This is a genomic window from Streptomyces sp. NRRL S-31, assembly GCF_000718775.1.
Classification (GTDB): Bacteria; Actinomycetota; Actinomycetes; order Streptomycetales; family Streptomycetaceae; genus Streptomyces.
In genome coordinates this window covers 1-55,958 of record NZ_JOCB01000027.1, presented here as the reverse complement: position 1 = coordinate 55,958, position 55,958 = coordinate 1, and the positions used below count along the sequence as shown (strand labels likewise).

General features: G+C 71.7%; 52 protein-coding genes, 2 tRNA genes and 1 riboswitch (1 of these 55 running past the window's edge). Of the genes, 24 read left to right on the top strand and 30 right to left on the bottom strand.

Features of this window, described 5'->3' with window-relative positions; all coding sequences use genetic code 11:
* A protein-coding gene (locus IF37_RS0113390) for a 1-aminocyclopropane-1-carboxylate deaminase/D-cysteine desulfhydrase (RefSeq protein WP_052845179.1) crosses the window boundary here: on the top strand, positions 1-733 show its 3' portion. It extends 224 nt beyond the left edge of the window; 733 of the gene's 957 nt are visible here — the last part of the coding sequence; its start codon lies beyond the left edge, outside the window; its stop codon occupies positions 731-733.
* On the opposite strand, the gene IF37_RS0113385 is transcribed toward IF37_RS0113390, so the two are convergent.
* Entirely contained in the window at positions 730-2,313 is a 1,584-nt protein-coding gene (locus IF37_RS0113385) for a Na+/H+ antiporter (protein ID WP_030741213.1), read from the bottom strand. The two genes, IF37_RS0113390 and IF37_RS0113385, sit on opposite strands and share 4 nt — an antisense overlap.
* A 61-nt stretch (positions 2,314-2,374) precedes the next feature.
* Here IF37_RS0113385 and IF37_RS0113380 point away from each other — a divergent pair, with 61 nt between their 5' ends.
* The 3 genes from IF37_RS0113380 (at position 2,375) to IF37_RS0113370 (ending at position 4,514) form a co-directional block, all read left to right on the top strand.
* Complete coding sequence (locus IF37_RS0113380) at positions 2,375-2,635, top strand: UBP-type zinc finger domain-containing protein (RefSeq protein ID WP_030741209.1); 261 nt, start codon at positions 2,375-2,377, stop codon at positions 2,633-2,635.
* Between the two features lie 296 nt (positions 2,636-2,931).
* A complete protein-coding gene (locus tag IF37_RS0113375) occupies positions 2,932-3,348 on the top strand; it encodes an anti-sigma regulatory factor (protein ID WP_030741206.1) in 417 nt (138 codons plus the stop codon).
* Positions 3,349-3,512: 164 nt separating this feature from the next.
* On the top strand, positions 3,513-4,514 hold the full coding sequence (locus IF37_RS0113370; RefSeq protein WP_030741203.1) for an RNA polymerase sigma factor SigF: 1,002 nt from the start codon (positions 3,513-3,515) through the stop codon (positions 4,512-4,514).
* A gap of 33 nt (positions 4,515-4,547) precedes the next feature.
* Here IF37_RS0113370 and IF37_RS0113365 read toward each other — a convergent pair whose 3' ends face one another.
* Entirely contained in the window at positions 4,548-4,982 is a 435-nt protein-coding gene (locus IF37_RS0113365; RefSeq protein WP_030741201.1) for a hypothetical protein, read from the bottom strand.
* Positions 4,983-5,323: 341 nt separating this feature from the next.
* Here IF37_RS0113365 and IF37_RS0113360 point away from each other — a divergent pair, with 341 nt between their 5' ends.
* Together IF37_RS0113360 and IF37_RS0113355 are read left to right on the top strand one after the other, a co-directional pair.
* The gene (locus tag IF37_RS0113360) at positions 5,324-6,292 is read left to right on the top strand and encodes a diacylglycerol kinase family protein (RefSeq protein ID WP_030741198.1); all 969 of its coding nucleotides are present in this window, start codon (positions 5,324-5,326) and stop codon (positions 6,290-6,292) included.
* Positions 6,293-6,613: 321 nt separating this feature from the next.
* The gene (locus IF37_RS0113355; RefSeq protein ID WP_003992873.1) at positions 6,614-6,871 is read left to right on the top strand and encodes a WhiB family transcriptional regulator; all 258 of its coding nucleotides are present in this window, start codon (positions 6,614-6,616) and stop codon (positions 6,869-6,871) included.
* Positions 6,872-7,084: 213 nt separating this feature from the next.
* Here IF37_RS0113355 and IF37_RS0113350 read toward each other — a convergent pair whose 3' ends face one another.
* Both IF37_RS0113350 and IF37_RS0113345 read right to left on the bottom strand, forming a co-directional pair.
* Positions 7,085-8,551, bottom strand: a complete 1,467-nt coding sequence (locus IF37_RS0113350) for a sensor histidine kinase (protein WP_030741195.1) — start codon at positions 8,549-8,551, stop codon at positions 7,085-7,087.
* A 332-nt stretch (positions 8,552-8,883) separates the two neighbouring features.
* Positions 8,884-9,513 (bottom strand): TetR/AcrR family transcriptional regulator, encoded by a 630-nt coding sequence (locus tag IF37_RS0113345; RefSeq protein ID WP_030741192.1) that lies wholly within the window; start codon positions 9,511-9,513, stop codon positions 8,884-8,886.
* A 94-nt stretch (positions 9,514-9,607) separates the two neighbouring features.
* On the opposite strand from IF37_RS0113345, the gene IF37_RS0113340 reads away from it, so the two are divergent.
* The 7 genes from IF37_RS0113340 (at position 9,608) to IF37_RS0113310 (ending at position 18,331) form a co-directional block, all read left to right on the top strand.
* Positions 9,608-10,360 carry an SDR family oxidoreductase gene (locus IF37_RS0113340; RefSeq protein WP_030741190.1) on the top strand — a complete coding sequence of 251 codons (753 nt, stop codon included), beginning with the start codon at positions 9,608-9,610 and terminating at the stop codon, positions 10,358-10,360.
* Between the two features lie 111 nt (positions 10,361-10,471).
* On the top strand, positions 10,472-11,257 hold the full coding sequence (nagB, locus tag IF37_RS0113335) for a glucosamine-6-phosphate deaminase (RefSeq protein WP_030741188.1): 786 nt from the start codon (positions 10,472-10,474) through the stop codon (positions 11,255-11,257).
* A 458-nt stretch (positions 11,258-11,715) separates the two neighbouring features.
* Complete coding sequence (locus tag IF37_RS0113330) at positions 11,716-12,477, top strand: GntR family transcriptional regulator (RefSeq protein WP_030741185.1); 762 nt, start codon at positions 11,716-11,718, stop codon at positions 12,475-12,477.
* Between the two features lie 126 nt (positions 12,478-12,603).
* A complete protein-coding gene (locus IF37_RS0113325; RefSeq protein WP_030741178.1) occupies positions 12,604-12,867 on the top strand; it encodes a DUF3311 domain-containing protein in 264 nt (87 codons plus the stop codon).
* Entirely contained in the window at positions 12,864-14,492 is a 1,629-nt protein-coding gene (gene mctP / locus IF37_RS0113320) for a monocarboxylate uptake permease MctP (RefSeq protein ID WP_030741172.1), read from the top strand. The genes IF37_RS0113325 and mctP overlap by 4 nt, the downstream gene beginning before the upstream one ends.
* 201 nt (positions 14,493-14,693) lie before the next feature.
* Positions 14,694-14,831, top strand: a riboswitch (cobalamin riboswitch).
* 123 nt (positions 14,832-14,954) lie between these two features.
* The gene (locus tag IF37_RS0113315; protein WP_030741170.1) at positions 14,955-17,318 is read left to right on the top strand and encodes a ribonucleoside-diphosphate reductase subunit alpha; all 2,364 of its coding nucleotides are present in this window, start codon (positions 14,955-14,957) and stop codon (positions 17,316-17,318) included.
* A complete protein-coding gene (locus IF37_RS0113310; protein WP_030741168.1) occupies positions 17,318-18,331 on the top strand; it encodes a ribonucleotide-diphosphate reductase subunit beta in 1,014 nt (337 codons plus the stop codon). The genes IF37_RS0113315 and IF37_RS0113310 overlap by 1 nt, the downstream gene beginning before the upstream one ends.
* 72 nt (positions 18,332-18,403) lie before the next feature.
* Here the strand turns inward: IF37_RS0113310 and IF37_RS0113305 are convergent, their stop codons facing one another.
* From IF37_RS0113305 to IF37_RS0113255, 10 genes are all read right to left on the bottom strand, one after another.
* Positions 18,404-19,810: a cytochrome P450 gene (locus tag IF37_RS0113305; RefSeq protein WP_030741166.1), complete on the bottom strand. Its 1,407-nt coding sequence runs from the start codon at positions 19,808-19,810 to the stop codon at positions 18,404-18,406.
* Entirely contained in the window at positions 19,807-20,892 is a 1,086-nt protein-coding gene (gene cyc1, locus IF37_RS0113300) for an epi-isozizaene synthase (protein ID WP_030741164.1), read from the bottom strand. Before cyc1 ends, IF37_RS0113305 begins: the two co-directional genes overlap by 4 nt.
* A gap of 288 nt (positions 20,893-21,180) precedes the next feature.
* Positions 21,181-21,831: a peptide deformylase gene (gene def, locus IF37_RS0113295; RefSeq protein WP_030741158.1), complete on the bottom strand. Its 651-nt coding sequence runs from the start codon at positions 21,829-21,831 to the stop codon at positions 21,181-21,183.
* A 73-nt stretch (positions 21,832-21,904) separates the two neighbouring features.
* The gene (locus IF37_RS0113290; protein WP_030741154.1) at positions 21,905-22,885 is read right to left on the bottom strand and encodes a hypothetical protein; all 981 of its coding nucleotides are present in this window, start codon (positions 22,883-22,885) and stop codon (positions 21,905-21,907) included.
* A gap of 100 nt (positions 22,886-22,985) precedes the next feature.
* The gene (locus IF37_RS0113285; RefSeq protein ID WP_030741152.1) at positions 22,986-24,266 is read right to left on the bottom strand and encodes an HD-GYP domain-containing protein; all 1,281 of its coding nucleotides are present in this window, start codon (positions 24,264-24,266) and stop codon (positions 22,986-22,988) included.
* Positions 24,263-25,570, bottom strand: a complete 1,308-nt coding sequence (locus IF37_RS0113280) for an HD-GYP domain-containing protein (RefSeq protein ID WP_030741150.1) — start codon at positions 25,568-25,570, stop codon at positions 24,263-24,265. The genes IF37_RS0113285 and IF37_RS0113280 overlap by 4 nt, the downstream gene beginning before the upstream one ends.
* Positions 25,571-25,681: 111 nt before the next feature.
* A complete protein-coding gene (rsrA, locus tag IF37_RS0113275) occupies positions 25,682-25,993 on the bottom strand; it encodes a mycothiol system anti-sigma-R factor (RefSeq protein ID WP_030741147.1) in 312 nt (103 codons plus the stop codon).
* Positions 25,990-26,685 (bottom strand): sigma-70 family RNA polymerase sigma factor, encoded by a 696-nt coding sequence (locus IF37_RS0113270; protein ID WP_030741144.1) that lies wholly within the window; start codon positions 26,683-26,685, stop codon positions 25,990-25,992. Before IF37_RS0113270 ends, rsrA begins: the two co-directional genes overlap by 4 nt.
* 256 nt (positions 26,686-26,941) lie before the next feature.
* Positions 26,942-27,568, bottom strand: coding sequence for an alpha/beta family hydrolase (locus IF37_RS0113260; protein WP_030741135.1), 627 nt, complete (start codon positions 27,566-27,568; stop codon positions 26,942-26,944).
* Between the two features lies 1 nt (position 27,569).
* Entirely contained in the window at positions 27,570-28,385 is an 816-nt protein-coding gene (locus tag IF37_RS0113255; protein WP_030741133.1) for an SOS response-associated peptidase, read from the bottom strand.
* 49 nt (positions 28,386-28,434) lie between these two features.
* On the opposite strand from IF37_RS0113255, the gene IF37_RS0113250 reads away from it, so the two are divergent.
* The 4 genes from IF37_RS0113250 (at position 28,435) to IF37_RS0113235 (ending at position 31,936) form a co-directional block, all read left to right on the top strand.
* Positions 28,435-29,157, top strand: a complete 723-nt coding sequence (locus IF37_RS0113250) for a M50 family metallopeptidase (RefSeq protein ID WP_030741131.1) — start codon at positions 28,435-28,437, stop codon at positions 29,155-29,157.
* Positions 29,158-29,185: 28 nt separating this feature from the next.
* On the top strand, positions 29,186-30,502 hold the full coding sequence (gene aroA, locus IF37_RS0113245) for a 3-phosphoshikimate 1-carboxyvinyltransferase (RefSeq protein ID WP_030741127.1): 1,317 nt from the start codon (positions 29,186-29,188) through the stop codon (positions 30,500-30,502).
* A gap of 11 nt (positions 30,503-30,513) precedes the next feature.
* A complete protein-coding gene (gene rsgA / locus IF37_RS0113240) occupies positions 30,514-31,524 on the top strand; it encodes a ribosome small subunit-dependent GTPase A (RefSeq protein ID WP_030741125.1) in 1,011 nt (336 codons plus the stop codon).
* A gap of 85 nt (positions 31,525-31,609) precedes the next feature.
* Positions 31,610-31,936, top strand: a complete 327-nt coding sequence (locus IF37_RS0113235; protein ID WP_030741123.1) for a multidrug efflux SMR transporter — start codon at positions 31,610-31,612, stop codon at positions 31,934-31,936.
* 66 nt (positions 31,937-32,002) lie between these two features.
* Here IF37_RS0113235 and IF37_RS0113230 read toward each other — a convergent pair whose 3' ends face one another.
* The 3 genes from IF37_RS0113230 to IF37_RS0113220 are packed head-to-tail and all read right to left on the bottom strand — an operon-like array spanning position 32,003 to position 35,675.
* Positions 32,003-33,802 carry an ABC transporter ATP-binding protein gene (locus IF37_RS0113230; RefSeq protein ID WP_030741121.1) on the bottom strand — a complete coding sequence of 600 codons (1,800 nt, stop codon included), beginning with the start codon at positions 33,800-33,802 and terminating at the stop codon, positions 32,003-32,005.
* The gene (locus IF37_RS0113225; RefSeq protein ID WP_030741119.1) at positions 33,799-34,689 is read right to left on the bottom strand and encodes an ABC transporter permease; all 891 of its coding nucleotides are present in this window, start codon (positions 34,687-34,689) and stop codon (positions 33,799-33,801) included. Before IF37_RS0113225 ends, IF37_RS0113230 begins: the two co-directional genes overlap by 4 nt.
* Positions 34,686-35,675 (bottom strand): ABC transporter permease, encoded by a 990-nt coding sequence (locus IF37_RS0113220; protein WP_030741117.1) that lies wholly within the window; start codon positions 35,673-35,675, stop codon positions 34,686-34,688. Before IF37_RS0113220 ends, IF37_RS0113225 begins: the two co-directional genes overlap by 4 nt.
* Before the next feature lie 133 nt (positions 35,676-35,808).
* Between IF37_RS0113220 and IF37_RS0113215 the strand changes: the two genes are divergently transcribed.
* Positions 35,809-37,500: an ABC transporter family substrate-binding protein gene (locus IF37_RS0113215; protein WP_030741115.1), complete on the top strand. Its 1,692-nt coding sequence runs from the start codon at positions 35,809-35,811 to the stop codon at positions 37,498-37,500.
* 116 nt (positions 37,501-37,616) lie between these two features.
* On the opposite strand, the gene IF37_RS0113210 is transcribed toward IF37_RS0113215, so the two are convergent.
* Complete coding sequence (locus IF37_RS0113210) at positions 37,617-38,222, bottom strand: TetR/AcrR family transcriptional regulator (protein WP_030741113.1); 606 nt, start codon at positions 38,220-38,222, stop codon at positions 37,617-37,619.
* A gap of 134 nt (positions 38,223-38,356) precedes the next feature.
* Between IF37_RS0113210 and hisN the strand changes: the two genes are divergently transcribed.
* On the top strand, positions 38,357-39,157 hold the full coding sequence (hisN, locus tag IF37_RS0113205; protein WP_030741110.1) for a histidinol-phosphatase: 801 nt from the start codon (positions 38,357-38,359) through the stop codon (positions 39,155-39,157).
* A 175-nt stretch (positions 39,158-39,332) separates the two neighbouring features.
* A complete protein-coding gene (locus tag IF37_RS0113200) occupies positions 39,333-39,752 on the top strand; it encodes a cyclic nucleotide-binding/CBS domain-containing protein (protein ID WP_030741108.1) in 420 nt (139 codons plus the stop codon).
* 68 nt (positions 39,753-39,820) lie between these two features.
* On the opposite strand, the gene IF37_RS0113195 is transcribed toward IF37_RS0113200, so the two are convergent.
* Positions 39,821-41,275 (bottom strand): catalase, encoded by a 1,455-nt coding sequence (locus IF37_RS0113195; protein ID WP_030741106.1) that lies wholly within the window; start codon positions 41,273-41,275, stop codon positions 39,821-39,823.
* Positions 41,276-41,421: 146 nt separating this feature from the next.
* On the opposite strand from IF37_RS0113195, the gene IF37_RS0113190 reads away from it, so the two are divergent.
* The gene (locus IF37_RS0113190; protein WP_030741103.1) at positions 41,422-41,838 is read left to right on the top strand and encodes a Fur family transcriptional regulator; all 417 of its coding nucleotides are present in this window, start codon (positions 41,422-41,424) and stop codon (positions 41,836-41,838) included.
* 138 nt (positions 41,839-41,976) lie between these two features.
* On the opposite strand, the gene IF37_RS0113185 is transcribed toward IF37_RS0113190, so the two are convergent.
* The 4 genes from IF37_RS0113185 to IF37_RS0113170 all read right to left on the bottom strand — a co-directional run bounded on the left by IF37_RS0113185 (position 41,977) and on the right by IF37_RS0113170 (position 47,200).
* Positions 41,977-42,050, bottom strand: a tRNA-Met gene (locus tag IF37_RS0113185).
* A gap of 57 nt (positions 42,051-42,107) precedes the next feature.
* On the bottom strand, positions 42,108-43,919 hold the full coding sequence (locus tag IF37_RS0113180; RefSeq protein ID WP_173456793.1) for a tetratricopeptide repeat protein: 1,812 nt from the start codon (positions 43,917-43,919) through the stop codon (positions 42,108-42,110).
* Between the two features lie 223 nt (positions 43,920-44,142).
* Positions 44,143-44,216 (bottom strand) — tRNA-Met (locus IF37_RS0113175).
* Positions 44,217-44,257: 41 nt separating this feature from the next.
* Complete coding sequence (locus IF37_RS0113170) at positions 44,258-47,200, bottom strand: UPF0182 family protein (RefSeq protein WP_173456795.1); 2,943 nt, start codon at positions 47,198-47,200, stop codon at positions 44,258-44,260.
* A gap of 164 nt (positions 47,201-47,364) precedes the next feature.
* Between IF37_RS0113170 and IF37_RS0113165 the strand changes: the two genes are divergently transcribed.
* Positions 47,365-47,907: a PPA1309 family protein gene (locus tag IF37_RS0113165; protein WP_030741096.1), complete on the top strand. Its 543-nt coding sequence runs from the start codon at positions 47,365-47,367 to the stop codon at positions 47,905-47,907.
* Between the two features lie 77 nt (positions 47,908-47,984).
* Here IF37_RS0113165 and IF37_RS0113160 read toward each other — a convergent pair whose 3' ends face one another.
* From IF37_RS0113160 to IF37_RS0113145, 4 genes are all read right to left on the bottom strand, one after another.
* Positions 47,985-49,082 (bottom strand): PDZ domain-containing protein, encoded by a 1,098-nt coding sequence (locus IF37_RS0113160; protein WP_030741095.1) that lies wholly within the window; start codon positions 49,080-49,082, stop codon positions 47,985-47,987.
* A gap of 50 nt (positions 49,083-49,132) precedes the next feature.
* Positions 49,133-49,306 carry a hypothetical protein gene (locus IF37_RS44860; RefSeq protein ID WP_173456789.1) on the bottom strand — a complete coding sequence of 58 codons (174 nt, stop codon included), beginning with the start codon at positions 49,304-49,306 and terminating at the stop codon, positions 49,133-49,135.
* A 232-nt stretch (positions 49,307-49,538) separates the two neighbouring features.
* The gene (locus tag IF37_RS0113150; protein WP_030741092.1) at positions 49,539-50,000 is read right to left on the bottom strand and encodes a molybdenum cofactor biosynthesis protein MoaE; all 462 of its coding nucleotides are present in this window, start codon (positions 49,998-50,000) and stop codon (positions 49,539-49,541) included.
* A 209-nt stretch (positions 50,001-50,209) separates the two neighbouring features.
* Complete coding sequence (locus IF37_RS0113145; RefSeq protein WP_030741089.1) at positions 50,210-51,331, bottom strand: SDR family oxidoreductase; 1,122 nt, start codon at positions 51,329-51,331, stop codon at positions 50,210-50,212.
* Positions 51,332-51,523: 192 nt separating this feature from the next.
* Between IF37_RS0113145 and IF37_RS0113140 the strand changes: the two genes are divergently transcribed.
* Both IF37_RS0113140 and IF37_RS0113135 read left to right on the top strand, forming a co-directional pair.
* Complete coding sequence (locus IF37_RS0113140; RefSeq protein WP_030741086.1) at positions 51,524-52,981, top strand: zinc-dependent metalloprotease; 1,458 nt, start codon at positions 51,524-51,526, stop codon at positions 52,979-52,981.
* Positions 52,978-53,499 carry an NUDIX hydrolase gene (locus IF37_RS0113135; RefSeq protein ID WP_030741083.1) on the top strand — a complete coding sequence of 174 codons (522 nt, stop codon included), beginning with the start codon at positions 52,978-52,980 and terminating at the stop codon, positions 53,497-53,499. Before IF37_RS0113140 ends, IF37_RS0113135 begins: the two co-directional genes overlap by 4 nt.
* A 49-nt stretch (positions 53,500-53,548) precedes the next feature.
* On the opposite strand, the gene IF37_RS0113130 is transcribed toward IF37_RS0113135, so the two are convergent.
* The 3 genes from IF37_RS0113130 to IF37_RS0113120 form a co-directional block, all read right to left on the bottom strand.
* Complete coding sequence (locus IF37_RS0113130) at positions 53,549-54,304, bottom strand: AIM24 family protein (RefSeq protein WP_030741080.1); 756 nt, start codon at positions 54,302-54,304, stop codon at positions 53,549-53,551.
* 18 nt (positions 54,305-54,322) lie between these two features.
* Positions 54,323-55,003, bottom strand: coding sequence for an AIM24 family protein (locus IF37_RS0113125; RefSeq protein ID WP_030741076.1), 681 nt, complete (start codon positions 55,001-55,003; stop codon positions 54,323-54,325).
* 11 nt (positions 55,004-55,014) lie between these two features.
* A partial coding sequence (locus tag IF37_RS0113120; RefSeq protein ID WP_030741074.1) for an AIM24 family protein occupies positions 55,015-55,958 on the bottom strand: 944 nt, incomplete at its 5' end.

Sequence of the window (55,958 nt, the reverse complement as noted above, 5' to 3'; positions counted from 1 at the left end):
GCGGGCCACCGCCGCCGCGGGCCGTCTGCTGGGTCTGCCGACCACCGGTGTGGTCCGCGGCCAGGAGCTGGCCGACCGCCCACTCAACCCGTCCCTGGCCCGGTGCGCGGCCGACGGCATGCGGCTGCGCTTCGTCGACAGATCGGCCTACCGCCGCAAGGCCGAGCCGGAGACGCTGGCCCGGATCCTGCGCGCGGCCGGCGCCGAGGACGCGTACGTCGTCCCCGAGGGCGGCAGCAACGCCGAGGCCGTGCGGGGCTGCCGTGACCTCGGCGCGGAGCTGCACGGACGCGCGGACGTGGTCGCGGTCGCCTGCGGCACCGGCGGCACGCTCGCCGGTCTCGCCGCCGGGCTGGCGGCCGGCCAGCGCGCGCTCGGCATACCGGTGCTGAAGGGCGGCTTCCTGGGCGCCGACATACAGGCCCTCCAGGAACGCGCCTTCGGCGCCCGCAGCGGCACCTGGTCCCTGGACGACCGCTTCCACTGCGGCGGTTACGCCCGGACGACACCCGAACTGGACGCCTTCGCACAGGACTTCGAAGAGCGGCACGGACTGCCGGTGGAGCGGCTCTATGTCGCCAAGTTGCTGTACGGACTCGTCACCCTCGCGGAGGAGGGCGCCTTCGCGCGCGGGTCCACGATCGCGGCCGTCGTCACCGGACGGCCGTTCCCGGAACCCCCGGCAGCCCCGGCAGCCGACCCCTCGGCCCCGGCAGCCGCCCCGGAACGCTAGCCGGCCTCCCGGTAGGCCGCCGCCTCCTCCAGGTCCAGGCGTCTGAGCAGGGCGCGCAGCATCTCGTCGTCGATGTAGCGCAGGTCGCGGAGCCTGACGAACACCTCCCGTTCGGCACTGATCATCTCGCGGGACAGCCGGCGGTAGGTGTCGTCCACGGACTCGCCGGTGACCGGGTTGACCTGGCCCAGCCGCTCCCAGACGGCGTTGCGGCGGCGTTCCAGGACGTTGCGCAGCCGGTCCACGAGCGGCGGCGGCAGGGCGTTGCGCTCGTCGGCGAGGAGTTCGTGGAGCCGGGCCTCGGCGGCCCGCGAGGCCTGCGCCTGGGCGTTGGCCTCGGCGAGCGTCTCGGCCTGCCGGTCACGGCCGGGGAACCTCAGCAGCCGGATCAGAGGGGGCAGCGTGACGCCCTGGACGACGAGCGTGGCGATGACGGTGGTGAAGGTCAGGAAGAGGATCAGGTTGCGGGGGCCGTCGGCCATCGTCGACGGGATGGAGAAGGCGATGGCCAGGGAGACGACCCCGCGCATGCCGGCCCAGGAGGTGACCATGGCGCCCCGCCAGGTGGGGTTCTTCTCGCGCTCCCTGATGCGCGCCGACAGCAGCCGGGGCAGGAAGGTGGCCGGGTATACCCAGACGAACCGGGCCACCACGACGACCAGGAAGACGGCGACCGCGTACCAGACGGCGGCGGTGCCCTCGTACTCGCCGAGCCGCTTGAGGACGATCGGCAGCTGGAGGCCGATCAGGGCGAACACGGCGGACTCCAGGACGAAGGCGACCATCTTCCACACCGCCTCCTCCTGGAGCCGGGTGGCGAAGTCGACCTCCCACGCGCGGTGGCCCAGATAGAGGGCGACGACCACGACGGCGAGCACCCCGGAGGCGTGTGCCTGCTCGGCGACCCCGTAGGCGACGAACGGGATCAGCAGCGAGAGCGTGTTCTGCAGGAGGGGCTCGGTCAGGTGCGTGCGCAGCCAGTGCAGGGGCGCCATCAGGACGAGACCGATGCCGACACCGCCGACCGCGGCGAGCGCGAACTCGCCGATCCCGCCTCCCCAGGTGGCCCCCTCGCCGACGGCGGCGCCGAGCGCCACCTTGTAGGCGGTGATCGCCGTGGCGTCGTTCAGCAGCGACTCGCCCTGGAGGACGGTGGTGATCCGGGCGGGCAGGCCGACCCGGCGCGCGACCGCCGTGGCGGCCACCGCGTCCGGCGGTGCCACCACCGCGCCCAGCACCAGCGCGGCGGTCAGCGGCAGCCCGGGCACGATCAGGTAGGCGGCCCAGCCGACGGCGAGGGTCGCGAAGAGCACGTAGCCCACCGAGAGCAGCGCGACCGGCCGCAGCTGCGCCCGCAGGTCGAGGTAGGAGCTGTCGCTCGCCGAGGTGTACAGCAGCGGTGGCAGCAGCAGCGGCAGGACGATGTGCGGGTCGAGGGTGTACGACGGCACGCCGGGGATGTAGGAGACCGCCAGGCCGACGGCGACCAGCAGCAGCGGCGCCGGCGCCGGGGTACGCCGCGCCGCCGCGGCCACCGCCGCACTGCCCGCCACCAGCAACAGCAGCGGCATCACATCCATGGTCTTCGCCCACCCTCGTCATTCGCGCGGCCACCCGCACACCCGTCGTAACCTGGCAATCATGAAACAGTGCACGCACGCCGACGCGCTGCCGCACCCCGAACCGGAGCCACTGGACAAGACCTGTCCGGAGTGCCTGCGGGACGGCACGCACCCTGTCCAGCTGCGGCTGTGCCTCACCTGCGGCCATGTCGGCTGCTGCGACTCCTCGCCGGGACGGCACGCGACGGAGCACCACGCGCGGTCCGGTCACCCCGTGATGCGGACCTTCGAACCGGGCGAGGACTGGCGGTGGTGCTTCGTCGATCACGTGCTCGTCTGAGCGGGGAGTCTTGCCTTAGGGCGTTCTCGTGTGACACTGCTTGCGGCGGCTGCCGCACGACGATTCGGGCGTCTGACGTCTGGGTACGTCAACCCGGCGCGCGCTCTTCCCATTTGGGCCCGCAAACCCCCTAGACACGGAGCGTATCCACAGCTTTACTGTGAGTGACGCCAGGGGGTTGGGGTCCCGGGACAGGAACGTTCGGAGCGCGATAGCGTCACCGCTTGAACCACGTACGCGTTACCCCGGGGGGCGACCCTCGGCCCCCTAAAGCTTGTACCACCATGGAGGTGAGGGTGTCCCAGATCGCAGGCGAGCCCACGGCGAACCAGGACTTCGTGGAAGTCAGGCTGCCGGCTGCGGGTGCCTACCTGTCGGTGCTGCGGACGGCCACGGCCGGTCTTGCGGCCCGCTTGGACTTCACCCTGGACGAGATCGAGGACCTGCGCATCGCCGTGGACGAGGCCTGCGCGATCCTGCTCCAGCAGGCGGTGCCCGGCTCGGTGCTCAGTTGTGTCTTCCGCCTCGTCGACGACTCGCTGGAAGTCACCGTGTCGGCGCCGACGACGGACGGCCATGCGCCGTCACGGGACACCTTCGCCTGGACCGTGCTGTCGGCCCTCGCGGGCAAGGTCTCGTCCGCCGTGGACGAGGACAAGACGGTGTCGATCAGCCTCTACAAACAGCGCGGCGCCGGCCCCGGGCCGGCGTGAGGAACGGGGACGGGCCGGTGCGGGACGAAGAGCGCGGCACACGGGAGCTGCCGACCGGGGACGGGAACCCTCCCTGGCCGGGCGGGTCCCCCCGGTCGGGCACGGCCGGGACCGGGGCAGGCGTCGAGACCACCGGGGCAGGTCCCCGGGACGGCTCCCGGCGCATGGCGGACGGCATCGACGGCATCCCCGAGCAGGCCAGACCGCACCCGGAGGACGACTCCGCGCGGGTCGACGGTGACGACGCCGGACAGGGCACGCCACCGGAGACGCGCGACGGCGCCGGATCCGCCGTCCGCACGGGGGCGAGGGCTCGGGGAAGGGCTACGGGCGGGACGATGAGCGAGCACGAGCGGTACGCCGAGGACGGCGCGCTGGACCCGGAGGCCGTGCGGGGGGTGCAGCACGACGCCCAGGACCGCAGCGGGGCCCGGGCGATGTTCGTCGAGCTGCGCGCGCTGAGCGCGGGCAGCCCGGAGTACGCGGAGCTGCGCAACCAGCTCGTCCGTATGCACCTGCCGCTCGTGGAGCACCTCGCGCGCCGGTTCCGCAACCGCGGCGAGCCGCTGGACGACCTCACCCAGGTCGCCACGATCGGCCTGATCAAGTCCGTCGACCGGTTCGACCCCGAGCGCGGCGTGGAGTTCTCCACGTACGCCACCCCGACCGTCGTCGGCGAGATCAAGCGGCACTTCCGGGACAAGGGCTGGGCGGTGCGGGTGCCGCGCCGGCTCCAGGAGCTGCGGCTCGCGCTGACGACGGCGACGGCCGAGCTGTCCCAGCTGCACGGCCGGTCCCCGACCGTGCACGAGCTGGCCGAGAAGCTGGCCATCTCCGAGGAGGAGGTCCTGGAGGGCCTGGAGTCCGCGAACGCGTACTCCACGCTGTCGCTGGACGTCCCCGACACGGACGACGAGTCGCCGGCGGTCGCCGACACCCTGGGCGCCGAGGACGAGGCGCTGGAGGGCGTGGAGTACCGCGAGTCCCTCAAGCCGCTGCTGGAGGACCTGCCGCCGCGGGAGAAGCGGATCCTGCTGCTGCGCTTCTTCGGCAACATGACCCAGTCGCAGATCGCGCAGGAGGTCGGCATCTCGCAGATGCACGTCTCCCGGCTGCTGGCCCGCACCCTGGCCCAGCTGCGGGAGAAGCTCCTCGTGGAGGAGTGAGCGCCGGCTCGGTGAGCCGTGTCCCGCGCCGGGCTACTCGGCCCGGCCCGGCCCCTTGATCCCGAGGGCCCGGGTCGTCTCGCCGTTGACGAGGAATACCAGCGCCGACCCGGCGACCACCGCGATGACGATGCCGACGGGGATGGCCACGCCGTCGGACCGGAGCAGGTTGTAGGCCACCGGAAGCGCCATGAGCTGGGTGATCACCCCGGGGCCCCGGCTCCAGCCGCGCCGCAGCATCAGCCCGCGCGCGGCGAGCAGCGGCAGCAGGGCGAGGACGGCCAGCGTGATCCCGAGGGTCACGGCCTGCTGCCGGCCGTCCGGGTCGCCGGTGAGTCCGAGGACGAACACCCACAGGCCGCCGACCACCAGGGCGACACCCTCCAGCGCGGCCAGCACGGCGGCGTAGGTCAGCCGACGGGGCCGGGGTCCGGTGGTGTCCTGGACGGGGTTCTGCTCACTGCTCACACCGGAAGGGTAGCGGGGCGAGCGCCTCGGGAGGGCGCGGGGCCGCGTCCCCCGTGCGCCGCCGCCGGCCTGAGCGCGCCGCCTCCGGCGTGAGCGCGATGCCGCCGGGCACGGCCGCGCGCGGGCGCGGACGTCCCCCGCCCGCGCGGAGCGGCGCGGACGCTCTGCGTTCCGCGCGGGCGGGGCACGGCCGCCCTCCGTCCACGCGGGACGGGGCGTTCCCCGGCGGGCGGACGCGGCGCGAGTCCCCGCGCGTACGTGTCCATACTCACGCCTCCGCCTCTTACCGGATCCCTACCTCGGTCTGGGCCGGGTACCCCCCAGTAGGTACGCTGCCATGCATGCGTGCACTTCTCGTGGTCAACCCGGCGGCAACCACCACAAGCGCACGCAGGCGTGACGTCCTGATCCACGCCCTGGCGAGCGAGATGAAGCTGGAGGCGGTCACCACCGAGTACCGCGGCCATGCGCGCGACCTCGGCCGGCAGGCGGCGGAGAGCGACGACATCGACCTGGTGGTGGCGCTCGGCGGCGACGGCACGGTCAACGAGGTCGTCAACGGCCTGCTGCACGCCGGTCCGGACCCGGACCGGCTCCCCGGTCTTGCGGTCGTCCCCGGTGGCTCCACGAACGTCTTCGCCCGGGCCCTCGGGCTGCCCAACGATCCAGTCGAGGCCACCGGCGCGCTGCTGGACGCGCTGCGCGAGGGCACCGAGCGGATCGTCGGCCTCGGACTGACGTCGGGCCCGCCGGGCACCGAGGACGAGGCGGTGCCGGCCCGCTGGTTCACCTTCAACGCCGGGCTCGGTTTCGACGCGGGCGTGGTGGGCCGGGTCGAGCAGCAGCGCGAGCGCGGCAAGAAGTCGACGCACGCGCTCTACGTCCGTCAGGTCGTCCGGCAGTTCCTGGGCGAGCCGAACCGCCGGCACGGCACGATCTCCTTGGAGCGGCCCGGCGCTGATCCGATCGAGGATCTTGTCGTCGCCATAGTCTCGAACACGTCGCCATGGACGTATCTCGGTAATCGACCGATGTACACGTCACCTAAAGCCTCGTTCGATACCGGCATCGACGTGCTGGGTCTCAGCCGTCTGTCCACGGCCGCGGTTGCCCGGTATGGCACCCAGTTGCTCACTTCGTCCCCCGAGCGCGGCCCCCAGGGCAGGCACGCGGTCTCCCTGCACGACCTGGACCAGTTCACCTTGCATTCGAAGGCGCCTCTGCCTCTTCAGATGGACGGAGACCATCTGGGGCTGCGTACCAGCGTGACGTTCACAGGCGTACGCCGCGCACTGCGTGTGATTGTGTGAGCGGAACGGGCTAAAGTCCTTTCACTCGAACGTTTAGGCCAGGATCCACCCCATGGAAGTACGGCTGTGACCCAGTCGACACCGAGGAATCAAAAAAAACTTTCCGGAAGGGGTTGTATCCGCCGCTGAGGTTTGCGAGTCTCTACGTGGCGATCGGGACGGCCCGCAAGACCGGCCTCCACTGATCACCGGAACCCCTCTTCAAAACCAAGGACCACGCCGAGGAAGACTCGGCGGTCGGCCCTTCACTTGTTGAGGGATTCGTGAAAGCGTTCACATTCACAAGCAACTTGCACGTAATACCAAGGAGAGGTAGCAGCCATGGACTGGCGTCACAACGCCGTTTGCCGCGAGGAAGACCCCGAGCTCTTCTTCCCCATCGGCAACACCGGTCCTGCGCTGCTGCAGATCGAGGAAGCCAAGGCCGTCTGCCGTCGCTGCCCGGTGATCGAGCAGTGTCTGCAGTGGGCGCTTGAGTCCGGTCAGGACTCCGGCGTCTGGGGTGGTCTCAGCGAGGATGAGCGCCGTGCCATGAAGCGCCGCGCCGCCCGCAACCGGGCTCGTCAGGCCTCCGCCTGACATACCCACCCCTGCTGACAGCCTGAGCTTGGCGGCGCGCACAGCACGTACGCATCTCCCGCCCCCGAGCCGCAGCGCGCAGTTCCCCCGATGCGCTTAGCGATACAAGCAGAGCAGCAACGAGCATCAGCCTCGGACCGACCACGGTCCGGGGCTTTTTGCTGTGCCCGCTCCGCGCCGCGCCGCACGACCCGGCGCCACGGACCTGTCAGCTCACTTCTGCGTCCGCACCGGGATGTCGAGGATCACCCGGGTCCCCCGCTCCGACGCCGGCACCATGTCGAACGAGCCACCCAATTCGCCCTCCACCAGCGTCCGTACGATCTGGAGGCCGAGGTTGCCCGAGCGGTGCGGGTCGAAGCCCTCGGGCAGGCCGACGCCGTCGTCCTGGACGGTGACCAGCAGCCGGGCCTCCTTGGTGGTGCCCCCGCGCACCGCGGAGACCTCGACCGTGCCGGTGTCACCCTCGCGGAAGCCGTGCTCCAGGGCGTTCTGGAGGACCTCGGTGAGGACCATGGACAGCGGCGTGGCGACCTCGGCGTCGAGTATCCCGAACCGTCCGGTGCGCCGGCCGGTCACCTTGCCCGGCGAGATCTCGGCGACCATGGCCAGCACGCGGTCGGCGATGTCGTCGAACTCCACTCGCTCGTCCAGGTTCTGAGACAGCGTCTCATGCACGATGGCGATCGAGCCGACCCGGCGGACGGCCTCCTCCAGCGCCTCCCGGCCGCGCTCGGACTCGATGCGCCGGGCCTGGAGCCTGAGCAGGGCGGCGACCGTCTGGAGGTTGTTCTTCACCCGGTGGTGGATCTCCCGGATGGTGGCGTCCTTGGTGATCAATTCGCGTTCGCGGCGACGCAGTTCGGTGACGTCCCGGAGCAGCACCAGCGAACCGATGCGCGTCCCCTTGGGTTTGAGGGGGATGGCCCGGAACTGGATGACGCCGTCGTTCGCCTCGATCTCGAACTCGCGCGGCGCCCAGCCGCTGGCCACCTTGGCCAGGGCCTCGTCCACCGGGCCCCGGGTCGGGGCGAGTTCGGCGGTGGTGTGCCCGAGGTGGTGGCCGACCAGGTCGGCCGCGAGGCCGAGCCGGTGGTAGGCGGACAGGGCGTTCGGCGAGGCGTACTGGACGGTGCCGTCCGCGTCCAGCCGGATCAGACCGTCGCCGACCCGCGGGGAGGCGTCCATGTCGACCTGCTGACCGGGGAACGGGAAGGAGCCGGCCGCGATCATCTGCGCGAGGTCGGAGGCGCTCTGGAGGTAGGTCAGCTCCAGGCGGCTCGGGGTGCGGACGGTGAGCAGGTTGGTGTTCCGGGCGATCACACCGAGGACGCGGCCCTCCCGCCGTACGGGGATGGACTCGACCCGTACGGGAACCTCTTCGCGCCACTCCGGATCGCCCTCGCGCACGATCCGGCCCTCGTCCAGCGCCGCGTCCAGCATGGGCCGCCGGCCGCGCGGCACCAGGTGGCCGACCATGTCGTCCTGATAGGAGGTGGGGCCGGTGTTGGGGCGCATCTGGGCGACCGAGACGTACCGGGTGCCGTCCCGGGTGGGAACCCACAGCACCAGGTCGGCGAAGGAGAGGTCGGAGAGCAGCTGCCACTCCGAGACCAGCAGGTGGAGCCACTCGAGGTCGGAGTCGTCGAGGGCGGTGTGCTGGCGTACGAGTTCGTTCATGGAGGGCACGTCTGCGAGCGTACCCGGGGCCTTGGGATGGCCGGAAAAACACCCGCGGGCCGCGGCGCCTGGAAGGGACCCTCAACCCTGCCGGCACCGCAGCCCGGAGCATCAACGGCCGTGGGGTGTGCGGTCCCGGTCGGCCGAAGGCCGAGGAGCCGGGGCAGTCAGGGCAGAGAGCGCCGGATCCTCGATCCGCCTTCCTGTGCGGGGAAGACGGAGGCTTGTTCTGTCGATTGTGGACTAGACCACGACGGCGTGTCCATGGCGCTGAAGCGACCGCGCCGCGGGCCGCGCCGGCACGCGATGCCACGCAGCCTAGCCCGCCCGGCTCAGTCGTGGGGCCAGACGGCCATGGCAATTTCCGCGAGCGCTTCCAGTTCCTCCCGGCGTGCGCCGTCGCGGGCCTGCTGGGACATCCCCTGGATCACCGCGCCGGCGTGCCGGGCGAGGACGGCGGCGTCGGTGCCGGCGGGAAGCAGCCCGGCCGCGACATCGGTGCGGATACGGGTCTCCAGGGCGGCGATGTTGGCGTTGCGCCGGTCCCGTAGCACCGCCTCGACCTCGGGGTTGGTGCAGTTGGTCGCCGCGTGGACGATCAGGCAGCCGTGCGGGTGCGCCGGGTCGGTGTACTCGGCGGCGGCCTCGCGGAGCATCCGCGCGATGGCAGCGCGGGCGGTGGGCTCCTCGGCGAGGGCGCGGTCGCCGAAGGCGCCGTGCGTGCCGGCGTAGACCCGGACGACCTCGTCGAACAGGGTCTGCTTGTCGCCGAAGGCCGCGTACAGACTGGGGGCGCCGATGCCCATGACCCGGGTGAGGTCGGAGACCGAGGTGGCCTCGTACCCGTTCTCCCAGAAGGCCATCAGCGCCTTCTCCAACGCCGTCGCCCGGTCGAAGGAGCGCGGTCGTCCGCGCGTCCGGCCCGTGCCGCCCTTCGCCTGTGTGTCCTGACCCGTCACCATGGGCACCATTTTATAGCGCCCCCTAGAAAATTGGCGGCGGAGTCGTGTACGGTTTTTCTGTAACGACCGCTAGGGAAATCCGGAGGGGGCAGTCATGGGCGTGCTCACGGGCAGGACGGCGCTGGTCACGGGGGCGAGCCGGGGCATCGGGCGGGGCATCGCCGAGCGGCTCGCGCGCGACGGGGCACGGGTGGCGGTGCACTACGGCAGCAATGAGGCGGCCGCGAAGGAGACGGTGACCGCGATCGAGACGGCCGGCGGCTCGGCGTTCCCGATCGGGGTGCGGCTCGGAGCACCCGGGGACGCCGAGCGGCTGTGGGAGGAGTTCGACCGGCACGCGGACGGGCTGGACATCCTCGTGAACAACGCGGGCATCGGCACCTCACGCCCGTTCGAGGAGATCGAGGAGGAGGAGTACGACCGGCTCTTCGCGGTGAACGTGAAGGCGCCGTTCTTCCTCACCCGGCTCGGCGGCGAGCGGCTGCGGGACGGCGGGCGGGTGGTGAACATCTCGTCCGGCCTGGCCCGTTCCGCGGCGATGCCCCACCTCCTCGCCTACTCCATGACCAAGGCGGCGCTGGACGTCCTCACCCGGGACCTGTCCAAGGTGCTCGGCCCCCGCGGGATCACGGTGAACTCCGTGGCGCCCGGCATCGTGGACACCGACGTCAACGCCTCATGGCTGCGCGCGAGCGAGGAGGCGAGGCAAGGTGCCGCCGCGTACTCGGCACTGGGACGGGTGGGGACACCGGCGGACATCGCCGACACGGTGGCGTTCCTGGTGTCGGAGGACGGCCGCTGGATAACCGGTCACTGGCTGGACGCGACGGGAGGTTCCCTCACCTGAGATTTGCGCCGGCTTTCCCCGCTTCTCCCCCCGCCCGTGAACGCCGACTCTGTTAGATTGGTCTAAACCACATAGAGACGCACGAGCCCACTTCAGAACGGCAGGCCCAGCGTGGAAGTTGTCATCGTTCCGGACGCCGCGGCGGGCGGCGAGCTGATCGCCGAGGCCATGGCCCAGCTGCTGCGACGCAAGCCCGACGCCCTGCTCGGCGTGGCCACCGGCTCCACCCCGCTGCCCATCTACCAGGCACTGGCCGCCAAGGTGCGGGCCGGCGCCGTGGACGCCTCCCGGGCACGGATAGCGCAGCTCGACGAGTACGTGGGGCTGCCCGCGGACCACCCCGAGTCCTACCGCTCGGTGCTGCGCCGCGAGGTGCTGGAGCCGCTGGGCATAGGGATGGACGCGTTCATGGGGCCGGACGGCACGGCTGAGGACGTCCAGGCGGCCTGCGAGGCGTACGACCGCGCGCTCGCCGGGGCCGGCGGGGTGGACCTGCAACTCCTCGGCATCGGGACCGACGGGCACATCGGGTTCAACGAGCCCTGCTCCTCGCTCGCCTCGCGCACCCGGATCAAGACGCTGACCGAGCAGACCCGGGTCGACAACGCGCGCTTCTTCGACGGTGACATCGAGCAGGTCCCGCACCACGTCATCACCCAGGGCATCGGGACGATCCTGGAGGCACGGCACCTGGTGCTGCTGGCGACCGGCGAGGGCAAGGCGGACGCGGTCGCCGCGACCGTCGAGGGTCCGGTGGCGGCCGTCTGCCCGGCCTCCGCGCTCCAGCTCCACCCGCACGCCACGGTGGTGGTGGACGAGTCCGCCGCGTCCAAGCTGAAGCTGGCCGACTACTTCCGCCACACCTACGCCAACAAGCCGGAGTGGCAGGGCATCTAGCCGGGAGGCGCCGCGGGGAACGGGAGCGGCTCCTGCGGCTCCGGGGACCGAGCCGGTCCCCAGGCCGCGGACCGAGACGGTCCCGGGCCGCGGACCGAGACGGCGCCGACGACCTGGCGGGGGGCACCGGCCTGGCGGGAAGCCGACCCGGCACGAGGCGCCAACCCGCCGGGAGGCACCGACCTGGCGGCAGGACCGGCCCGGCGGGGCGGTCGATGTCGGCCCGGCGGGCGGTAGGCACCGGCCCGGTGGGGCGGCGGGCATCGGCCCGGTGGGGCCGCGTCGGGAAACCCGGGATGTCCCGGGCGATGGACTAGACCAGCAGCGGGTGCGACGGTATATAGAGGGGATCACGGAGCGTGCGGGTGGAGTCCTGACACGACAACCCGTGCCACGATGTGAGCCGTGGCCGATGGGATGTCGGTCGCTTTCGGCATTCGGAGCCGGGAAGGCAGAGCATGAGCACCGACGTCAGCAGTGCGGAGAACGAGGCCGGCACCACCCGTACCGCGCGCGTGCCGAAGTACTACCGCTTGAAGAAGCACCTGCTCGACATGACGGAGACGCAGGTGCCCGGCACGCCGGTACCGCCCGAGCGCACGCTGGCCGCCGAGTTCGACACCTCCCGCACCACGGTGCGCCAGGCGCTCCAGGAGCTGGTCGTGGAGGGCCGGCTCGAACGCATCCAGGGCAAGGGCACCTTCGTGGCCAAGCCCAAGGTCTCCCAGGCCCTCCAGCTCACCTCCTACACCGAGGACATGCGGGCACAGGGTCTGGAGCCGACCTCGCAGCTGCTGGACATCGGGTACATCACCGCCGACGACCGGCTCGCCGGGCTGCTCGACATCACCGCCGGCGGGCGGGTGCTGCGCATCGAGCGGCTGCGCATGGCCAACGGCGAACCGATGGCGATCGAGACCACCCATCTCTCGGCCAAGCGCTTCCCCGCCCTCAGGCGCTCACTGGTGAAGTACACCTCCCTGTACACCGCGCTCGCCGAGGTCTACGACGTCCACCTCGCCGAGGCCGAGGAGACCATCGAGACCTCCCTGGCCACCCCGCGCGAGGCGGGTCTGCTCGGCACCGACGTGGGTCTGCCGATGCTGATGCTCTCCCGTCACTCGCTGGACCGCGAGGGCAAGCCGGTGGAGTGGGTGCGGTCGGTCTACCGCGGGGACCGGTACAAGTTCGTGGCCCGGCTGAAACGGCCGCTGGACTGAACACCCGCCCTGCTCGTCCGCCGAATTCCGCGGACCGATATACGGACGAGGGCTTCCGCTGTCCCGACACCGTCACCTAGATTGCCTGCGCATTACAGCGTGATCAACGAGGGACGGAGCCACGGCATGTCCGAAACACCTGAAGTGAGACCACCGGTGGTGACACCGGTGCGCGTGATCATTGCCGTGTGCCTCGTCGCGCCCTTCGTGGCGATGCTGTGGGTCGGCTCGTACGCCAAGGCCGATCCCACGTTCATCGGAATCCCGTTCTTCTACTGGTACCAGATGCTCTGGGTGCTGATCTCCACCGCGCTCACCGTGCTCGCACACCAGCTGTGGAAGCGTGACCAGCGTGCCCGCGGCCATGTGAACGGGGGTGCGGCGAAGTGAAGGACGGAGTCAACGGCGTCGCACTCGGCGTCTTCATCTTCTTCTTCCTGGCCGTCACGGTCATCGGCTTCCTGGCCGCGCGCTGGCGCAGGGCCGAGAACGAGCACTCCCTGGACGAATGGGGCCTGGGCGGCCGTTCGTTCGGCACCTGGATCACCTGGTTCCTGCTCGGCGGCGACCTGTACACGGCGTACACCTTCGTCGCCGTACCCGCGGCGATCTACGCGGCGGGCGCGTCCGGCTTCTTCGCGGTGCCGTACACGATCCTGGTGTACCCGCTGATCTTCACCTTCCTGCCCCGCCTCTGGTCGGTCTCGCACCGCCACGGGTACGTCACCACCTCCGACTTCGTGCGCGGCCGGTTCGGCTCGAAGGGCCTGTCGCTGGCGGTGGCCGTGACCGGCATCCTGGCGACGATGCCGTACATCGCGCTCCAGCTCGTCGGCATCCAGGCGGTGCTGGACGTGATGGGCGTCGGTGGCGGCGAGGACACCAACTGGTTCGTGAAGGACCTGCCGTTGCTCATCGCCTTCGGCGTGCTGGCGGCCTACACCTACTCGTCCGGTCTGCGCGCCCCGGCGCTGATCGCGTTCGTCAAGGACGCGCTGATCTACATCGTCATCGCGGTGGCCATCATCTACATCCCGATCAAGCTGGGCGGGTTCGACGACATCTTCGCCAAGGCGGGCCAGGCGTTCAGCCAGGTCAACCCGGCCACCGGCAAGCCGCGCGGCGCGATCGCCCCACCGGAGGCGGGCCAGTGGACGTACGCGACGCTGGCGCTCGGCTCGGCGCTCGCGCTGTTCATGTACCCCCACTCGATCACCGCGACGCTCTCGTCCAAGAGCCGTGAGGTGATCCGCCGCAACACCACGATCCTGCCGCTGTACTCCCTCATGCTGGGTCTGCTGGCGCTGCTGGGCTTCATGGCGATCGCGGCCGGGGTGAAGGTCACCAACGGGCAGCTGGCCATCCCGCAGCTGTTCGAGGACATGTTCCCGGACTGGTTCGCGGGCGTGGCGTTCGCCGCGATCGGCATCGGCGCGCTGGTCCCGGCGGCGATCATGTCCATCGCGGCGGCCAACCTCTTCACCCGCAACATCTACAAGGACTTCATCAAGCCGGACGCCACGGCGGAGCAGGAGACCCGCGTCTCCAAGCTCGTGTCGCTGCTGGTGAAGGTCGGCGCCCTGGTCTTCGTCCTCACCATGGACAAGACCGTCGCCATCAACTTCCAGCTGCTGGGCGGCATCTGGATCCTCCAGACCTTCCCGGCCCTGGTCGGCGGCCTGTTCACGCGCTGGTTCCACCGCTGGGCGCTGCTGGCCGGCTGGGCGGTCGGCATGGTCTACGGCACGGCCGCCGCGTACGGCGTCGCCTCGCCGACGCAGAAGCACTTCGGCGGCTCGGCGAAGGAGATCCCGGGCATCGGCGAGATCGGCTACATCGGCCTGACGGCGTTCATCCTGAACGTCCTGGTCACCGTGGTCCTGACGGTCGTCCTGAAGGCCGTGAAGGCCCCCGAGGGCATCGACGAGACCCGGCCGCAGGACTACACGGCGGACGCCGGTGACCCCGGCGTCCAGGTGGAGCTGCCGCCGGCGACCGCGGGCGCCGGTCACTAGCGGCACACCATCAAACCGGCCGCCACCACCCGGCGGCCGCCCCCGGTCCGACGGGCCGCCGGACGCGTATCCGGCGGCCCGTCGTCGTACCGCGGCGGCTCGTGCCGTGCCTCCCCGTCCCGGTCCGGCGTCCCGCCGGCCGCCGACGCGCTGACCCTGCGAAGCCGCGACGACACAACATCTGGGGGTGATCAGAGAGCCCGGCACTAGATGTATGCTCGTCCTCGCTGTCGCCGCAGGGGAATCCGGTGCGAATCCGGAACTGTCCCGCAACGGTGTACCGGCGCGCGTCCGCGCGCCGGTCCAGTCCGAGGACCTGCCGGCAGCCCACCCGGCCCTCCGGTCCGGGTGCGTTCCGACGTCCGGGCCTCGTGGAGTGGGCCGGTGGACGCGGCGCCGTGCGCGCTCGTGACCGCCTCCTGCCCTCCACCTGGCCCCGTGCCGAGCGAGGGAGACTCCCACGTGACCATCGCGCCAGCCGACCCGGCTTCAGTCAGCGACCTGGAGACCGACGGTCCCGGTGCCGCGTTGCTGCGGACCCTGACCGAGCTGACCGCCGACCTGCCCGATGCCGACCCGGGACGGGTCGCCGCCGCCGCGCTGCGCGGCAGGTCGGCGCGGGCCGACGGGGCGGAGCTGCGCGAGCTGGCCACGGAGGCCGCCGCCGGCCTGATCGCCGAGGACCCCGCCTACTCGAAGCTGGCCGCCCGGCTGCTCACCCTCACGATCCGGGACGAGGCCGCCTCGCAGGGCGTGACCTCCTTCACCGGCTCTGTCGCGGTCGGACACCGCGAGGGGCTGGTCGCGGACCGGACCGCCGAGTTCGTGCGGCTGCACGCCGAGCGGCTCGACGCCCTCGTGGACCGGGCGGCGGACGACCGCTTCGGCTACTTCGGCCTGCGCACCCTGCACAGCCGCTACCTGCTGCGCCACCCGATCACCCGCAAGGTCATCGAGACGCCCCAGTACTTCATGCTCCGCGTGGCGAGCGGGCTCGCCGAGGACGACACCGTCCGCTCCGTGGACGAGGTGGCGGCGCTGTACGGGCTGATGAGCCGGCTGGACTACCTGCCGTCCTCCCCCACCCTGTTCAACTCCGGCACCCGGCACCCCCAGATGTCGTCCTGCTACCTGCTCGACTCCCCGCTGGACGAGCTGGACTCCATCTACGACCGCTACCACCAGGTGGCCCGGCTCTCCAAGCACGCCGGCGGCATCGGCCTGTCGTACTCCCGCGTCCGTTCGCGCGGTTCGCTGATCCGGGGGACGAACGGGCACTCCAACGGGATCGTGCCGTTCCTGAAGACCCTGGACGCCTCCGTCGCCGCGGTGAACCAGGGCGGCCGGCGCAAGGGCGCCGCCGCGGTCTACCTGGAGACCTGGCACTCGGACATCGAGGAGTTCCTCGAGCTGCGGGACAACACCGGCGAGGACGCCCGCCGCACCCACAACCTCAACCTGGCGCACTGGATCCCCGACGAGTTCATGCGCCGGGTCAACGCCGACGCCCAGTGGTCGCTGTTCTCCCCCGCCGACGTCCCCGGACTGGTCGACCTGTGGGGCGAGGAGTTCGACGCCGCCTACCGTGCGGCCGAGGCCGCCGGCCTGGCCCGCAAGACCCTGCCCGCGCGCGAGCTGTACGGCCGCATGATGCGCACCCTGGCACAGACCGGCAACGGCTGGATGACCTTCAAGGACGCCGCCAACCGCACCGCCAACCAGACCGCCGAGCCCGGCAACGTCATCCACTCCTCCAACCTCTGCACCGAGATCCTGGAGGTCACCGACGACGGCGAGACGGCCGTCTGCAACCTCGGCTCCGTCAACCTGGGCGCCTTCGTCGACACCGCGGCCGGGGACATCGACTGGGAGCGGCTGGACCAGACCGTCCGCACGGCCGTCACCTTCCTCGACCGCGTCGTGGACATCAACTTCTACCCCACCGAGCAGGCGGGCCGCTCCAACGCCAGGTGGCGCCCGGTCGGCCTGGGCGCGATGGGCTTGCAGGACGTCTTCTTCAAGCTGCGCCTGCCCTTCGACTCCGACGGGGCCAAGGCGCTCTCCACCCGGATCGCCGAGCGGATCATGCTCGCCGCCTACGAGGCCTCCGCCGACCTCGCCGAGCGCAACGGTCCGCTGCCCGCCTGGCAGCACACCCGCGCCGCCCGCGGCGTCCTCCACCCCGACCACTACGACACCACCCTCGTCTGGCCCGAGCGCTGGGACGCCCTGCGCGAGCGCATCGCACGGACGGGCATGCGCAACTCGCTGCTCCTCGCGATCGCGCCGACGGCCACCATCGCCTCGATCGCGGGTGTGTACGAGTGCATCGAGCCGCAGGTGTCCAACCTGTTCAAGCGGGAGACCCTGTCCGGCGAGTTCCTCCAGGTCAACTCCTACCTCGTCAAGGACCTGAAGGAGCTCGGCGTCTGGGACGCCCGCACCCGCGAGGCGCTGCGCGAGGCCAACGGCTCCGTCCAGGACTTCCGCTGGATCCCCGACGAGGTGCGCGACCTCTACCGCACGGCCTGGGAGATCCCCCAGCGCGGCCTGATCGACATGGCCGCCGCCCGCACCCCGTTCCTGGACCAGGCGCAGTCGCTGAACCTGTTCCTGGAGACGCCGACCATCGGCAAGCTCTCCTCGATGTACGCGTACGCCTGGAAGTCGGGTCTGAAGACCACCTACTACCTGCGCTCCCGTCCCGCGACGCGCATCGCCCGCGCCGCCCAGGCGCAGCCCACCATCCCCGTGCAGGCCACCCCGGACCCCGAAGCGGTCGCCTGCTCCCTGGAAAACCCCGAGTCCTGCGAGGCCTGCCAGTAATGTCCAGCCGTAACACCAACCTGCTCGACCCGGGCTTCGAGCTGACTCTCCGCCCCATGCGCTACCCGGACTTCTACGAGCGCTACCGGGACGCCATCAAGAACACCTGGACCGTCGAGGAGGTCGACCTCCACTCCGACGTCGCCGACCTCGCCAGGATGACGCCGGAGGAGCAGCACCTCATCGGGCGCCTCGTCGCGTTCTTCGCCACCGGCGACTCCATCGTGGCGAACAACCTGGTGCTGACGCTGTACAAGCACATCAACTCCCCCGAAGCCCGCCTGTACCTGTCCCGGCAGCTGTTCGAGGAGGCCGTCCACGTCCAGTTCTACCTGACCCTGCTGGACACCTACCTGCCCGACCCCGAGGACCGCGCCGCCGCCTTCGCCGCGGTGGAGAACATCCCCTCCATCCGCGAGAAGGCCGCGTTCTGCTTCCGGTGGATCGACGAGGTCGAGAAGATCGACCGGCTGGAGAGCAGGGCGGACCGCCGGCGCTTCCTGCTCAACCTGATCTGCTTCGCCGCCTGCATCGAGGGCCTGTTCTTCTACGGCGCCTTCGCCTACGTCTATTGGTTCCGCAGCCGCGGTCTGCTGCACGGCCTCGCCACCGGCACCAACTGGGTCTTCCGTGACGAGACCATGCACATGAGCTTCGCCTTCGACGTCGTCGACACCGTCCGCAAGGAAGAGCCGGACCTCTTCGACGACCAGCTCCGGCAGCAGGTCACCGACATGCTCAAGGAGGCCGTCGACGCCGAGCTCCAGTTCGCCCGCGACCTGTGCGGCGACGGCCTGCCCGGCATGAACACCGAGTCCATGCGGCAGTACCTGGAGTGCGTCGCCGACCAGCGCCTCACCCGCCTGGGCTTCGCGCCCGTCTACGGCTCCGAGAACCCCTTCTCCTTCATGGAACTCCAGGGCGTCCAGGAACTGACCAACTTCTTCGAGCGCCGGCCCTCCGCCTACCAGGTCGCCGTGGAGGGCACGGTCGACCTGGACGAGGACTTCTGACCGACGGGGCCCGGCTCGGGCGGGCCGCGCCTCCGCGCGGCACCGCCCGAGCACCCGCCGCTACCGGGTGACCTACCAGGGCAGCGGGCGCAGCAGCAGGTTCTGCGGGCGGAGCGTGATGCCCACCCGGGTGGTGTCGTCGGACCCGCCGGCCCGCTCGAAGCGGTACTTCGCCGAGACCGCCGCGGTGATCAGGCTCAGCTGGGTCATGGAGAAGTGGTCGCTGGGGCACTTGCGGTTGCCCACGCTGAACGGGCTCATGGCGTACTTCGGTACGTCCCCGGCGCGCTCGGGGAGCCAGCGGTCGGGGTCGAAGTCGAGGTGGCGGGCGTAGGAGCGGCCGTCGCGCTGGATCGCGTACGGGCTGTAGACGATGTCCGCCCCGGCCGGGACGCGGTAACCGCCGAGCGCGGTGTCGGTCACCGCGCGACGGGTCAGAATCCATACGGCGGGCCGCAGCCGCATGGCTTCGACGACGACATTGTTGGTGTGCCTGAGCGCGCGGACGTGTTCCCATCCGACCGGCCGGCCACCGGTCACGGATTCGACCTCGGTCCGTACCTTCGCGGCGTGTTCCGGATGTTCGGCGAGGACCTGGAGCAGCCACATGATCGTGGACGCGACTGTTTCGCTGCCGGGGGTGAGTATCGCGACGACCTGGTCGTGGATCTCCTGTTCCCCGATGGGGTCCCCATTGTCGTCCTTCGCCTCCAGCAATGCCGTCAGCAAATCGTCCGGCTTTTGACCGGACGCCCTCCGCTCGGCGACGATCTCGTCCACCAGCAGATGCAGATCGGCCAGCGCCCGGTTGAATTCCCGGTTGGCCGGAAACGGCAGCCGGTAGAGCGGGCCGAGCGGGACCACCATCCTGCGGTACATACCGCGGAAGACGATGGCGAGGTCGGTGCTGAGCCGTTCCGCGCGCTCGTCCATGTAGTCACCACGCAGCAGACAGCGGGCGGCGATGCGGACGGCGACCCGGAAGGACTCGGAGGTGCAGTCGACGGTCTCGCCGGGTTTCCAGCGGCCGGTCAGCGCGTGCGCCTCCTCCTCCATGACCGGGCCGTAGCCGGGTATGGCGTCGAGCCGGAACGCGGGCTGGATGGTGCGCCGCTGCCGGCGGTGCCGGGGGCCGTTGGCGGTGGCCACGCCCTCCTTGCCGAGCAGGCCCTCCAGCGACTCCCACAGCGGTCCGTCGATATGGAAGTCGGGGCTCAGGGCCAGTGCTCCGGTGAGTGCCGGCGTGGTGACGGCGTAGACCGTCTTGGGGCCGAGCCGCAGGCGCACGATGTCGCCGTGCTCGCGCAGCCCGGACATGAAGGCGAGCGGGTCGCGGACCAGTCTCAGGCCGTGTCCGAGGAGGGGTAAGGCGCCGCCGGCCAGGGGCGGCTCACGCAGCGCGGCCGTCCCCGAGGGCGCGGGGGCCCCGGGCGTCGCGGGGGGCTCGGGGGTCTCGGGCCGTACCGACTCGACGGTCATTTCTCACCTGCCGCTTCGTTCGTGACGTACGGGGGTGTGGACCGGTCGTCCCAGGTGTCGACCCGGTACCGGCCGGACTCGTGGTGGAACCAGTAGACGGAGCTGAACCAGTCGCGCATATTGCCGACGCAGACCCGGACGGCGGTGCTCAGTTCGCCGCCGCGGGCCGTTCCGTCGTCCATCTCCCGGGCCAGCCGCAAGGTCTCCTGTTCGGCGTCGAGGAAGTCCGTGGCGCATTTCTCGACGCGCCGCCTGACTTCTTCCACCGCCTCTTCCAGGGTCATTCCCGCGTGGCTGATCAGACTGATGCCGAGATTGTGCACCTCGTCGCCCGCTATTTCCTTCGGCAGCGAACAGAGGTCGTTGTACCAGGCGGCGAATTCCTGGCTGAGCAGCGCCGCCCGGCGGTAAGCGGGATTCTTCCTGACCGCGTCCGGGAGTTCACATCCGGCACTGGGTTCCAGCAGATCCGTCCATATCCAGTGCGCGAAGGTGAGGCGGCGCAGGGCGAGGTACTCCTCGACACCGGGCACATATCCCTCGGTGCGGTTGCGGAATTCCCGGTCGTACGCCTCGATCACCGCGTGGAAGTGCCGGGCGAACCGCCGGTTCCAGCTCCGGGTCAGGAAGCCGTACAGCCGCAGCACGCACTCCGCGAAGCCGGCGACCAGCGGGTCGGGGTGGTGCAGGTGGCGCCCGGGCGCGTCGAGGGCCGCGTGCAGCCGGTGCCGCAGCCGCCGCCAGGCGTCCGACCGGCCGTGCACGATGTCCCGGTCGTGGCGGTCGTCCCACACGAAGAACCATGCGCTGTAGTCGGCTATGGCCTGGAGGACCTCGTCCCGGGCTCCCGTGTAGTAGCCCGCCATGAGATCCGTGTAGCACAGGCCATCGGCATATTCCTCCACCTTGTCCGCCGGCATCAGCCGTTTTTCCAGCAGCCAGAGCCGTGTCTTCTCCTGGAGCTTCGGCCAATACGGATGCAGTCGCCGCGGAAAGGCGGACTCGATCACCGGGAGTGCCAGTGTGGGTGGGACTACGACCGCCGTCGATGCCGCCGTGGTGCTGTATGGGAAAGCTTGCACGAACAAACCCCTCTCAGCCGCCAGGAGCACACGCCCCTCCCGCTGCGCCGGGCGTGCGCCGTTTCGTATCCCCGCTCTTCCATTCAGCACCACAACTGACCGCCGTGGGAACGGATTTGCCGCACTGACTACCCAACATGCCGAGATGCCCCCCTCAGGTGACTGATTAGGGATGACCAGACGTACACACGACCGGTTGCCCGGCGCGCGAACGAACGGACCGCGACAGCACGAGGGCGCCCGGCCGGGAAGGATCCCGGCCGGGCGCCCCAGGGTGACGCGTGCTGGTCAGCCGTTGGCGACCACGGGGTAGCGAGGCTCGTTCTCGGCCATCTGCCGCAGCGCGTCCTTGCGGTCCCGCTTCGACAGCCGGTCGATGTAGAGGTAGCCGTAGAGGTGGTCGGTCTCGTGCTGCAAACACCGCGCGAAGTAACCGGTGCCCCGGACCTTGATCGGGTTGCCCTTCTCGTCCTGGCCGGTCACCTCGGCGTAGTCCGGACGCGGGAGCGGGGCGTAGGCCGTGGGCACGGACAGGCAGCCCTCGTTGCTGTCGTCCAGCCGGCGCTGGTCGGCGGGCAGCTCGACCAGCTTCGGGTTGCAGACCACGCCGACGTGCCGGACGCCCTCGTCGTCCGGGCAGTCGTAGACGAAGACCTTCAGGTCGACACCGATCTGGTTGGCGGCCAGGCCCACGCCCTCGGCGGTCCGCTGGCTGGCGAACATGTCGGCGACCAGCTGCTCCAGCTCCGCGCCGAACTCGGTGACGTCCTTGCACTCCTTGTGCAGCACCGGGTTGCCGACGACCGTGATCGGCCGCGAGGTGCCGCGCTCGCGCCAGGCGGTCTCGCGCTCCTCGCAGTCCTCCGTGTCGACGACATAGCCCTCGTCGTCGACGGGGAGCACGCCCGCGTGCTGCTGATCGGTGTCCTGCTGCGCCATGACCGACGTACGCCTTCCTGCAAGCCTGGAAAATTCTGCGAGTACAGCCTAAAGGTGACCGCTCACCGGCGGCTCAGCAAACCTCTTCCAGATCCCGCCAGTCCCGGGAGTCGGGACTGTCCGCGACCCACCCGTCCAGCAGCCCCCGGACCAGCGAGGCCGGAGCCGCGACACCGCACTCCCGCTCCGGCACCCACAGTTGCCCGTCCGTCCGGTGGCCCAGCGGCCCGGGGTGCCCCGGCTCGCTGTGGTCGTGCGGGTCGAGGTGCACGCCCTCGCCCTCGTCGGACGGCATCCGTGACTCCGAGCACATCCGGCACAGCAGCCGCACCGACGACGACCAGTCCTCCGCGGCGAACCCCGCGTCGGCGGCCAGTTGCTCCAGCGCGTCCCGGTCGGCCTCCGTGGCCGCCTCCAGCAGGACCACCCAGGTCGGGACGGGGGACGGCGCCCACAGCTCGATCTCGTCGAAGACCGGGAAGGAGTGCCCGGTGGACGTGGTGCGCTCGCCGTGCGGGACGCCGTCGTGCAGCACGACCTCGCCCCAGCGTCGCCCGGACGAGGGAAGCGGGATGGAGAGGACCTCCAGCCGGGCCGGGTCCAGCCGGCGGCCCCAGACGACCTCGGCCTCGCCCTCGGGAGAGAGCCGTACGGCCGCGCTGCCCAGCTCCATGCCGAGCGGCTCCGCGGCGGCCGCGGCACCCCCGGGCACCTTCAGTCCGTACGCCTGCCAGGCGCGGCGGGCCAGCGGCCAGTCCTGGAGGGCGGTCGCGGCGATGCCGACGTTCCACCAGTCCGGTGCCCCGGTCTCCCGGTCGAGCAGGGCGACCGCGCGCAGTCCGGCCGCGCGGGCCTGCTCCCAGTCGTGCCGGAACTTGTGCAGCAGGGCGAGGTTGAACCAGGACTCCGACAGCCAGGGTTCCAGGTCGGCGGCGCGTGTCAGCAGCTCGCCCGCGTCCTCGTACCGGCCGTCGCCGATGAGTGTGAACGCGCGGTCCGTGGCCTGCCGCCAGGAGGCGGAGGGCCGGTGCCGTCCCTTGCCGAAGATCCTCACGATTCCCGCCTGCCAGTTCCATTTCCGCACAGTGGGCTGGCTTGTGCCCCCGGACACCCTCTCCCTCGCATCCAACCACGTACGGCGGGAAAGGCGCTCATTACCCATGGGTTACCCAGCCGGGCGCCGGGTCAGACAGTCCCGTTCGTCTCACCGGCATCCGCCCCCGCGCGCCCTGGGCCTGGGCCAGTACCCGGCCGAGCGACTCCACGACCTCGGGAGCGTAGTCGCCGGCGGTGCCGAGCCGCAGCTCCTCCAGCGCCCGCAGCGGGCCCTCGGGGCCGGCCTCCCGGCTCTTCTCCTCGTAGGCGTTGACGGCCCGGACGATCCGGGCGGCGACCGGCTGCCCGGGGCAGCTCTCGGCCTGCCGCTCCACGACGACGGCGACGGCCGGGTCGACGCCGGTCTGCCGGACGACGGCCCCGCCGAGCAGGGCGATGCGCCGCTGCTCCGCGGCGGGCAGGCCGGCGGTGGCCCCGGCCGGGACCGGGTCGACCAGGCTGAGCTGTCCGATGTCGTGCATCAGCGCCGCGTACTCCAGGACGGTCAGCTCCGGGCGGGTCAGCCCGAGGTCCCGGCCGACGGCGACGCTGAGCGCGGCGACGCGCCGGGCGTGCCCGGCGGGGGTGCAGCCGGCGATCTCGGTGGCGCGGGCCAGGGAGGCGATGGTCTGCCGGTAGGTGGCGCGGACGGCGGCGTAACGGTGCAGGGACAGCTGGACGAGCAGCAGGGGCAGGCAGAACACGGGCAGCGCCCACAGGCCGACGACGGCGACCGCGAGCGCCATCACCGCGCCGGTCGCGACGACGGCGGAGCCGATGCCGAGCAGCCCGCGCAGCTCCTCCCGCAGCAGCGGGCCGAACGGCCAGCCGGTGCGGCAGTGGGCCAGCGCGGCGGCCAGCACGGCGCCGCACAGACAGGTGAGGGCGAGCAGGGTGAGCAGCAGCAGGGCGTAGGCGGGGCCGCTCCAGGAGGCGAAGACGCCCGCGTTGTAGAGGGGTTGGAAGCAGACGGCGGCGAAGCCGACGGTGAGGACGCGGCGGGCCAGGTGGTCGCCGGTGGCGCCGCGGCCGGACCAGATGTGCGGGACGGCGCCGAGCAGCGCGGCGACGAGGACGACGGTGACCACCTGGGCGGCGTCGTGCTGGCTGGGCCGCCCGTCGTCGGCGCCCAGCAGGGCGTACGACAGGGAGCCGGCGGCGCCGAGGGGCGCGGCCTGGCGTGCCTGGGCGTCGTTCCACCGGGCCAGCTCGCCGACGGCTATGAGCACGCCGAAGGCGAGCGCGTCGCCCCGGTCGGCCAGACCGGTCCCCAGGGTGAGGGCGAGCGAGCCGGCCGCGACGAGGGCGGCGGTGCCGTGGATGAGCCGCAGGACGGTCATCGGTGCGCCCCGGTGTGCGGGTTCCGGGGCGCGGGCGGGGTGCGGTGGGCCGGTTCGTCGGCGGTGACCGCCGGGTGCCAGCCGGTGCGGCGCAGGGCGCGGACGAGCGCGCCGACCATGCGGGGGTCGAAGTGCGCCCCGGCGCACCGCTCCAGCTCGGCGACGGCCGCCGCGACCGGGCGGGCCCGACTGTAGGAGCGGGTGGAGGTCATGGCGTCGAAGGCGTCGGCGACGGCGACGATCCGGGCGCACTCGGGGATCCCGTCGCCGGCCAGGCCGTAGGGGTAGCCGCTGCCGTCGAGGCGCTCGTGGTGGTGGAGGATGGCCTTGCGGGCCTCGCCGAGGAAGGAGATCCCGCGGACCATCTCGTGGCCGTACTCCGGGTGCAGTTCGATGATCCGCCGTTCCTCCGGGGTGAGCGGACCGTCCTTGCGCAGCAGCCGGGTGGGGACGCCCAGCTTGCCGACGTCGTGCAGGATGCCGGCGAAGCGCAGCACCTCGACGCGGTCGTCGTCCATGCCGAGTTCGCGGGCGATCAGCACGGATGCCTGTCCGACGCGTTCGCTGTGGCCGCGGGTGTAGCCGTCCTTGATGTCGACGGCCTGCACGAGGGCGCGGATGGTGGCCTGGTGGGCGGCGCGCTCGCGGTGGTACTGGGCGAACACCCACCAGGAGACGTACATCGGCAGCAGCACGAGCAGCGCGGACACGGGTCCGTAGGGGCTGCGCCAGAGCACGGCCATCATCAGGCCGGCGAGTCCGTGCGTCGCGACGGGGGCGAGGGAGCGGGCCAGCGGTCCGTGCCAGGACCGCCGCGGCGGCGCGGGTCCGGCCGCCGCGCGCAGCCCTCCGTCGAGCACGGTGAGGACCAGGCAGAAGGCGAGGACGGCCGCGCCGGCGGGCAGCAGGGCGTAGGGGAAGTCGGAGGCGGCGACGGCGTCCCGGCCGCCGAACGCCCCGTGCACCCGGGCGGCGGCCCACACGGCGAGCGCGGGCCGCGCGGCTCGCCACACGCGCCGGGTCAGGGCGGGCCGGTGGTCGACCGGGGAGAGCAGTCCGGCGGGCACCGCGACGAGCGCGGCGGCCGACGGGGGCAGCAGGAACGCGCCGGCGAGGAGCACGGGGTAGAAGGTGCCGCCGAAGCGGCGGTGCACGGCGTGCTCACCGGCCGCGTAGAGCACGGCCAGCAGGACCGGCGCCGCCCAGGCGGCGGGAGTGGCCGGCAGGGGTGGCAGGCAGAGGGCGGCCGACAGGGCTGCCACAGCGGCCACATAGCCGCGTGCCCTCGCCGGTACCGCGTCCATCGCGCCCCTCCCCGACCGTGCCTGTCCGGGCTCGGAGCCTAGGACGGGGATCGGCCGGTTCGGGGTCTATGACCTGAGGATTAGCACGTTCGGGTGATTGGACCCGGCGTGTCAGGACTCCTGGGGCGCCTTCGGGGCCCTGGCCATGTCGTGCTCCGGCACGGTCTGGCCGGAGCGGATCAGATCGATCCGGCCCATGACCTTGGCCCGCAGGTCGGCGGGCACGTCGTCATGTCCGCAGCACCGCTTGACCAGCTTCTTCACGGCCTGCTCCAAGCCGTACTTCTCCAGGCACGGCGAGCATTCCTCGAAGTGGTGCTGGAACTTGTCGCGGTCGACGTCCGGCATCTCGCTGTCGAGGAACTCGTACAGGTGGTCGAGGACCTCACCGCAGTCCGTGTCGTGCGGCTCTCCGCAGCTCATGAGCCCGAACCTTTCGCTTCGTTCGACTCTCCGGCGCCCGCCGGGACCAGCCCGCGCTCACGGGCGTAGTCCTCCAGCATTCCGCGCAGCTGACGACGGCCCCGGTGCAGCCGGGACATCACCGTACCGATGGGTGTCCCCATGATGTCCGCGATCTCCTTGTAGGCAAAGCCCTCGACGTCCGCGAGATAGACGGCGATGCGGAACTCCTCGGGGATCGCCTGCAAGGCTTCCTTCACGTCCGAGTCGGGCAGGTGGTCGAGCGCCTGCGACTCGGCGGAGCGCAGACCCGTCGACATGTGCGACTCGGCGCGCGCCAGCTGCCAGTCCTCGATCTCCTCGGCCGCGCTGCGCTGGGGTTCGCGCTGCTTCTTGCGGTACGAGTTGATGAAGGTGTTGGTCAGGATCCGGTACAGCCACGCCTTGAGGTTGGTGCCCTCGCGGAACTGGTGGAAGGACGCGTACGCCTTGGCGTACGTCTCCTGCACCAGGTCTTCGGCGTCGGCCGGGTTGCGCGTCATGCGCAGCGCGGCCGAGTACATCTGGTCGAGGAACTCGAGCGCGTCCCGCTCGAAGCGCGTGCTGCGCTCCGTGCTCGACTCGTCGGACGCGTGCGCGCCGGCGCTCTGACCCTCGGGCAGCTCCGCCTGGCCGTTGTCGGTCCCTGCGTCGGTCCCAGTGACCGGACCCACCTCCTCAAGATTCCGGGCAGGACCGAAACCGGTCCTACTCGTTTCGGAGGATAGAACACCACCCGCGCCCGCCGCTCCTCGAATGGGGGCGGTCCTGGCCGCGTGCAGCACCGTCCAGTGCAAGTCTGCACGGCTGCTGCGGCTCGGGCTGATGGTCGAACCCATGCGGCGGACTTCCTCTCCTTACGACATCGGTGCCAAGGCGTTCAGCACTTCCGTCCGGATCAACAGCGGGCCGCCGCACAACATTCCCGCGTCACCCGAGTGACGCGGTCCACTCCCGTACCGCGCCGGTGACGGTCTCCAGCGCCTCTTCCTGGGTGGTCTCCGCACGCTTGGGCACGGCGAAGCCGTGATCGCCGGACGCCACCGCGACCAGCCGGAAAGCGCCCTCCGGGAACTCCTCCGGCTTTCCGAAGGGGTCGTTGCCGCCCTGGACGACCAGGGTGGGCACCCCGGCACCCAGCAGCTCCCCGGCGCGGGACTTCTCCGGCCTGCCCGGCGGATGCAGCGGGAAGCTCAGGGCGAGCACGGCGTGCGCGCCCAGCTCGGCCGCCGTACGGCAGGCGACCCGCGCCCCGGCGCTGCGGCCGCCGGAGATCACCGGCAGCCCGGGCCGGGTGAGCGCGGGCCACACCCCGCGCCAGCCGGCGTCCAGGGTCTTCGGCGCGGGCGCGACCTTCTTGCCGGCGACCCGCCAGGGCTGTTCGACGAGGGCGACGGTCACGCCGTACTCCGGGAGCGTCTCGGCGAGCGCCCGCAGGTCGCGCGCCTCGATGCCGCCGCCGGCGCCATGGCCGACGGCCAGCACCAGCCGGGCCTTCCTCGCCTCGTGCCAGGTGACGCGGGCCGCGCCGGCGTCCGTCTCGACGATCTCGCTCATGTCAGAAGAGTGTGCCCTCCTCCGGTGCCTCCAGCTCCTTCAGCAGCTCCGGGCCGTTGTTGCGGACGTTGCTGACGGCGGTGGGGACCGGGTAGGCGCGCATCAGTCCGGCCGGCGGCGGGGCGAGCAGGTGGCGCAGGTCGTCGGGGTCGGTGCGGGAGGGGTCGAGCCAGGCGTCCCAGCGGTCGGGGGTGAGCATCAGCGGCATCCGGGGGTGGATGTCGGCGAGGGAGCGCGGGCCGTCGGCGGGGGCGACGGCCAGCGGGGTCCGCTCGGCCTCGGTGGTGATCACCGAGCAGGTCACCCACCAGGCCCGCGGGTGGTCGTCGGGCAGGGTCCGGTCGCGCCAGAACTCGTACAGGCCCGCCATCGCGAACACCGAGCCGTCGGCGGGCAGTACGAAGTACGGCTGCTTGCGGGGGCGCTTCTTCCGGCCCTCGACCTCCAGCTGCCGCTCCTGCTCGCCGGTGACCCACTCGTAGTAGCCGTCGGCGGGCAGGATGCAGCGGCGGGCGGCGAAGGCACGCCGGTAGGCGGGCTTCTCGTGCACGGTCTCCGCGCGGGCGTTGATCATGCGGGCGCCGCCCTCGGGCGTCTTGGACCAGGACGGGACCAGGCCCCACCTGAGCGTGCGCAGCTGGCGAACCGGACGCGAGGAGTCCGCGTCTTTCAGAGGGCGGTCGAGGACGGCGTGGACCTCCTTGGTCGGCGCCACGTTGTAGTCCGGTCCCAGGCTCTCCGCGGGCTCCCACTTCTCGACCCCGAAGATTCCCGCGAGATCCCCGGGCCCACGACTCGATGCATACCGTCCGCACATACGTGCCACACTGCCAGACTCCGCAGGACGACAGGAGCCACCTCGCACCATGGACAGCCTCGCCGCCACCGCGCTGCCCGACCTCTGGGACCGGCTCACGGGCACCCAGCCGGACCCCGGCACCTGGGTGGTGTTCGCCACGGTGGCCGCCGCGCTCGCCGTCGTGGTCCCGCACCCGCTGTGGCGGATATCCCGCAACGCGATCACCATCGCGCACGAGGGCGGCCACGGCCTGGTCGCCCTGCTCACCGGCCGGCAGCTCACCGGCATCCGGCTGCACTCCGACACCAGCGGGCTCACGGTGAGCCGGGGCAAGCCGTACGGGATCGGCATGATCCTCACGGCCGCCGCGGGGTACACGGCCCCCTCCCTGCTGGGGCTCGGCGGGGCCGCGCTGCTGGCCACCGGCCGCATCACCCTGCTGCTGTGGGCGGCCACCGCCCTGCTGGTGGCGATGCTGGTGATGATCCGCAACGCCTACGGCGTGCTGACCGTGGTCCTCGCGGGCGGGATGTTCCTGCTGGTGTCCTGGCTGGCGGGACCGCAGGTGCAGGCCGCGTTCGCGTACGCGGTGGTGTGGTTCCTGCTGCTCGGCGGGGTCCGGCCGCCGTTCGAGCTCCAGGCGAAGCGGTCGCGGGGCGGTGCCGGGGACTCGGACGCGGACCAGCTGTCGCGGCTGACGCACGTACCGGCGGGCCTGTGGCTGTTCCTGTTCCACGCCGTGTCCCTGTGCTCGCTGATCGGCGGGGGCCGCTGGCTGCTGGAAGGTTGACCCCGCGCCGTCCTTATACAGTGGCCCCATGGCCCCGAACACCGCCTCCACCGCCCTCTGGCCCGCCCCGCACGCGAGCGGGGCCGTCGACGCGACGGTCCACGTGCCGGGGTCCAAGTCGGTCACCAACCGCGCCCTCGTCCTCGCCGCCCTGGCCTCCGAGCCGGGCTGGCTGCGCCGCCCGCTGCGCTCCCGCGACACCCTGCTGATGGCCGGCGCCCTGCGCGCCATGGGCGTGGAGATCGAGGAAGGGGTCGGCCCCGACGGCACCGGCGAGGCGTGGCGGGTGCTGCCCACCGGGCTGCGCGGCCCGGCCACGGTCGACGTGGGCAACGCGGGCACGGTGATGCGCTTCCTGCCGCCGGTGGCCGCGCTGGCCGACGGCCCGGTCCGGTTCGACGGGGACCCGCGGTCCTACGAGCGCCCTCTCGACGGCGTGATCGACGCGCTGCGCACGCTCGGCGCCCGGATCGACGACGAGGGCCGGGGCGCGCTGCCGCTGACCGTGCACGGCGGCGGGGCCCTGGACGGCGGCCGGGTGTCGATCGACGCCTCGTCCTCCTCGCAGTTCGTCTCGGCGCTGCTGCTCTCCGGCCCCCGTTACAACCAGGGTGTCGAGGTGCGCCACACCGGCGCCTCGCTGCCCTCGCTGCCGCACATCCGGATGACGGTGGACATGCTGCGCGCGGTCGGCGCCCAGGTCGACACCCCGGAGTCGGGCGGCGAGCCGAACGTGTGGCGGGTGACGCCGGGCGCGCTGCTCGGCCGGGACCTGACCGTCGAGCCGGACCTGTCCAACGCGCAGCCGTTCCTGGCGGCGGCCCTGGTCACCGGTGGCAAGGTGCTGATCCCGGACTGGCCGGCCCGCACCACGCAGCCGGGTGACCGGCTCCGGGAGATCTTCACCGAGATGGGCGGCTCCTGCCGACTCACCGACCACGGCCTGGAGTTCACCGGTTCGGGTGCGATCCACGGCGTCGACGTGGACCTGGGCGACGTGGGCGAGCTGACCCCGGGGATCGCGGCGGTGGCCGCGCTCGCCGACTCGCCGTCCACCCTGCGGGGCGTGGCGCACCTGCGACTGCACGAGACGGACCGGCTGGCCGCGCTCACCAAGGAGATCAACGAGCTGGGCGGTGACGTCACGGAGACGGCCGACGGCCTGCACATCCGCCCGCGTCCGCTGCACGGCGGGACCTTCCACACCTACGAGGACCACCGCATGGCGACGGCCGGAGCGGTCATCGGTCTCGCCGTCGAGGGCGTGCGGATCGAGAACGTGGCGACGACCGCGAAGACCCTGCCGGACTTCCCCGGGCTGTGGACCGGGATGCTCGGGCAGTAGGGACGTACGTCATGCGCCGCTACGGCAAGCACACCGACGAGGACGACATCCGCAGCCGTCCCAACCGCAAGGGCAACCGGCCGCGGACGAACATCCGGCCCAAGCACGAGGACGCGGCCGAGGGCATGGTCCTCACCGTCGACCGGGGGCGGCTGACCTGCCTGGTGGACGACCGGGCCGTGACCGCGATGAAGGCCCGTGAGCTGGGCCGCAAGGCGGCCGTGGTCGGCGACCGGGTCGCCCTGGTCGGCGATCTTTCCGGCGCGAAGGACACCCTGGCGCGGATCGTCCGCATCGAGGAGCGGACGTCGGTGCTGCGCCGCACGGCCGACGACGACGATCCGTACGAGCGGGTGGTCGTCGCCAACGCCGACCAGCTGGCCGTCGTGACCGCCCTGGCCGATCCGGAGCCGCGGCCCCGGCTCATCGACCGCTGCCTGGTCGCGGCCTACGACGGCGGTCTGGAACCGCTGCTGGTGATGACCAAGTCGGACCTGGCCCCGCCGGACAAGCTGCTGGAGCTCTACGGCGACCTGGACATCCCGTACGTCGTGACCAGTCGCGAGGAGTTGGAGAACGGGGACGCGGCGGAGCGGGTGCGCGCGCATCTGGACGGCCGGGTCACAGCGTTCGTGGGCCACTCGGGCGTCGGCAAGACGACCCTGGTCAACGCGCTCGTCCCCGTGGAGCGCCGGCGTTCGACGGGACATGTGAACGCGGTCACCGGGCGGGGCCGGCACACCACGACGTCCGCGTTGGCGCTGCCGCTGAGCGGGGACGGCGGCTGGGTCGTCGACACCCCGGGCGTCCGCTCGTTCGGGCTCGCGCACATCGACCCGTCCCGGGTGATCCACGCCTTCCCGGACCTCGAACCCGGCACGGTGAACTGCCCGCGCGCGTGCAGCCACGACGAGCCGGACTGCGCGCTGGACGCGTGGGTGGCGGACGGGCACGCGGACCCGGCGCGGCTGTACTCCCTGCGTCGGCTGCTGGCCACGCGGGAGCGCAGGGAGGGCGACTGAGTCCCGCGTTGTTTGCCCGGGCGTCGGTCCGGTAAGTGCATAATCGCACCGAGCCGGAGATCCGGACCCAACGGGAGGACCACACATGGCGTGGCTGCTGGTCATAGTGGCCGGGATTCTGGAGACCGGTTTCGCCGTGTGCCTGAAGCTCTCACACGGGTTCACGCGCCTGTGGCCGACGATCGCCTTCGCGTCGTTCGCCCTGGGCAGCTTCGGTCTGCTGACCCTGTCCCTGCGCAAGCTGGACGTCGGCCCCGCCTACGCGGTGTGGACCGGCATCGGCGCGGCGGGCACCGCGATCTACGGCATGGTCTTCCTCGGCGACCTGGTGTCCACCCTGAAGATCGTCTCCATCAGCCTGGTCATCATCGGCGTGATCGGCCTCCAGCTCTCGGGCTCCGCGCACGGGTGAGACGCAGCGGTGAGACGCACGGGTGAGCCCCGGCGAGGGACCCGCACCGACGTCACCCGCCGGGGCTCACAGCACCGTGCGTGGGCGGGGGAAGTGGCAGGCCGTGCCGTCGCCCTCGAACACGGGCGTGTCGTGGGCGCAGCGCTTCTGTTCGTCCACCGTCAGCTCGGCGTACAGCGGGCAGCGGGTGCGGAAGCGGCAGCCGTCGTAGCGGCGGGTGGGGCTCGGCGGGTCCCCGGCGAGCAGGATGCGTGAGCGCCGCCGTTCCCGCTCGCGCTCGGGGTCGGGCAGCGGTACGGCGGAGAGCAGGGCCTGGGTGTACGGGTGCCGGGGCCGGGTGAAGACCTCGTCGACCGGGCCGGCCTCGACCGTGCGGCCGAGGTAGACCACGCTGACGCGGTCGGCGATGTTGCGGACCACGGACAGGTCGTGGGAGACGAACAGGTAGGCGAGCCCCAGCTCCTCCTTCAGCCGCCGGAGCAGGTCCAGCACCTCCGCCTGGACGGAGACGTCGAGGGCGGAGACGGGTTCGTCCAGGACGAGCAGTTCGGGGGCGACGGAGAGGGCGCGGGCGATGCCGATCCGCTGGCGCTGCCCGCCGGAGAACTCGTGCGGGAACCGGTCGGCGTGCGCCGGGTCCAGACCGACCTGGGCGAGCAGTTCGGGCACGCGGCGGGCGACGGCGGCCCGGTCGGCGCCCTGGGTGCGCAGCGGCTCCGCGATGATGTCGCCGACCGGCATCCGGGGGTCGAGGGAGGCCATCGGGTCCTGGAAGACGATCTGGACGCGGCGGCGCAGTGCCTTCGTCCCGGCCTTGCCGAGGCTGCCGAGCCGCTGCCCGAACAGCTCCGCGGTCCCGCCCTCGGGCGCGGCGAGTTCGAGCAGTTCGAAGAGGGTGGTCGACTTCCCGGACCCGGACTCCCCGACCAGCGCGAGGGTCTCGCCGCGCCGGATGTCGAGGTCGACGCCGTCGACGGCGTACACCGTGCCGGTGCGGCGCTTGGCGACGGTGCCCTTCCACACGGGGAAGGTGCGGGTGAGGCCGCGGACCTTCAGCACCGTCTCCCCCGTCGGCGGCCGGGACGCGCGCGGGGTGTCGATGCGCGGGACGGCGGCGAGGAGTTGCCGGGTGTAGGGCTCGCGTGGGTGGTGGAAGACCTCGCGGGCCGTGCCCTGCTCGACCACCCGTCCGTCCCGCATCACGGCGACCCGGTCGGCCATGCCGGCGATGACGCCGAGGTCGTGGCTGACCAGCAGGACGGCCGCGCCGGTCTCCCGCCGGGCGGTGTCCAGCACGTCGAGGATCTGCGCCTGGATGGTGACGTCCAGGGCGGTGGTGGGCTCGTCGGCGAGGATGAGGTCGGGCTCGCCCGCCATCGCCATGGCGATCATGGCGCGCTGGCGCATGCCGCCGGAGAACTCGTGCGGGAACGCCCGGGCGCGCAGCGCGGGTTCGGGGATGCCGACGAGGTCGAGCAGTTCCACGGCCCGCGCCCGGGCCCGCGCGCGGCCGACGTCCCGGTGGGCGCGGACGGCCTCGGCGATCTGGTCGCCGACGCGGTACACCGGGGTGAACGCGGACAGCGGGTCCTGGAAGACCATCGCCACGCGGTCGCCCCGGATCCGGGTCAGCTCCCGTTCGCCCGCGCCGAGCAGTTCGGTGCCGTCGAGCCGGACCGAGCCGCGCACGGTGGCGTTGCGGGGCAGCAGCCCGAGGACGGAGAGGGCGGTGACGGACTTGCCGGACCCGGACTCGCCGACCAGGCCGAGGACTTCGCCGCGTTCCAGCGTCAGGCGCACGCCCCGTACGGCCGCTCTGCCGTCGAAGTCGACGTCCAGGTCCCGCACGTCGAGCAGCGGGTTCACCGGGCGGTCCGCTCGCTGGTCGGGTCGAGGGCGTCCCGCAGGCCGTCACCGACGAGGTTGACGGCGAGGACGAAGACGACCAGCAGACCGGCGGCGAAGAAGAACATCCACGGGTAGGTGATCGCCGCGCCGGTGCCGGAGGCGATCAGCGTGCCGAGGGACACGTCGGGCGGCTGTACGCCGAAGCCGAAGTAGGACAGCGCGGTCTCGCTCATCACGGCGCCGCCGACCTGGATGGTCGCGTCGATGATGAGGAAGGAGGCCACGTTCGGCAGTACGTGCCGCCAGATGATCCGGAACGGTCCGACGCCCATGTAGCGCGCGGCGCGCACGAATTCACGCTCCTTGAGGGACAGGGTCATGGAGCGGACCACCCGGGCGGTGATCATCCACGCGAAGACGGTGAGCAGCGCGACGAAGGCGACCCAGCCGCCGGAGCGCAGCCGGGGCGAGACGATCGCGATGATCAGGAAGGACGGGAAGACGAGGAGCAGGTCGACCCAGAACATCAGCAGCCGGTCGGTCCAGCCGCCGAAGTAGCCGGCGCAGGCCCCGACGAGCGAGGCGAGGCCGGTGGCCAGCACGGCCACCAGCAATCCGATGAGCAGCGACTTCTGCAAGCCGCGCGCGGTCTGCGCGAAGACGTCCTGCCCGATCCGGTTGGTGCCCCACCAGTGGTCGGGGCCGGGCGCGGAGCGCAGGGCGCCGTAGTCGATGTGACTGTAGGACCAGGGGGTGAGGTACGGCCCCAGGAAGGCGAGGAGGAAGAGCAGGACGAGGACGACGGCGCCGGCGAGCGCGGGCCGGTTGCCGAGGAACCGGCGCAGGACGAGGGCGGAGCGGCCGGTCGGCGCGGCGGCCGGCTCCGTGCGGGTGGCCGTGGTCATGAGGTCTTCCGGATGCGCGGGTCGAGGGCGGCGTGCAGCAGGTCGGCGAGGAAGCCGGAGAGGAGCACGGTGACGGCGGCGAAGATGTTGACGGCGACGACCGAGTTGACGTCGTTCTTGCCGATGGAGTTCACGAACCACTCGCCCATGCCGTGCCAGCCGAAGATCGTCTCGGTGAAGGTGGCGCCGGTGAACAGGGCGAGGAAGCCGTACGAGAAGTACGTCGACATGGGGATGAGGGCGGTGCGCAGGCCGTGCCGGAGCAGGACGGCACGGCGGCCGAGGCCCTTGGCGCGGGCGGTGCGCAGGTAGTCGGAGCCGAGGACGTCGAGCATGGTGCTGCGCTGGTAGCGGCTGTAGCCCGCGACGGCGAACAGGGCGACGGAGAGCGTGGGCAGCAGCAGGTGCACGGCCCGGTCCCCCAGGACCGTCCAGAAGCCGCCGTCCACCCCCGGGCTCTTCTCGCCGGTGAAGCGGATCAGGTCGGTGCCCGTGGTCTGGTTGAACCAGATCGCGCCGGTCTTGAGCAGGACGGCCAGCAGGAACACCGGCGTGGACAGCAGCGCGAAGGAGATGACGGTGACCGCCCGGTCGCTGAACCGGTACTGCCGTACGGCCGTCCAGGCGCCGGCGAGCACTCCGCCGACGGTGCCGAGGACGGTGCCCGCGAGCAGCAGTCGCAGGCTGACGCCGATCCGGCGGCCGAACTCGGCGCCCACGGAGGTGCCGTCGATGGTCCGGCCGAGGTCGCCGTGGAGGAACGCCCGGCCCGCCCAGTGCAGGAAGCGCCGGCGCAGCGACTGGTGGTCGTTGACGCCGAGCGCGGTGAGGTGGTGGTCCACGGCGGCGGGTGACAGGGGCGGCTGCCGGCCTTCGTAGTAGGACCGCGGATCGAGCGCGAGCGAGGCCAGCAGATACGACAGGCAGACGGCGGCCAGCAGCAGGACGGCGTGGTAGCCGAGGCGTTTGACCAGGTAGGAGGGCACAGGGAAATGGTCCGGTCCCCGTGTTGCGGAAATGTGAAGAGAACATGTCAGTAACCCGGGAGCCCTCCCATGGCCGTCGTGGGCCGTTCTACGTTCGGCGCATCCGCCCTTCGACCCCGCAAAGGACCCCGACATGCGCCAGACCACCACCGCCGCCTGGATCGCCGCCACCGCGGCCACCGCGCTGCTGGTGACCGGCTGCGGCTCCTCCGGCTCGGACCACGAGCCGAAGAAGGCGGCGGCCCCCCGGGTCGACGGCCAGGACATCAACGCGCACCCGCTGTCCGACCTCCGGCAGGGCGGCACGTTCAAGGCGGCGATCAGCCAGTGGATCACGCAGTACAACGTCAACACCGTCGACGGTGCCCAGGGTGACGCCCAGGACATCGCCCGGACCGTGCTGCCCGACCTGTTCGACTCCGACGCCCGGGGCGCCCATCACGCCAACCCGGACTTCCTGCTCTCCGCGAAGGTGACCTCCACCAGCCCCCAGGTCGTCGAGTACCGGCTGAACCCCAAGGCCAAGTGGTCCGACGGCAAGCCGCTGAGCTGGCACGACTTCCACGCCCAGTGGCAGGCGCTGAACGGCTCCGACAAGGCGTACGAGGCCGCCGACACCTCGGGCTACGACCAGATCTCCGAGGTCGGACAGGGCCGCGACGCCCACACGGTGAAGGTCACCTTCAAGGCGCCGTACGCCGACTGGCAGCGGCTGTTCGACCCGCTGTACCCGGCCGCGTACATCGACACACCGCGCGAGTTCGTCCAGAGCTGGGCCGAGAAGGTGCCGGTCAGCGGCAACGCGTTCAAGATCGGCCGGTACGACAGGACCGCTCAGACCATCACCCTCGTCCCCGACCCCGCCTGGTGGGGCACCAGGCCCCGGCTGGACTCGATCACCTACCGCGTCCTGGACTTCCCCGCGCGCACCGACGCCTATCTGAACAAGGAGATCGACTACACCACCGCGCTGCTGCCGGAGGACTACAAGCGACTGGTCAAGGCGCCGGGCACGGACATCCGGCGGGGCGCGCGCTGGGACGAGGTGCACATCACGCTCAACGGCGGCCGCGGGCCGCTGAAGGACCTGCGGGTGCGGCAGGCGATCCAGCACGCCGTCGACCGCAAGGGCATCAACCAGGCGTTCGCCCAGGACCTGTCCTTCGAACTCAAGCCGCTCGACAACCACTTCTTCATGCCCAACCAGCGGGGGTACGAGGACACCACCGGCGGGAACGCCGCCTACGACCCCGACGCGGCGAAGAAGCTGCTCGACGCGGCCGGCTGGAAGGACAACGGCGAGGGCAAGCCGCGCACCAAGGGCGGCAAGCCGCTCACCCTCGACTACGTCCTCAGCTCCGGCAGCACCAGCGCCCAGTTGGACCAGGCCGAACTCGTGCAGCAGCAGTTGGCCGCCGCCGGGGTGAAGGTCGAGCTGAGGAAGGTGCCGGCGAACGACTACTTCAACGAGTTCGTCAACAAGGGCAACTTCGACCTCACGAGCTTCCGCAACGTCGACGCCGTGTACCAGACGATGCTCGCCTCGACCTTCCAGCAGCCCGCCGGGGGCAACCTCTTCCAGAACTTCGGCGCGGTCGGCTCCCCCAAGGTCGACGCACTGCTGAAGAAGGCCGGCGGGACCACCGACCCGACGGCCGCCGCCCGGCTCTACAACGAGGCGGACCGGGAGATCTGGCGGCTCGGCCACTCCATCGAGCTGTACCAGCGCCCGGAGATCCTCGCCGTCCGCGCGAACCTGGCGAACCTGGGCGCGGAGGGACTGGCCGACGTGGACTACACGAAGGTGGGCTGGCTGAAGAAGTAGCCGCGGGCCGGCCCGCACGGCGGACACCGGACGTCCCAGCGGACACCGGCCCGCACAGCGGACACCGGCTCGCGCACCGGACACCGGACACCGGACCTCACGCCGGGTGCCGGCTCTCACACCACGTGCCGCGGGAGCACCGCCCGGACCAGCTCCGCCACCCCGCCCTCCGCGGGCGGCGCCGCCACGCAGGACAGCGCGAGCCGGACGACCAGTTCGCAGGAGCGGAGCAGTACGGCGGTGTCGTCCGGCGTGGCGCCGGGACCGGCCAGCACCGCCGCCGCGCGGTCCCGGACGATCCGCACGAAGTCGCCGGGCTCCGGCAGCGGCCGGTCCGCGCGGCGCTGCGCCGGCACCACGGAGGCGGAGGGCGCGGCGGCGAGCGGCGGGGGCGGCAGCCGCTCGGTCCAGCAACCGGTGAGCATGGCCCGTACCAGCGCGCTGTCGCGGGCGGCGGCGGCCGTCCACTCGGCGGCGGCGGTGAGCCGGTCCGACGCCCCGGCGGGTCCGGCCAGGGCCCGCTCGACACCGGCGAGATAGCCGTCGGCCTCCCGCCGCACCAGCGCCCGGGCCAGGCCGTCCTTGCTGCCGAACTCGTTGTACAGGGTCTGCCGGGAGACCCCGGCCGACGCGGCCACGTCCACCATCCGCACCGCGGACCACGGCCGGCGCGCGAGTGCCCGGCGGGCGGCGTCCAACAACGATTCCCGGGCAGCGGGCATCCTCGCCTCCCTGGGCCAAAGCGGCTCTGCGCCCAGGTTTGACGCGCTCGCACGCACTGTCAAGGGTGCGCGGGGCGGCGACCCGCCCGGGCCCCTGCTGGCCCCGCACCGACCACGCCGGATACCGTTCCCCCATGCCGGACTACCTCGACGACCTCCGTCTCGCCCACGTCCTCGCCGACGCCGCCGACGCCGCCACCACCGCCCGCTTCAAGGCGCTCGACCTGAAGGTGGAGACGAAGCCGGACATGACCCCGGTGAGCGAGGCGGACAAGGCGGCGGAGGAAGTCGTCCGCGGTCAGCTCCAGCGCGCCCGCCCGAGGGACGCCGTCCTCGGCGAGGAGTACGGCGTCGAGGGCACCGGCCCCCGCCGCTGGGTCGTCGACCCGATCGACGGCACCAAGAACTACGTCCGGGGCGTCCCGGTGTGGGCGACCCTGATCGCGCTGACGGAGGAGGACGCCGACGGGAACTGGCAGCCCGTCGTCGGCGTCGTCTCCGCCCCCGCCCTCGGCCGCCGCTGGTGGGCCGCGCAGGGCCACGGTGCCTTCACCGGCCGCAACCTCACCTCCGCCAGCCGTATCCACGTCTCCGGCGTCGGCAAGCTCGCGGACGCCTCCTTCGCGTACTCCTCGCTCTCCGGCTGGGAGGAGCAGGGCCGCCTGAACGGCTTCCTGGACCTCACCCGCCAGGTGTGGCGCACGCGCGCGTACGGCGACTTCTGGCCGTACATGATGGTCGCCGAGGGCTCCGTGGACATCTGCGCCGAACCGGAGCTGTCCCTGTGGGACATGGCCGCCACCGCCGTCGTCATCACCGAGGCGGGCGGTACCTTCACCGGTCTCGACGGCCGCCCGGGCCCGCACAGCGGCAACGCGGCGGCGTCCAACGGCCTGCTCCACGACGAGCTGCTGGGGTATCTCAACCAGCGCTGACGAGCGCCGGGGGAGCTTCGCGAGCGCCCGCAACTCCCCCCGCACGCCCCCTTGTTGACCCTCCCTTTACCTGGCACTCTGAGCCCACCCGCGCTTGTGAACTTGTGCAGTGGCACACGGGCACCCGCGCGCCGGGCCCGAACGATCCCGGGGATTCCTAGGAGGTGGCCTCTTCATGCTCGTCCGTGACGCCATGAGCACGGTGATACTCACCCTCGGCCCCGCCCACACCCTCCGCGAGGCGGCCACCCTGATGTCCGCCCGCCGCGTCGGCGCCGCCGTGGTCCTCGACCCGGACGCCGGCGGCATCGGCGTCCTGACCGAACGCGACATCCTGAACTCCGTCGGCCTCGGCCAGAACCCGGACGCCGAACGCACCCACGCCCACACCACCACCGACATCGTCTTCGCCGCCCCGACCTGGACGCTGGAGGAGGCCGCCCGCGCCATGGCGCACGGCGGCTTCCGGCACCTGGTCGTGCTCGACCGGGGCGAGGTGGCCGGGATCGTCTCGGTCCGCGACATCGTCCGCCGCTGGGCCCCGGACCGCGCATCCGTATCCGCGTCCACGCCCGCATCCGCATCCGCACCCTGAACACGCGAAGCGGGCCGGACCCCGGAGCACCGTGGGGTCCGGCCCGCCCAGCCGCGACGGCGGCCGGGTCAGCCGCGCAGCGCCCGCACCGCGGCCTCGAGCCGCTTGCCGAAGTCGGCGTCGGCGCTCGCGAAGTTGCCGATCGCCCGCTCGGCGATGTCCGCGCGCGAGACCTGCGAGATCGCACCCGCGAGGTTGGCGACCAGGCGCTCCTTCTCCTCCTCGGTCATCAGCCGGTAGAGGTTGCCCGCCTGCACGAAGTCGTTGTCCTCGGCGTGCGTCGGCGTCGGGTGGTTGCCGGTGCCGCCCGTGAGGCCCTCGAACGGCTGCCACAGCGGGCGGCCGGTCTGCTGCGGTCCGCCGAAGCTGTTCGGCTCGTAGTTCTTCGCCCCGCCGTGCCGGCCGTCGTAGAGGAAGCCGTCACGGGAGTGGGTGCGCGCCTCGGCGGCGTGCGGACGGTTCACCGGCAGGTGGTCGGCGTTGATGCCGACGCGGTAGCGGTGCGCGTCGCCGTAGGCGAAGAGCCGGCCCTGGAGCATCTTGTCCGGCGAGGGGCCGATGCCGGGCACGAAGTGCGCCGGAGAGAAGATCGACTGCTCGACCTCGGCGAAGACGTTCCGCGGGTTGCGGTTCAGCTCCAGCTTGCCGATCTCGATGACCGGGTAGTCCGCGTGCGGCCACACCTTGGTCAGGTCGAACGGGTTGAAGCGGTAGGCCGCCGCGTCCGCCGCCGGCATGATCTGCACGCCCACGGTCCAGCTCGGGAACTCGCCGCGCTCGATCGCCTCGCGCAGGTCACGCTGGTGCGAGTCGGGGTCCTTGCCCGCCAGGACCTCGGCCTCCTGGGCGGTGAGGTTCTTGATCCCCTGGTCGGTCTTGAAGTGGTACTTGACCCAGAAGACCTCGCCGGCCTCGTTGTTCCACTGGTAGGTGTGCGACCCGAAGCCGTCCATGTGCCGGTACGACGCCGGGATGCCGCGGTCGCCGAACAGCCAGGTCACCTGGTGGGTCGACTCCGGTGACAGCGACCAGAAGTCCCACACGTTGTCGGCTTCCTGGCTGCCGGTGTACGGGTCGCGCTTCTGGGTGTGGATGAAGTCCGGGAACTTGATCGCGTCCCGGATGAAGAAGACCGGGGTGTTGTTGCCGACGAGGTCGTAGTTGCCCTCCTCGGTGTAGAACTTCAGCGCGAAGCCGCGCGGGTCGCGGACGGCGTCCGCCGCGCCGAGGTTGCCGGCCACGGTGGAGAAGCGCAGGAAGACCTCGGTCTCCTTGCCGGACTCCGCGAGGAACGCGGCCCGCGTGTACGGCGTGACGTCGGCGGTCACCGTGAAGGTGCCGTAGGCGCCCGCGCCCCGGGCGTGCACCACGCGCTCCGGGATGCGCTCCCGGTTGAAGTGGGCCAGCTTCTCCAGCAGCAGCTGGTCCTGGAGGAGGACCGGCCCGCCGACGCCCGCCGTCTCGCTGTTCTGATTGTCGGCGACCGGAGCACCGGCCTCCGTGGTGAGCGCTCCCTGCGTCACGTGCGCCTCCTGCGTCTTCACTGACGTGGTCCTGTCCTGTAGCCAAAGCCAGGCTCGATCCTACAATGGACTTTGTCTAAGTCAAACGGTGATCCAAGTTCACACCTATTCCCGACCTGGTCCCCCTTCCTGTTAGGCTGGTAGCCATGAGCGACCTTCTGGAACGGCTGCGTGGACGCGGATGGCGGATGACCGCGCAGCGACGCGTGGTGGCCGAGGTCCTGGACGGCGAGCATGTGCACCTGACCGCCGACGAGGTGCACGCACGGGCCGTCTCGAAGCTGCCCGAGATCTCCCGGGCAACCGTCTACAACACGCTGGGCGAACTGGTCTCGCTCGGTGAGGTGCTGGAAGTCACGACGGACAAGCGCGCCAAGCGGTACGACCCGAACGCGCACCGGCCGCACCACCACCTGGTCTGCGCCCGCTGCGGCTCGATCCGGGACGTCCACCCGACCGGCAACCCCCTCTCCGACCTCCCCGACTCGGAGCGCTTCGGCTTCACGGTGTCGGACGTCGAGGTCACGTACCGGGGGCTGTGCCCGGCCTGCGCGAGCGCGTAGCACCCCGGCGCCCGCCCGATCCCCCGCTGCGAAAGAGCCCCGGAACCCCGGGGCTCTTTCGCGTACGCACAGGGAAACGCGCACACGAAAAAACCGAGGGCCGGAACCCATTTCTGGATTCCGGCCCTCGGCCTTCAGTAGCGGGGACAGGATTTGAACCTGCGACCTCTGGGTTATGAGCCCAGCGAGCTACCGAGCTGCTCCACCCCGCGTCGGTGAACACGACATTACGCGAGGCCGCTGCCCGAATGCAAATCGCTCGCTCCGGCTCATGCCGACAGTTCCTCCCGCAGCGCGTCCCGCAGGCGGCCCGCCCGCTCGGCCACCTCCGTCGGCCCCAGGGCCACCGCCCGGTCGGCCCACCGCTGCCCCTCCGCCAGCTCGCCGCGACGCGCGTAGACGAGGGCCAGCCGGAGCGCCGCCCGGCCGTGGCCCGCGTCGGCGGCCCGGGTCCACCACACCGCCGCCTCGGGCTCGCTGCCCTCGCGGGCCAGCAGCAGCCCCAGGTTGAAGGCGCCGTTGCGCGATCCGGCCTCGGCCGCCGTGCGGTACCAGCGCGCCGCCTGCACCACGTCACCCCGGGCCGCCGCCAGCATGCCGACCCGCACCTGGGCCCGCCGGTGCCCCTGCGAGGCGGCACGCTCGTACCACTCCTCGCACTCGGTCTTCTCGTGCACGACCTCCCCCAGCTCGTGCGCGCGCTCCGGCGGCCGGCGCGCATCGAGCAGGGTGGCCAGCCGGTATGCGCCCTCCGCGCTGCCGCCGCCCGCCGCACAGCGCAGATGGCGTTCGGCCTCCTGCTCGTCGCCCTCGCGCAGCCGGGCGATGCCGGTCTGGAGCGCGGCCTCGGCATGCCCGGCGGCGGCCGCCCGCTCGTACCAGCGCAGCGCCATCGCGTCCTCGCCGCGCCCGGCGTACAGGATGCCGAGGTTGAAGGCGGCGTCGACGCTCCCGGCCTCGGCGGCCTTGGAGAACCACGGCTCGGCCCCGCTCGTGTCGCCGTGCTGGAGCAGCAGGATGGCGAGCGCGTTGGCGGCCTCCCGGTGCCCGGCGTAGGCGGCCCGCCGGTACCACTGCTCGGCCTGCGCGGTCCGGCCCTGCTCGGCGCAGAGCAGCCCCAGGTTGTAGGCGCCGTTGTCGTCACCCGCGTCCAGCGCGGCCCGGTACCAGCGCTCGGCGGTCTGGGTCTCGCCGCGCTCGGCGTGCAGCGCGCCCAGCGCGTTGGCCGCGTTGCCGTCGCCCTCCTGGGCGGCGCGCAGCCACCACACGGCGGCGCTCTCGCTGTCACCGGCGTCGCGCAGCAGGAAGCCGAGCGCGCAGGCGGCCTGCGGCTCGCCGTCCCTGGCGGAGGTCAGGTACCAGCGCCCGGCCTCCCTCAGCTCGCCGCGCCTCTCCAGGATCGCGCCGAGGTGCAGCGCGGCCCGCCGGTGACCGCGCGCGGCGGCCTGCCGGTACCACTGCTCGGCCCCGGGGGCACCGCCGCTGGAACCGTACTCGTCCCCTTGTCCGGCGGCGTGGTCCAGCGCGCGGGCCAGCCGGTAGGCGGCCTCGCGGTGCCCGCGCTCGGCGGCGGCCCGCATCCAGCGCTCGGCACCCGGGTCCCCGCGGTGCTCCAGCAGGTCGGCGAGCGCGTAGGCGCCGAGCACGTGTCCCTGCTCGGCGGACTGGCGCAGCCAGTACTCGGCGGCCGGCTCGTCACCGCGCTCACGGTGGTAGCGGCCGAGCCCGTGCGCGGCGGCGGCGGAGCCGGCGACGGCGGCGATCCGCCACCAGCCGGCCGCCTCGTCGGGGTAGCCGCGCTGGTGCAGCAGCACTCCCAGGTTGTTGGCGGCCGCCCGGTCGCCGGCCGCGGTGGCGGCACGCAGGTGTGGTTCGGCGCCGTCGAGGTCACCGCGGCGCAGCAGCATGGCTCCGAGGACGCTCGCCGCCTCCGCGTCACCGCCCTGCGCGGCGAGCGCGAGGCGCGTCTCCTCGGCGTCCTCCCCCATGTCCACCAACTCGTCGCGGGCCGACTCCGCACCAGAAAGCTGCACAAATCGCCCCGACTCGAACAGAGTTGCCTTGTCCCCCATAACGTCCATCGTCGCACCACCTGCAACCTGGGTACACCCGGTATACCGCAGTCCGTGAGGTCACTTCAGCGTTTTGTCGACATGCCCACAGAGAGACAAGTCAAACACACACCACACGACTACCCAGGACGGCGCGGCCGACCCTCCCCGCGGCACATGAGTTCGCACACCACGCACCCCGCGCACACCACGAAGGCCCGGATCCTTGCCGGATCCGGGCCTTCGACTTCAGTAGCGGGGACAGGATTTGAACCTGCGACCTCTGGGTTATGAGCCCAGCGAGCTACCGAGCTGCTCCACCCCGCGCCGTTGCGTGTCAACCCTACCACGGCACGGGGGAACCTTGATCAACTCTTGGTGTCGCCGGCCTTGTCGCCCTTCGCGCCGCCGGTCCCACCCGCGTTCCTGTCCGCGTTCTTGCCCGTGCTGTTCGGCTTCTCCACCTTGGACTGGGCGTCCTCGGCCCGCTTCAGCGCGTCGGCCAGTTGCTTCTGTGCCTTGGCGTAGGCGTCCCAGTCCGGCCCGTCCTTGAGCGCCTGCTGCCCGGCGTCGTAAGCCTTCCGGGCATCCTCCAGCGCCTGCTTGACGGTCGGATTGCCGGTGTCGGGCGGGCTGGTGGTACCGGTCTCCGGCGGCGTGGTCGAACTCTTCACCCCGAAGACCTCGTCGAGCGCCTCGTCCAGGGTGTCCTTGAACGCGGTCCTGCCCTCGTAGGTGACCAGAACCTTTCTCAGCAACGGGTACTTGAGGGAACCACCGCGGACGTAGACCGGCTCCGCGTAGAGCAGTCCGCCGTCCAGCGGCACGGTCAGCAGATTGCCGTACTCGACCTTCGAATGCCCGCGGCTGAGCAGGCTGATGGTCTCGGCGATGGCCGATTCGGAGTTGAACTGGCTCTGCACCTGCTTGGGGCCGTCGACGGTCGTGCTCGTCGGCAGTTTCAGCACTCTGATCTTGCCGTAGTCGCTGGTGCCCGGGTCGGAGTCGACGGCCATGAAGGCGCTGAGGTTGTCCCGCCCGCTGGGCGTGAACGTGGTCGTCAGCGAGAACGTCTTGGCCTTCTGGTCCGGCATCCTCATGCTCAGGTAGTACGGCGGCACCGCGCTGCGCGAGTCGTTGGTCGGGTCGTCCGGCACGTCCCACACCTCGCTGCCGCTGAGGAACGTCTGCGCGTCCGGCACGTGGTAGCGGGTGAGCAGCTCGCGCTGGACCTTGAACAGGTCCTGCGGGTAGCGCAGATGGGCCATCAGCTCAGGGGAGATGTCCGAGCGGGACTTGACCGTGTCGGGGAAGGCCTTCATCCAGGTCTTCAGCACCGGGTCCTTGGTGTCCCACTGGTAGAGCCTGACCTCGCCGGTGTAGGCGTCGACGGTCGCCTTGACCGAGTTGCGGATGTAGTTGACCCGGTTCTGCTGCGCCACGACCGCACGGGAGTTGTTGGTCGCCGTCAGCGAGTCGGCCGTCGTGTCACCGAGGGTCGTCCGGGACGCGTAGGGGTACCCGTTCGTGGTGGTGTACGCGTCCACGATCCACTGGATCCGGTGGTTCACCACGGCCGGGTAGGCGTCGCCGTCGATGGTCAGCCAGGGGGCGACCGCCTCCACCCGGTCCTTGGGCGTGCGGTTGTACAGGATCCGCGAGCCCTTGCCGATCGCGCCCGAGTAGAGGATCTGCGGTTCGTTGAACGCCACCGCGTACGCGGCCCGGTTGACCGGGTTGTCGAGGTTGACCCCGCTCCCGCCCTGGTAACTGGTGGTCTTCTCGCGCTCGTTCTCGGAGTAGTCGACCTCCTTCTGGGGTCCTCCGACGATCGAGTACGTGGTGGTCTTCTCGCCGTAGTAGACCCGCTGCTCGTACGACCCGAGGTCGCCCTGGGACGGCAGGTTCTTCTCGGTGAAGACCGGCCGGCCCTTGCGGTCGGCCTCGGTTCCCTTGGCGGCGACCACGCCGAAGCCGTGCGTGTAACGGAAGTGGTCGTTGATCCAGTTGTTCTTCGGGATGCCGGCCAGGTTCAGTTCGCGCAGCCCGATGACGGTGTCCTGCTCCTTGCCGTCCTTGGAGTACCGGTCGACGTCGAGGTTGTCCGGGAACCCGTAGTAGGCCTTCATCTGCTGGAGTTGCTGGAACGTCGGCGAGACGACGTTCGGGTCCATGATGCGGATGCTGGCCGTGCCGTCGACCTGGTCGCGCAGCTTGGTCTTGTCGGAGGCCTGGGACGTGCCCGGGTACTCGGTGACCTCGGCGTCGTCGATGCCGTACGCCTGGCGGGTCGCCTTCAGGTTCTTCTGGACGTACGGCGCCTCCTTGGCCTGCTCGTTCGGCTGGACCTGGAACTTCTGCACGATGGCCGGGTACAGGCCGCCGATCAGGATCGCCGAGAGCACCATCAGGCCGAAGCCGATGACGGGCAGCTGCCAGGTACGCCGCCACAGCGTGGCGAAGAACAGCAGCGCGCAGATGACGGCGATGCAGAACAGGATGGTCTTGGCCGGCAGATAGGCGTTGGCGTCGACGTAGCGCAGACCGGTCCAGTTGTCCGTCGCCTTGAAGTCGCTGGACTTGACCGCGAGGCCGTACCGGTCGAGCCAGTAGGCGACCGCCTTCAGGGCGACGAAGATGCCGAGCAGCACCGACAGGTGCCCGGTCGCGGCGGCGGTGGCGCGCGCGCCCGGGCTGGTGACGCGCAGCCCGCCGTACAGGTAGTGGGTGAGCGCGGCGGCGATCAGGCAGAGGATCGCGGCGGCGAAGCCGAAGCCGAGCAGGAACCGGTACCAGGGCAGGTCGAAGGCGTAGAAGGAGACGTCCAGGTGGAACTGCGGGTCCTTCTCGTGGAACGGCACGCCGTTCACCCACATCAGCCAGGTCCGCCACTGGCCCGCCGCCGAGGCGCCCGCGATCAGCCCGACCAGCGAGGTGACGGCGAGCAGCAGCCACTTCTTGTACGGCGCGATGCCCATCCGGTAGCGGTCCAGGCTCTGCTGCTCCATGGACATGGCGCTCAGCGGGGGCCGCAGCCGGTGCGCGAGCCAGATGTTGAGACCGACCGCGAGGGCCATCAGCAGACCGAAGACGAAGAACAGCCCGATCTTGGTCGACAGGGTGGTGGTGAACACCGACGAGTAGTGCACCGACCGGTACCAGAGCCAGTCCGTCCAGAAGCCCGCGAACATGGTGAACGCCATGCCGAGGACGGCGAGGACGCCCAGTGTCACGAGCAGGGCCCGGACCCTCCGGGACGGGCGGCCCGCTCTGATCCGTGGCCCCGTCGGGCCTCCGCCGCGGTCCGGCATCTGGAAAGCCAAGGTGCGCACCTCGAAGTTCGCTGTCGTTCCGTCAGACCCTCGGGTTCGCGGGCCCGCCGTGGCCCCCCGTGATCGCGGGCCCACACCTATGCAACTTACTCACGGTTTACTCGGTTCCCGATTCCGGCCGGGAACGAGGCAGGATTGTGACCATGTCCAACACTCCCATGGCAGCGAGCCCGCTCACCCGGGCCGTACTCGAGATCGACGAGTACGTCTCCGGCCTCGGCTGGGACCAGCCCGCTCGCCTTTTCGCCCTCGTAGACACCGCACGGCTGCGGGCTCAGGAACCCTCGCTCGCGGCCCAGCTGGGCCTCCAGGACGAGTCCGAGACCGTCGGTCTCACCCCGATCGAGCAGGACGAGGTCCCGTCCGGCAAGCCGCTGGACGAGTTCCTCGGCACCATCGCCTGGCCCGGCGCGGTCGCCGGCTGCGCGCTCACCGTGGAGCGCCTGATGCTGCCGCCGTCCGCGGAGGCCCAGGTCCCGTCCGGCCTGGACGAGGCCGGGCTGGCCTCCTGGGTGGCCCGGCACCCCGAGCGCCAGGAGGTGCGGATGACGGTGGCCGTGCTGCGCGACGGCAGCCGCGAGTCGGCGCTGCGGCTGCGTGAGAAGGACACCCCCACGGAGGTCCTGACCGGCCCCGACCTGGTGCCGGGCCTGGCGGACGCCCTGGCCGCGACGTTCGCGGACTGACCGCCCGCTCCCGCCGCGGTACGGCGACGGGGCGCCCCCGGCCTCCGGGGAGCGCCCCCGGCCGTGGCCCGGTCCGCTCAGCCCTTGGCGGTGCACTTCGGCAGGGCGGCGACGTCCCCGCCGCGGATGTCCTTGAGGGCGCCGAGCGCGTCGTCGATGGTCTTGACCTTGATCAGGGTGAGCCCGCTCGGGGTGTCCTTGGCCGCCGCCGCGCAGTTCTCGGCGGGGGTCAGGAAGTACCGGGCGCCCTTGCTGCGGGCGCCGACGGTCTTCATCTCGATGCCGCCGATGGGGCCGACCGTGCCGTTGTCGTCGATGGTGCCGGTGCCGGCGACGAACGTGCCGCCGGTGAGGCTGCCCGGGGTGAGCTTGTCGTAGATGCCGAGGGCGAACATCAGGCCGGCGCTGGGTCCGCCGACGTCGGCGAGCTTGATGTCGACGGTGAACGGGAACGTGTGGTCCGTCCCGGCGGAGATGCCGACGACGGCCCGCTCGGCACCGCCGTCCTCGGATGCCTTGGTGGTGATCGTGACCTTCCGCGTCCCGGTCGCCGTCTTGTGGGCCTTCTCGGCGGCGGCCTGCTCCGCGGCGGGGACGACGGTGAAGACGACCTCCTGGCCGGGCTTGTGCTCGGTCACCAGCTTGGCGACGTCGGCCGGCTGCTTGACCGCCGTACCGTCGACGGCCTTGATCACGTCACCGGCGTGCAGCCTGCCCTCGGCCGGGGAGCCCTTGATCACCGTGGAGACGATCACCCAGGACGTCACCGGGATGTGCAGCTCCTTCAGGGCGGCGACCTTGGCGCTCTCCTGGGACTGGCTGAACTCCTCGGCGTTCTCCTGGGTGGACTGCTCCTCCGTCTTGCCGTCCGGGTAGAGCGTGTCGTGCGGCACGATCTTGCTGTCGTGCGCCAGCCAGCCGTAGACCGCCTCGACGAGGTTCATCCGGTAGTCGGCGCTGGTGACCCGGACGGTGGTCATGTTCAGATTGCCGTCGGTCGGATAGGTCTTGTGCCCGGAGATCTGAAGCACCGGCTCGCCGTCGTGGTCCCCGAGCGTATTCACGGTCGGGCCGGGGGACATCTCCGCGTACGGCACGGGGATGAGCACTCCCGCGCACAGGAGCGCGATCAGCATCAGGGTCGAGGCGAGCATCGTCGCGGTGCGGCGTGGCATGCCTCGACAGTACGGGACGCCTCTGTCAGCGCACCGTCAGGGCACCCCGGTCAGGCCCCGCGCGCACCCGGGCGCGGCTTCTCCATCGCCTCCCGGAACCGGGCGTATCCGTCCAGCTCGGGACCGTCGCCGCGGACCTTCCGGGTCCGGTTGGCCCAACTGCCCCACAGTCCGCCGCCGACCGCGGCCAACAGCGGAATCAGCAGCCAGACAAGCACCCCCATGCCGACCTCCCGCACACCATGAGCGTCCGCAACTGACTGATCAGCAGATTAACCATCCGCAGGGACAACGCTCACGCGAGGGTGCCGGTTACGCAACCGGAGGGGGCGGTGCGCCGAATGCGCACGGGAGGGCTGCCCGGGCCGACGGGGGGTCGGCGGGGGCAGCCCGGGGTCGGCGTGCCCGGCGAGGGGTCGGCGGGGGCAGCCCGGGGTCGGCGTGCCCGGCGAGGGGTCAGCAGGCGCCGACCCACTCCTCCGTGCCGTCGGAGAACGTCTGGTGCTTCCAGATGGGCACCTCGTGCTTGAGGTCGTCGATCAGCTTGCGGCAGGCGTCGAACGCCTCCGCGCGGTGCGGGCAGGCCACGGCGACGACCACGGCCAGATCCCCCACCCGGAGGTCACCCACCCGGTGGACGGCGGCCAGCGCCCGCACGGGATGGTCGGCGACGACCTTCTCGGCGACCCGCCGCATCTCGGCCTCGGCGCTGGGGTGGCACGAGTACTCGAGGGCGGCCACGTCGGCACCGCCGTCGTGGTCGCGCACGGTCCCGACGAACAGCGCCACGCCCCCGGCCGCGTCGTCCCCGACGGCCCGGAACACCTCGTCCACGGAGAGCGGGGTCTCCCGGATGCTGATCAGCTTGATGGGGTCCTCGGCCGCCTGCTCACCGGGGTGCTCGTTCCTGAGTGCCATGCCTCCATCGTGCCGCATGGCCGTGACACCGCGGAATACGCGTTTCAGGAGGCACGCGCGGGGGCGTTTTGGAGGCTCCTACAGCGGCGGGCCGCCGGCGGGGAGCCCGTGCGGTGCCGCGGGAAGCCGCGTAAGGCCGCGGCGGGCCCTTCCGGCCTCGGCTCCGGTCCCCGCCCGGTCCGGGCGCCCCGGTCCGGTCCCGGAGGGCCTCAGACGCGCCGCCGCGCCTTCCGGGCCCGCCGTACGACGGCCGCCGCGCCCAGCAGGGCGACGGTCGCCCCCGCCGCGCCGGCCGCCGTCGCGTCCTTGCGCCCCAGCCTCCGCCCGGCCACCGTGTGCCGCCCGGACACCTCCTCCAGCAGCTCCGCGAGCACCTCCTCGTTGGTCCACTTCGGCCGCCACCCGGCGTCGTGCAGCCGGCTCCCGCTGACCACCCAGGGGTACATCGTGTAGGCCAGGTCCCCGGCCGGGGAGGGGGTGAGCCCGATCCGGTGCAGCCGGGCCGCCGCGCCGAGGGCGACCGCCGACGGCAGCTCCATCCGCCGGATCCCGCTCAGCTCCTCGACCTCCTCCTGCTCCAGCCAGCCGTCACAGCCGACGGCCAGCTCCCCGTCGACCTTCTCCAGCACGGCGTACTCCAGGGCGCCGCAGAGGTCCTCGACGTGGCAGAACTGCCACGCGGGCCGCGACCCGGCGACGACGAGCAGCCGCGGCGACTCGAAGTACCGGGTCAGCGCGGTGTCGGTGCCGCCGACCAGGACGGCCGGCCGTACGACGGTGACGTTCAGGCCCGGATGCGCGCGCGGGGCGCGCCGGGCCAGCCGTTCGATCTCCAGCAGGTCGCCGACGCCGGTGGCCTCCGCGGTGGCGCGCAGCTCGGCGTCCTCCGACAGGGGCAGCTCGTTGTCCGGCAGCGCGCCGTAGACCATCGCCGAGGTGCACAGCACCACCCGGTGCACGCCGGCCGCCGCGGCGGCGGTCAGCACGGTCTGGGTCCCCCGGACGTTGTAAGCCGTGCGCGCCGCCGGATCGGTCTCCAGGTCGAGGTCGAGCGCGAGGTGGACGACCACGTCGGCGCCCCGCAGCTTGTCGGCGATCGCCGGGTCGCGCACGTCCAGGATGTGCCACTCGGCCTCGGCGCACTCGCCGCGCCGCTCGTCGAGGGCGACGACCCGTCTGATCTCCGGGGAGGCGGCGAGCCGCTCGGTGAGCAGGGCGCCGACCCCGCCGGCGGCGCCGGTGACCGCGACGACGGGGCCGCGCACGGCGGGGGGTGCGGACGGGGTTGACGGGTTTCGCGCTGCGCGAACCTGTGGATCTGGGGAACTCACCGGGCGTCTCCAGCGGTTGTCTTCAGTACACGCGCGAGTGACGCGTATGTACCAGGTGCATCCATCCTGCCGCAGGCGTTCCGCAGGCGAAGCACCGAGGCCCGATCGGGTCCGGGTGTCTAGGCTGGGTGGTGTTGTCGGGCAGCCGCGCCGCCGGAGTGAGACCGGTGGCCTTACCAGCCGAGGAATCCCGTGAGTGACACCCCATTCGGTTTCGGCCTTCCGCCGGAGGAGCCGGAGGACGGCGACGAGGGCAAGAAGAAGGACCAGCAGAGCGGTGGTGGGCAGGGACCGGCCAACCCGTTCGGCTTCGGCGGCCTGCCGGGAGCCGGCGGCTTCGGCGGCCCCGGCGCCGACAATCCGCTCGCAGCCATGTTCGGTTCCCTGAACCCCACCGACCTGGGCGCCGCCTTCCAGCAGCTCGGCCAGATGCTCTCGTACGAGGGCGGGCCGGTGAACTGGGAGATGGCCAAGCAGATCGCCCGCCAGACGGTCGCCCAGGGCACCTCCGACGGCACGAAGGACGCCAGCGTCGGTCCGTCCGAGCGCAGGGCCGTCGAGGAGGCCGTCCGCCTGGCCGACCTGTGGCTGGACGACGCGACGTCCCTGCCGTCGGGCTCCGCCTCGGCGGTGGCCTGGTCGCGCGCGGAGTGGGTCGAGGCGACCCTGCCCGCCTGGCAGGAGCTGGTCGACCCGGTCGCCGAGCGGGTCGGCGCGGCCATGGGCGACGTCCTGCCGGAGGAGATGCAGGCCATGGCGGGCCCGCTGATCGGCATGATGCGCTCGATGGGCGGCGCCATGTTCGGCACCCAGATCGGGCAGGCCGTGGGCGTGCTCGCGGGCGAGGTCGTGGGCTCCACGGACATCGGGCTGCCGCTGGGCCCGGCCCGCAAGGCGGCCCTGCTGCCGGCGAACGTGGAGGCGTTCGGCAAGGACCTGAGCGTGCCGCAGGAGGAGGTGCGGCTCTACCTGGCCCTGCGCGAGGCCGCCCACCAGCGTCTCTTCGCGCACGTGCCGTGGCTGCGCTCGCACCTGTTCGGCGCGGTCGACGGCTACGCGCGCGGGATCAAGGTCGACACCGCCAAGCTGGAGGACGTGGTCGGCCAGTTCGACCCGCAGAACCCCGAGCAGCTCCAGGACGCACTCCAGCAGGGCATGTTCCAGCCGGAGGACACGCCCGAGCAGAAGGCCGCCCTGGCCCGTCTGGAGACCGCTCTGGCGCTCGTGGAGGGCTGGGTGGACGCGGTGGTCCACGCCGCCGCGAAGCCCCGTCTGGGGTCCGCCGACGCGCTGCGCGAGACGCTGCGCCGCCGCCGGGCGACCGGAGGTCCGGCGGAGCAGACGTTCGCCACTCTGATCGGTCTGGAGCTGCGCCCGCGCCGGCTGCGCGACGCCTCGCGCCTGTGGGCCTCGCTCACGGACGCGCGCGGGGTCGACGGCCGGGACGGCCTGTGGGCCCACCCGGACATGCTGCCGACGGCGACCGACCTGGACGACCCGGACGGTTTCGTCCACCGCGAGCAGCTGGACTTCTCCGAGCTGGACAAGATGCTGGGCGAAGCCGCCGACCGGCCGGACCTGCGCAAGAAGGACGACGGCGGGGAAGGCGGCGGCAAGGCCGACGACGGCAAGGGCGACGGCACCGAGTGAGCCTGTACGACGACGCGGTCCTCGTGCTGAAGGAGTACGAGGACCAGGACGGACTGCGCCGGTCGTACCTGGACCATCTGGCGGCCCACCCGGACGGCATGTGGAAGTCCTGCACCGCGGGTCACCTCACGGCCAGTGCCCTGGTGATCGATCCCGCGCGCGGCCGGGTGCTGCTCACGCTGCACCGCAAGCTGCGGATGTGGCTCCAGATGGGCGGCCACTGCGAGCCGGGCGACGCCACGGTGCGGGCGGCGGCCCTGCGCGAGGCGACGGAGGAGTCCGGCATCGCCGGGCTGGCGCTGCTGCCCGGCGGCCCGGTGCGGCTGGACCGGCATCCGATCCCGGCGCCCTGCAACTGGCACTTCGACGTCCAGTACGCGGTCCTGGCGCCGCCGGACGCGGTGCACGCGATCAGCGACGAGTCGCTCGACCTGCGGTGGTACGCCTACGACGAGGTGGCCGGCGTGGCGGACGAGTCGGTCGTGCGCCTGCTGGAGGCCACGCGCGCCAGGCTCTGACGGACGACGCGGGGGTGGCCGCCCGGGCGGCCACCCCCGCGTTCCCGGTTCAGCTCCAGACGTTGCCCTGGTTCTGGCCGCGCGCCCCCTGCCGGCCCATGCCGAACTGGGCGGCGACGCCCTGCCCGATCACCGCGTTCTGCGGCGGCAGCAGCTCGCTGGGCTGCACGAGCGCGAACCCGGAGCCCATGAAGCTCAGCTCCCAGCCCTCACCGGTGCTGCCGCGTCGGCGCCACACGCCGGAGGAGTGCGTCTGGGCCTGCATCTGCACGCGCAGCCCGGTGGACCAGGCCACGATGGCGTCGGCGTCGCAGTTGACGTACTTGTCGGGCGTGACCCGCATCAGCAGCGGAGCGCCCGAGGTCATCAGGGCCACCTTGCCGCGCCCGGTGATGTTGAGCTGGTACTTCCCGGAGCCGGAGATGCCGTAGAGGCTGTCGACGGCGATCACCTCGTGGTGCAGCGAGGAGTCCATGGCGAGGACGTAGGAGCTGTCGACGGTCAGCCCGTCCTGCTCGACGTCCATGATGTGCACGTACTGGGCGAGGTTGGCGAGGTAGACCGTGCCCTGGCCGTGGCAGCGCATCAGGTCCAGGCCCTCGCCGGTGTACGCACGCGCGCGTGCCTGGCCGTTGCCGCGGTACTCGGCGTCGAACTCGACGAGGCCCTGGTAGGCGACCATGGTGCCCTTGCGGGCGAGCAGGTCGTCGTGGCCCTCCAGGGTGATCCGGAGCAGTTGCGCGTTCTGGAGGCTCCAGCGCTCCTGGGTCTGGACGTCGTTGTGCGCGAAAAGCGGGCTCTGCATGGTGTTCTGGCTCCCCCTTCAGCCCCGGAACCGGAGGCGGTCGGTGCTGTCCTCGCTGGGCTGGACGACGACGATGCCCTGTCCGGAGAAGGCCATCTGGTAGGCCTCGCCGCTGCCCCGTCCGATCAGCGACTGGGCCTTGAAGCTGCGCTTGCCCTTGACCTTCAGGTTCGGCGACCAGGCGACGAGCGCGTCCGGGTCGACGTAGGTCTCGTCCTCGCCGCCCCCGCAGTCCACGACGATGGGCGTGCCCCGGGAGGTCAGCGCGACCCAGCCCTGACCGGAGATCCTGGTGTTCCACAGGCCCTGGCCGGCGAACTTCGCGAGCCCCTTCACGCGCTCCACGCCCCAGCTGAGGTGGGCGTCGAAGGCGAGCAGGTTGGTGGCGTTGACGGAGATGCCGTCGCCGTCGAGGTTGATCACGACGACGTCGGCGCCGTAGTCGGCGAGGTAGAGCAGGCCGTCGCCGGAGCACTTCATCAGCGGCGCGCCCTCGCCGGTGACCCAGTCGCGGGCGATCTGGCGGACGGCCGGCGGGTTGGGCTCGTACTGGATGAAGCCCTCGTAGGCGACCATCGACCCCACGCGCGCGAGGAGGTCGCTGCCGGTCTGCATGGCGACCTTCAGCATGTGGCTGCCGTGGTTCTCCATGCGGGCGGTGACGGGTGCGGGGGCGTAGCCCGCGAGCGGCTGGTTCATGACGGGCTCCCTCAGACCTCGTACGGCTGGACCACGATGAAGTTGCCGGGCGCGCCCCGGAACTGGAGGTTGACGCTCTCGCCGGTGTCTCCGGGGTAGGCGTTGCGGCGCATCCGGACCTGGCTGGAGACGATCACCTGGGAGGCGGCCGACCAGGCGACGACGGCGTTGCAGTCGGCGAAGGTGGTCGGCGTGACCGGCAGCACCACGGGCGTGCCGTGCGTCTTGACGACGATGGTGCCGGTGCCCTGGAACTGCATGGTGAACAGCGCGCCGCCGGGGATGCCGTGGCCCTCGACGCGGCGGACCTCGTAGGAGAGGCTCTCGTCGAAGGCGAGGACGTTCTCGGCGGAGACGCAGATCGCGTCGCCCTGGAGTTCGACGGGGTGCAGGTGGGTGGCGTCGTCGGCGAGGAAGACCTGGCCCTGGCCGGTGCAGCGCATGAGCTGCATCTCCTGGCCGGTGGCGTTGCCCACGACCCGGCCCATGAACCCGGCGCCCTTGTAGCTGAAGTCGACCTTGCCCTGGTAGAGCACCATGCTGCCCTGCCGGGCCAGCACCGGCTGGCCGCCGATGCCGAGGTCGACGCGGATGAGCTTCTTGTTCTGCTGCGTCCAGCGCTGCCCGGTCGGCGTCTCCTTGAACGCCTGGAGCGCGGCCGTCACCCCGGCACCGCCCTGGGGCGCGCCCTGCGGCACTCCGTAGGCGGCGGGCTGCGAACCGGGGACCTGGCCGTATCCCGGCTGCCCGCCGGGCGCGGGCGGCTGCCCGTACCCCGGGGGCAGCGGCGCGCCGCCGTACGACGGCTGCTGGGGCGGCTGGCCGTAGGGCGCGGGGGCCGTGGGCGCGGCCGGCGGCGGGACGGTGCCGGCGGCGGGCGGGGTCAGGGGTGCGATGACCGTCGGCGCGGCGTGCAGGTTCGGCGCGGGGGCCGGGGGCGGGGTCTGGCCGGGCG

What these genes read in the sequence shown, in the direction of transcription:
- IF37_RS0113210 (WP_030741113.1), bottom strand. Translation starts at nt 38,222, where the DNA reads ATGCCCGCTGCCCGGGAATCGTTGTTGGACGCCGCCCGCCGGGCACTC.
- IF37_RS0113280 (WP_030741150.1), bottom strand. Translation starts at nt 25,570, where the DNA reads ATGGACGCGGTACCGGCGAGGGCACGCGGCTATGTGGCCGCTGTGGCA.
- IF37_RS0113305 (WP_030741166.1), bottom strand. Translation starts at nt 19,810, where the DNA reads ATGACCGTCGAGTCGGTACGGCCCGAGACCCCCGAGCCCCCCGCGACG.
- def (WP_030741158.1), bottom strand. Translation starts at nt 21,831, where the DNA reads ATGGCGCAGCAGGACACCGATCAGCAGCACGCGGGCGTGCTCCCCGTC.
- hisN (WP_030741110.1), top strand. Translation starts at nt 38,357, where the DNA reads ATGCCGGACTACCTCGACGACCTCCGTCTCGCCCACGTCCTCGCCGAC.
- IF37_RS0113345 (WP_030741192.1), bottom strand. Translation starts at nt 9,513, where the DNA reads ATGGTGACGGGTCAGGACACACAGGCGAAGGGCGGCACGGGCCGGACG.
- IF37_RS44860 (WP_173456789.1), bottom strand. Translation starts at nt 49,306, where the DNA reads ATGGGGGTGCTTGTCTGGCTGCTGATTCCGCTGTTGGCCGCGGTCGGC.
- IF37_RS0113255 (WP_030741133.1), bottom strand. Translation starts at nt 28,385, where the DNA reads ATGTGCGGACGGTATGCATCGAGTCGTGGGCCCGGGGATCTCGCGGGA.
- IF37_RS0113310 (WP_030741168.1), top strand. Translation starts at nt 17,318, where the DNA reads ATGTCCAGCCGTAACACCAACCTGCTCGACCCGGGCTTCGAGCTGACT.
- rsrA (WP_030741147.1), bottom strand. Translation starts at nt 25,993, where the DNA reads ATGAGCTGCGGAGAGCCGCACGACACGGACTGCGGTGAGGTCCTCGAC.
- IF37_RS0113360 (WP_030741198.1), top strand. Translation starts at nt 5,324, where the DNA reads ATGCGTGCACTTCTCGTGGTCAACCCGGCGGCAACCACCACAAGCGCA.
- IF37_RS0113215 (WP_030741115.1), top strand. Translation starts at nt 35,809, where the DNA reads ATGCGCCAGACCACCACCGCCGCCTGGATCGCCGCCACCGCGGCCACC.
- IF37_RS0113380 (WP_030741209.1), top strand. Translation starts at nt 2,375, where the DNA reads ATGAAACAGTGCACGCACGCCGACGCGCTGCCGCACCCCGAACCGGAG.
- IF37_RS0113370 (WP_030741203.1), top strand. Translation starts at nt 3,513, where the DNA reads ATGGCGGACGGCATCGACGGCATCCCCGAGCAGGCCAGACCGCACCCG.
- IF37_RS0113250 (WP_030741131.1), top strand. Translation starts at nt 28,435, where the DNA reads ATGGACAGCCTCGCCGCCACCGCGCTGCCCGACCTCTGGGACCGGCTC.
- IF37_RS0113340 (WP_030741190.1), top strand. Translation starts at nt 9,608, where the DNA reads ATGGGCGTGCTCACGGGCAGGACGGCGCTGGTCACGGGGGCGAGCCGG.
- IF37_RS0113125 (WP_030741076.1), bottom strand. Translation starts at nt 55,003, where the DNA reads ATGAACCAGCCGCTCGCGGGCTACGCCCCCGCACCCGTCACCGCCCGC.
- IF37_RS0113225 (WP_030741119.1), bottom strand. Translation starts at nt 34,689, where the DNA reads ATGACCACGGCCACCCGCACGGAGCCGGCCGCCGCGCCGACCGGCCGC.
- IF37_RS0113325 (WP_030741178.1), top strand. Translation starts at nt 12,604, where the DNA reads ATGTCCGAAACACCTGAAGTGAGACCACCGGTGGTGACACCGGTGCGC.
- IF37_RS0113150 (WP_030741092.1), bottom strand. Translation starts at nt 50,000, where the DNA reads ATGGCACTCAGGAACGAGCACCCCGGTGAGCAGGCGGCCGAGGACCCC.
- IF37_RS0113200 (WP_030741108.1), top strand. Translation starts at nt 39,333, where the DNA reads ATGCTCGTCCGTGACGCCATGAGCACGGTGATACTCACCCTCGGCCCC.
- IF37_RS0113165 (WP_030741096.1), top strand. Translation starts at nt 47,365, where the DNA reads ATGTCCAACACTCCCATGGCAGCGAGCCCGCTCACCCGGGCCGTACTC.
- IF37_RS0113260 (WP_030741135.1), bottom strand. Translation starts at nt 27,568, where the DNA reads ATGAGCGAGATCGTCGAGACGGACGCCGGCGCGGCCCGCGTCACCTGG.
- IF37_RS0113385 (WP_030741213.1), bottom strand. Translation starts at nt 2,313, where the DNA reads ATGGATGTGATGCCGCTGCTGTTGCTGGTGGCGGGCAGTGCGGCGGTG.
- IF37_RS0113350 (WP_030741195.1), bottom strand. Translation starts at nt 8,551, where the DNA reads ATGAACGAACTCGTACGCCAGCACACCGCCCTCGACGACTCCGACCTC.
- IF37_RS0113235 (WP_030741123.1), top strand. Translation starts at nt 31,610, where the DNA reads ATGGCGTGGCTGCTGGTCATAGTGGCCGGGATTCTGGAGACCGGTTTC.
- IF37_RS0113190 (WP_030741103.1), top strand. Translation starts at nt 41,422, where the DNA reads ATGAGCGACCTTCTGGAACGGCTGCGTGGACGCGGATGGCGGATGACC.
- IF37_RS0113170 (WP_173456795.1), bottom strand. Translation starts at nt 47,200, where the DNA reads ATGCCGGACCGCGGCGGAGGCCCGACGGGGCCACGGATCAGAGCGGGC.
- IF37_RS0113330 (WP_030741185.1), top strand. Translation starts at nt 11,716, where the DNA reads ATGAGCACCGACGTCAGCAGTGCGGAGAACGAGGCCGGCACCACCCGT.
- rsgA (WP_030741125.1), top strand. Translation starts at nt 30,514, where the DNA reads ATGCGCCGCTACGGCAAGCACACCGACGAGGACGACATCCGCAGCCGT.
- IF37_RS0113285 (WP_030741152.1), bottom strand. Translation starts at nt 24,266, where the DNA reads ATGACCGTCCTGCGGCTCATCCACGGCACCGCCGCCCTCGTCGCGGCC.
- IF37_RS0113355 (WP_003992873.1), top strand. Translation starts at nt 6,614, where the DNA reads ATGGACTGGCGTCACAACGCCGTTTGCCGCGAGGAAGACCCCGAGCTC.
- aroA (WP_030741127.1), top strand. Translation starts at nt 29,186, where the DNA reads ATGGCCCCGAACACCGCCTCCACCGCCCTCTGGCCCGCCCCGCACGCG.
- IF37_RS0113180 (WP_173456793.1), bottom strand. Translation starts at nt 43,919, where the DNA reads ATGGACGTTATGGGGGACAAGGCAACTCTGTTCGAGTCGGGGCGATTT.
- IF37_RS0113130 (WP_030741080.1), bottom strand. Translation starts at nt 54,304, where the DNA reads ATGCAGAGCCCGCTTTTCGCGCACAACGACGTCCAGACCCAGGAGCGC.
- IF37_RS0113160 (WP_030741095.1), bottom strand. Translation starts at nt 49,082, where the DNA reads ATGCCACGCCGCACCGCGACGATGCTCGCCTCGACCCTGATGCTGATC.